The sequence below is a fragment of the Pseudomonas sp. Soil_N_39 genome (genome assembly GCF_057655955.1).
Genome location: NZ_JBDGLI010000010.1, coordinates 173,015 through 229,234 on the forward strand (window position 1 = coordinate 173,015; position 56,220 = coordinate 229,234).

Sequence of the window (56,220 nt, forward strand, 5' to 3'; positions counted from 1 at the left end):
AGCATGTTTGACTGATACACCGCAATCGCGAGCAAGCTCGCTCCCACAGGGACGCATTCCATTCTTCAGTAGTGGCGGGCCTTGGATTGGTCAAAATCCTCCCTCGCCGCCATACAGGCGCCACGCCACCCTCGGCTATACTTCCCAGCATTTTCAAGTGCCCGAGGTTTTACTGTGAAGAATTGGACATTGCGCCAACGCATCCTGGCGAGTTTTGCGGTGATCATCGCCATTATGCTGCTGATGGTGATTGTCTCGTATTCACGGTTGTTGAAGATCCAGGACAGTGGAGAAAAGGTCCGGACCGATGCGGTGCCAGGGGTGTATTTCAGTTCGATGATCCGCGGTGGCTGGGTCGACAGCTATGTCCTGACCCAGCAAATCGTCGGTCTCTCTGGAAACCGGGAAATCACCGCCGAGGACAAGGCCCGCTACCAAGGCTTCGAGCAGCACCTGCGCGAAGAAATACAGAGCTATCAGAAACTGATCCAGGACCCGGCCGACCAGGTCTCTTTCGACGAGTTCGAGGTCAACCACCAGGACTTCAACAAAGCCCTGGCGAAGGTCCTGGACCTGTATCAACGCAAGGATTACGAAGGGGCGCGACTGGCACTGAACACAGAGCTGACGACGGCTTGGCTCGAAGGCCGTGGGCACTTGAACCAGATCATCGAGCGCAATCGCGAGCTGGCGGAAAACGCCACCCTGACCATTGGCGGTGCGGTGACCGCGGCCAAGGTCGCCATGGGCCTGTCGTTCCTGGTCGCGCTGATCGTCGCCGTGCTGTGTGGCCTGTTGTTGATGCGGGCGATCATGGGGCCGATGAACCGTATCGTTGAGATTCTCGAGATCATGCGCAGCGGTGACCTGAGCGGGCGCCTGAACCTGGCGCGCAAGGACGAATTCGGTGCCGTGGAAACCGGCTTCAACGACATGATGGCCGAACTGACCTCGCTGGTGTCCCAGGCCCAGCGCTCATCCGTGCAGGTCACCACCTCGGTCACCGAGATCGCCGCCACCTCGCGCCAACAACAGGCCACGGCCACCGAAACCGCCGCCACTACCACCGAAATCGGCGCGACGTCCCGGGAAATCGCCGCCACCTCCCGGGACCTGGTGCGCACCATGACCGAAGTCTCCACCGCCGCCGACCAGGCCTCGGTGGCCGCCGGCTCTGGCCAGCAAGGCTTGGCGCGCATGGAGGAAACCATGCACTCGGTGATGGGCGCCGCCGACCTGGTGAACGCCAAGCTGGCGATCCTCAACGAGAAGGCCGGCAACATCAACCAGGTGGTGGTGACCATCGTCAAAGTGGCCGACCAGACCAACCTGTTGTCCCTCAACGCGGCCATCGAGGCCGAGAAGGCCGGTGAGTACGGGCGCGGTTTCGCCGTGGTGGCCACGGAAGTGCGGCGCCTGGCCGACCAGACCGCCGTGGCGACCTATGACATCGAGCAGATGGTGCGCGAGATCCAGTCCGCGGTGTCGGCCGGTGTGATGGGCATGGACAAGTTCTCCGAAGAAGTGCGCCGGGGCATGGCCGAAGTGCAGCAGGTCGGCGAGCAACTGTCGCAGATCATCCATCAGGTCCAGGCCCTGGCGCCGCGGGTGTTGATGGTCAACGAAGGCATGCAGGCCCAGGCCACCGGCGCCGAGCAGATCAACCACGCCCTGGTGCAATTGGGCGATGCCAGCAGCCAGACCGTGGAGTCCCTGCGCCAGGCCAGTTCCGCCATCGACGAACTGAGCCAGGTCGCCGTGGGGCTGCGCAGCGGCGTCTCGCGTTTCAAAGTCTGATGGGTGAACTCGAAACCCGGCGTGGCGCCGCACCGACGGCCCGCCAGTCGTTGTTCCTGGTGTTCTGCATCGGCAACGAACGGTACGCCCTCCAAGCCATCGATGTGGTGGAAGTGCTGCCGCGCCTGCCCCTTAAACCGATCGCCCGGGCGCCGTCCTGGGTGGCGGGAGTGTTTGCCTGGCGTGGCACGGTGGTGCCGGTGATCGACCTGTGCGCCCTGACGTTCGGCCAGAGCGCCGAGGCCAGGACCAGTACACGATTGGTGCTGGTGCGTTATCAAAGCGACGGACAACAAGCCGGGCAAGTGCTGGGATTGATCCTGGAACAGGCGACCGACACCGTGCGCTGTGATCCGGCCGATTTCAAACCCTATGGCCTGGACAATCGACAGGCGCCATACCTCGGCCCCGTACGCGAAGATGCCCAAGGGTTGCTGCAATGGGTGCGGGTCAATGACCTGCTCGACGAATCCGTTCGGGCGCTGCTGTTTCCTGCCTCGCCGCTGGACCTCGACGACCTCGGGGCAACGCCATGAACAACGACCAGCGGTTTTTCGATTTTCTCAAGGAACGCATCGGCCTCGATGTGACCTCCGTTGGCACCGCGATTATTGAGCGGGCCGTGCGCCAGCGCATCAGTGTCGTGCCCGGGCGAACCGCCGATGAGTATTGGCAGGCCCTGCAGCATTCGGCCCCGGAGCAGCAGGCGCTGATTGAAGCGGTGATCGTTCCGGAGACCTGGTTCTACCGCTATCCCGAATCCTTTGCGACCCTCGCCAGGCTGGCCGTCAAGCGCCTGGCCGAGATCAAGCACCTGCGTGCGCTGCGTATCCTCAGCTTGCCGTGCTCCACCGGCGAAGAACCCTATTCCATTGCCATGGCCTTGCTCGATGCGGGCTTGGCACCCCATCAGTTCAAGGTGGACGGCCTGGACGTCAGCCCGTTGTCGGTGGCACGGGCCAAGGACGCCCGTTACGGCAAAAACTCCTTCCGTGGCGCCGACCTGGGTTTTCGCGAACGGCATTTCGACCTCGCAGACGAGGGTTTCCGCCTCAGCGAACGGGTGCGCGAACAGGTGCGCTTGCAAGTGGGCAACCTGCTGGATCCGACCTTGCTGGTGAACGAGGCACCCTATGACTTTGTGTTTTGTCGCAACCTGCTGATCTATTTCGACCAGCCGACCCAGCAGCAGGTGTTCGAGGTGCTCAAGCGCCTGACCCATCAGGACGGCGTGCTGTTTATCGGCCCCGCCGAGGGCAGCTTGCTGGGGCGACTGGGCATGCGCTCGATCGGGATTGCCCAATCGTTCGCCTTCAGTCGTCAGGGGGCTCCAGAGCCTCAACCGTTGCCGGCCTTGATCCCGCCACCGCTGCCGGTTCGCCAGCCGCCCCGGGTCGTCCCGCCGGTGATTCGGCCGCGACCGTTTGCCGCGAACGTCACGCCGATTGCCCCACCCAAGAGCAGCGATGCCGCGACCTTGCTGGCCAATATCGCCGCCCTGGCCAACGCTGGCAAAAGCGCCGAGGCCCGGGGAGCGTGCGAAGAGTATGTGCGCAGCCACGCGCCGAACGCCCAGGTGTTCTATTGGCTGGGCCTGCTCAGCGACATGGCCGGCAGCGCGCTTGAAGCCCAGGGTTTTTATCGCAAGGCGCTTTATCTTGAACCGCAACACGCCGAGGCCCTGGTGCATCTGGCGGCGCTGCTGGCTTCCCAGGGAGACGCGGCCGGAGCCCGTCGATTGCAGGAACGCGCCGCCCGCAGCGGGCGCACGGCAGACAGTGAGCAAAAACGATGAGCGGTTCGGCTTCTTACAACCTCACCCATGACGATGCCCAGGCAATCGATGATTGCTGGAACCGCATCGGCGTGCATGGCGATAAATCCTGTCCACTGTTGGCCGAGCATATCCACTGCCGCAATTGTTCGGTGTATTCGGCGGCCGCTACCCGGCTGCTCGATCGTTACACCTTGCCGCAGGAGCAACGGGACTTGTCCCTGGCCCCGGTGGACGACGATGTGGTCACGCGCTCGCTGCTGATGTTCCGCCTCGGCGAGGAATGGCTGGGCTTGACCACGCGCAGCCTGGTGGAAGTGGCACCGTTGCAGCCGATCCACTCATTGCCCCACCAACGCTCGCGGGCCTTGCTGGGCGTGGCGAATGTGCGCGGGGCACTGGTGGCCTGCCTGTCGCTGGTGGAACTGTTGGACCTGGAACCCGGCGCGGCGGCGGTTGCCGGTACGCGGGTCATGCCGCGCCTGTTGATTGTCGCGGCCAAGGGCGGGCCGGTGGTGGTGCCGGTGGATGAGGTGGATGGCATCCACGCCATCGATGAGCGCATCCTGGCGAGCGCTTCGCCATCGGCGGGCAAGTACACCCGTGGCGTGTTGCCCTACAAAGGCCGCAGCCTGCGCTGGCTGGATGAAGAACAGCTGCTGTCCGCCGTGGCCCGGAGCCTGTCATGACTCCTGATCAGATGCGCGACGCCTCGCTGCTGGAACTGTTCAGCCTGGAAGCCGAAGCCCAGGTCCAGGTGCTGAGCACCGGCTTGTTGGCCCTGGAGCGCGATCCGACCCAGGCCGATTACCTCGAGTCGTGCATGCGCGCGGCACATTCCCTCAAGGGCGCGGCGCGCATCGTCGGGGTGGGTGCCGGCGTCAGTGTGGCCCATGTCATGGAGGATTGCCTGGTCAGCGCCCAGGAGCGGCGCCTGGTGCTCGGCGCCGAACACATCGATGCCTTGCTGCAGGGCACTGACCTGCTGACGCGCATCGCCACGCCGGACAACAGCGTCGGCGCCCCGGACATCGACGCTTACGTGGCGTTGATGGGGCGATTGCTGGATCCCAACGCGCCACAGGCTCCGGCAGTGGCGTCACCGTCTATCGAGACGCCAGTCGAGCCGGTACGCGTCGAGCTGCCGGAAGCGCAACCGTTCGCGACGCCGGAGCCGGCCCCTAAACGTAAACGGGCCACCGAAGGCGGCGAGCGGGTCTTGCGGGTCACGGCCGAACGCCTCAACAGCTTGCTCGACCTGTCGAGCAAGTCCTTGGTGGAGACCCAGCGCCTCAAGCCCTGGCTGGCGACGATGCAACGGCTCAAGCGCCAGCAAGGCACTGGCTTGCGCGCCCTCGAAGAACTGAACGTGCTCCTCAAGGATCACGCCCTGAGCCTGCAGGCCCAGGAAGCCCTTGGTGATGCCCGCCGCTTGCTCGCCGAGACCCAGCAGTTGCTGGCCCAGAAAACCGCCGAGCTGGATGAGTTCGCCTGGCAGGCCAGTCAACGGGCGCAGGTGCTGTACGACACGGCGCTGGCCTGTCGCATGCGGCCGTTCGCCGATGTGCTTTCGGGCCAGGTGCGTATGGTCCGTGACCTGGGCCGCAGCCTGGGCAAACAGGTGCGCCTGGAGATTGAAGGCGAAAAAACCCAGGTCGACCGCGATGTGCTGGAAAAGCTCGAAGCGCCACTGACCCATTTGCTGCGCAACGCCGTGGACCACGGCATCGAAACCCCGGAACAACGAATACTGGCCGGCAAGCCTGCCGAAGGCCTGATCCGCCTGCGCGCCTCCCATCAGGCCGGCCTGCTGGTCTTGGAGTTGGCGGACGACGGCGCCGGGGTGGACCTGGAACGGGTGCGTCGCAGCATCGTCGAGCGCGGCCTTTCCCCTGAGCCAACCGCTGCCAGCCTCAGCGAAGAAGAGCTGCTGACGTTCCTGTTCCTGCCCGGTTTCAGCCTGCGCGACAAAGTCACCGAAGTGTCCGGACGCGGTGTCGGCCTGGACGCCGTCCAGCACATGGTCCGGCAGTTGCGCGGTGCGGTGGTGTTGGAGCAGACGGCGGGCGAGGGCAGTCGTTTCCATCTCGAGGTGCCGCTGACGCTGTCGGTGGTGCGCAGCCTGGTGGTGGATGTCGGCGGTGAGGCGTACGCCTTTCCCCTGGCCCACATCGAACGCATGTGCGACCTGGCGCCGGAAGACATCGTCCAGGTCGAGGGGCGTCAGCATTTCTGGCACGAAGGCCGGCATATCGGCTTGGTCGCCGCCAGCCAGTTGCTCAATCGCCCGTCGGCGCAGAACGGCAGCCAGACCCTCAAGGTCGTAGTGATCCGCGAGCGCGAGACGATCTACGGCGTGGCGGTGGAGCGGTTCATCGGCGAGCGAACCCTGGTGGTCCTGCCCCTCGACGAGCGCCTGGGCAAGGTCCAGGACATTTCCGCCGGGGCGCTGCTCGACGATGGCTCGGTGGTGTTGATTGTCGATGTCGAAGACCTGCTGCGTTCGGTGGACAAGCTGCTCGATACCGGGCGCCTGGAGCGCATCGCCCGGCAGAACCAGGCCCAGGCCCCGCGCAAGCGGATCCTGGTGGTGGACGATTCCCTGACCGTGCGCGAGTTGCAACGCAAGTTGCTGCGGGGTCGCGGCTATGACGTGGCAGTGGCGGTGGATGGCATGGATGGCTGGAATGCATTGCGCTCAGAGGATTTCGACTTGCTGATCACCGATATCGACATGCCGCGCATGGACGGTATCGAGCTGGTGTCGCTGTTGCGGCGCGACAACCGCTTGCAGTCGCTGCCGGTGATGGTGGTGTCCTACAAGGACCGCGAGGAAGATCGCCGCCGTGGCCTCGACGCCGGCGCCGACTATTATTTGGCCAAGGCCAGTTTCCATGACGACGCCTTGCTCGACGCCGTGGTTGAATTGATCGGAGGGGCACGCGCTTGAAGATCGCCATCGTCAACGACATGCCCCTGGCGGTCGAGGCCCTGCGCCGCGCCCTGGCGTTCGAGCCGGCGCATCAACTGGTCTGGGTGGCCGCCAACGGGGCCGAGGCAGTGCAGCGTTGCGCCGAATACACCCCGGACCTGATCCTGATGGACCTGCTCATGCCGATCATGGATGGCGTGGAGGCCACTCGGCGGATCATGGCCGACAGCCCCTGCGCGATCGTGATTGTCACCGGGGACAGCCAGCAGAACGTCCACCGGGTGTTCGAGGCCATGGGCCATGGCGCGCTGGATGTGGTCGATACCCCGACCCTTGGGGTTGGAAATCCGGCGGACGCGGCGGCACCGCTGCTGCGCAAGATCACCAACATCGGCTGGCTGATCGGCGAGCGCAACAAGCATGAGCGCCCCGCGCCAGCGGCGCAGCGTGCGACGGTGTCGCGCAAGAGCCTGGTGGCCATCGGGTCATCGGCGGGCGGGCCAGCGGCGCTGGAGGTGCTGCTCAAGGCCCTGCCGCGGGACTTTGCCCCGGCCATCGTGCTGGTCCAGCATGTGGACGAGGTGTTTGCCGCGGGCATGGCCGAGTGGCTGGGCAGTGTGTCGGGCCACACGGTGCGCCTGGCCCGGCACGGTGAGACGCCGCAAAGTGGCACGGTGTTGCTGGCCGGGACCAACCATCACCTGCGTTTGTTGAAGAACGGCACCCTGGCCTACACCGCCGAGCCGGTGAACGAGATCTACCGGCCTTCCATCGACGTGTTTTTTGAAAGTGTCGCCCAGTACTGGAGCGGTGACGCGGTGGGCGTATTGCTCACTGGCATGGGCCGCGACGGTGCGCAAGGGCTTAAACTCATGCGCCAGCAGGGCTATGTGACCATCGCCCAGGACCAGCGCAGCAGCGCGGTGTACGGGATGCCCAAAGCGGCGGCCGCCATCGACGCCGCCGTCCATATTCTTGCCCTGGACGCCATCGCGCCACGGCTGTTGGAGATTGTGACCCCATGAACAACCCCGCGAACCTTGCCCCAGGCCGTACCCAGGTAAGCCACCATGAGTGATCTGCAGCTCGACGATTTCAAGCGCGATGAGAACGCCGCCATGGTCTTGCTCGTCGACGATCAGGCGATGATCGGCGAAGCGGTGCGGCGCGGGCTGTCGAATGAAGAAAACATCGACTTCCATTTCTGCTCCGATCCCCACCAGGCCATCGCCCAGGCCGTTCGCATCAAGCCGACAGTCATTCTCCAGGACCTGGTGATGCCCGGTCTCGACGGCCTGAGCCTGGTGCGCGAGTACCGTAATCATCCGGCCACCCGCGATATCCCGATCATTGTCCTGTCCACCAAGGAGGACCCGCTGGTCAAGAGCGCGGCGTTCGCCGCCGGGGCCAACGACTACCTGGTCAAGTTGCCGGACAACATCGAACTGGTGGCGCGCATCCGCTATCACTCGCGTTCCTACATGATGCTGTTGCAGCGCGACGCGGCCTATCGCGCATTGCGGGTCAGCCAGCAGCAACTGCTCGATACCAACCTGGTGCTGCAGCGGTTGATGAACTCCGATGGCCTGACCGGACTGTCCAATCGTCGGCATTTCGATGAGTACCTGGAACTGGAATGGCGCAGGGCGATGCGTGACCAGAGCCAACTGTCGCTGCTGATGATCGACGTGGACTACTTCAAGGCCTACAACGACAACTTCGGTCACCTGGAGGGTGACGAAGCCCTGCGTAAGGTCGCCACGGCAATCCGCGAGGCATGCAGCCGTCCGTCCGACTTGCCGGCCCGCTACGGTGGCGAGGAGTTCGCCCTGGTGCTGCCCGGCACCTCGCCTGGCGGCGCCCGCTTGATGGCCGAGAAGTTGCGCCAGAGCGTCGTCGCCCTGAAAATCCCCCACACCACCCCTGACGGCGGCGAGAACCTGACCGTCAGCATCGGCGTCTCGACCGTCACGCCGCAGCAAGGTGGCGATTGTCGGCAGCTGATTTCGGCGGCGGACAAGGGGCTGTACCTGGCCAAGCACAATGGGCGTAATCGGGTGGGGGTTGAATAGATCCACCCTGAATGTTGACTGGGACGCCTTTGTGGCTGAGGGGTTTATTGTGGCGAGGGGATTTATCCCCGCTGGGCTGCGCAGCAGCCCCAAATACAGTCAACTCAATTTGCCTGTCACACTGAGTTGTCGGATTTTAGGGCTGCTTCGCAGCCCAGCGGGGATAAATCCCCTCGCCACAGGGGGCGGTGTACTCATTGCCCCTAAAGCCGCCAGGCGGGCTGCCGCTGGCGCTTGATTACGTTATACTCGCCGGCTTTCAAAAGTTCGCCAACGAGTGCTGCCCGCCATGGAAATCAACCCGATCCTTAACACCATCAAGGACCTGTCCGAGCGCTCCGAAACTATTCGGGGGTATCTTTGACTACGATCAAAAGCATGAGCGCCTGACCGAAGTCAATCGCGAGCTTGAAGATCCGAATGTCTGGAACAACCCTTCGTACGCCCAGGAACTGGGCCGCGAGCGTTCTGCGCTGGCGCAGATCGTCGAGACCCTGGACGAGTTGTCCAGTGGCCTGGCCGATTGCCGCGACCTGCTGGACATGGCTGTCGAAGAGAACGATGAAGGCGCGGTCGGCGATGTCGTCGCCGAGCTGACACGCCTCGACGAGAACCTTGCCAAGCTGGAATTCCGTCGCATGTTCAGCGGCGAGATGGACATGAACAACGCCTACCTGGACATCCAGGCCGGCTCCGGCGGCACCGAGGCCCAGGACTGGGCCAACATCCTGCTGCGCATGTACCTGCGCTGGGCTGACAAGCGCGGTTTCGACGCCACCATCATGGAGCTGTCGGCCGGTGAAGTCGCCGGGATCAAGGGCGCCACCGTGCACATCAAGGGCGAATATGCCTTTGGTTGGCTGCGGACCGAGATCGGCGTGCACCGTCTGGTGCGCAAGAGCCCGTTCGACTCCGGCAACCGCCGCCACACCTCGTTCTCGGCTGTATTCGTTTCGCCGGAAATCGACGACAACATCGAGATCGAGATCAACCCGGCGGACCTGCGCATCGACACCTACCGTTCCTCCGGGGCCGGTGGCCAGCACGTCAACACCACCGACTCGGCCGTACGGATTACCCACGTACCGACCAACACCGTGGTCAGTTGCCAGAACGAGCGCTCCCAACACGCCAACAAAGACACCGCGATGAAGATGCTCCGGGCTCGCCTGTACGAGCAGGAAGTGCAGAAGCGCAACGCGGCGTCCCAGGCGCTGGAAGACACCAAGTCGGATATCGGCTGGGGTCATCAGATCCGTTCGTACGTGCTCGACGCTTCGCGGATCAAGGACCTGCGTACCAGCATCGAACGCAGCGATTGCGACAAGGTGCTCGACGGCGATATCGATGAATACCTGATCGCCAGCCTCAAACAAGGGCTGTAACGCGACACCCATGCGGCGGGCGGGCACGCTTTCACCAACAAGCGCGTCTCGCCCGCAAACTCCGGCCCGGGCCGGGGGCAACGAACCTGTGATGGAATCCTTAAAGACATGAGCGACCTAGAACTCGACCCGCAAGCCCTGCAACAGGAAGAAAACTCCCTGATCGCCCTGCGCAAGGAAAAGCTTGCTGCCGAGCGCGCCAAGGGCCAGGCCTTCCCCAACGACTTCCGCCGCGACGCCTACTGCGACGTCTTGCAGAAGCAGTATGCGGACAAGACCAAGGAAGAGCTGGCCGAGGCCGCGATTCCAGTCAAGGTGGCCGGTCGTATCATGCTCAATCGTGGTTCGTTCATGGTGATCCAGGACATGACCGGGCGCATCCAGGTCTACGTCAACCGCAAGACCCTGCCGGAAGAAACCCTGGCCGCCGTCAAGACCTGGGACCTGGGCGACATCATTGCCGCCGAAGGCACCCTGGCCCGTTCCGGCAAGGGCGACCTGTACGTCGAGATGACCAGCGTGCGCCTGCTGACCAAGTCCCTGCGCCCGCTGCCGGACAAGCACCACGGCCTGACCGACACCGAGCAGCGCTATCGCCAGCGCTACGTCGACCTGATCGTCAACGAAGACGTGCGCCAGACGTTCCGCGTGCGCTCGCAAGTCATCGCCCACATCCGCAGCTTCCTGATGAAGCGTGACTTCCTGGAAGTCGAGACGCCGATGCTGCAGACCATCCCAGGCGGTGCGGCGGCCAAGCCGTTCGAAACCCACCACAATGCCCTGGACATGGAAATGTTCCTGCGCATCGCGCCGGAGCTGTACCTCAAGCGGCTGGTAGTCGGCGGGTTCGAGAAAGTCTTCGAGATCAACCGCAACTTCCGTAACGAAGGCGTTTCGACCCGGCACAACCCCGAGTTCACCATGCTCGAGTTCTACCAGGCCTACGCCGACTACGAAGACAACATGGACCTGACCGAGGAACTGTTCCGCGAGCTGGCGCAGTTGGTCCTGGGCAGCACCGACGTGCCGTACGGCGACAAGGTGTTCCACTTCGGAGAGCCGTTCGTGCGCCTGTCGGTGTTCGACTCGATCCTCAAGTACAACCCTGAACTGACGGCCGATGACCTGAACGACATCGACAAGGCCCGCGCCATCGCCAAGAAGGCCGGCGCCAAGGTGCTCGGCTTCGAAGGCCTGGGCAAGCTGCAAGTGATGATTTTCGAAGAACTGGTCGAGCACAAGCTGGAACAGCCGCACTTCATCACCCAGTACCCGTTCGAAGTGTCGCCGTTGGCCCGTCGCAACGACGAGAACCCAAGCGTGACCGACCGTTTCGAGCTGTTCATCGGTGGTCGTGAAATCGCCAACGCCTATTCCGAGCTCAACGATGCCGAAGACCAGGCCGAGCGCTTCATGGCCCAGGTGGCCGACAAGGACGCCGGCGACGACGAAGCCATGCACTACGATGCCGACTTCGTGCGCGCCCTGGAGTACGGCATGCCGCCGACCGCCGGCGAGGGCATCGGCATCGATCGCCTGGTGATGTTGTTGACCAACTCACCGTCGATCCGGGATGTGATCCTCTTCCCGCATATGCGGCCTCAAGCGTAAGTGCTTCAAATAAAAAGCCGCCTGGAAGGGCGGCTTTTTATTGCCTGTCTGGTACAAACGTATCAAATGGTTACTTTTTCAAAGAGCGAGGAAGACCTGTCGTGAATCGTGCAATGGCTTCAGAAGGTGCAGCGGGCGTCGCCACGGCTGTCGCTGAAAGTGTTCAGTACCAGGGCCGCAAGGCCAGCCGACAGGGCAGTGAGCAGCGTCGCCAGGAGATTCTCGATGCGGCCATGCGCATTGTCGTGCGCGATGGCGTGCGTGCGGTGCGTCACCGCGCGGTGGCCGCTGAAGCGGGCGTGCCGCTGTCGGCCACCACGTACTATTTCAAGGACATCGATGACCTGCTCACCGACACCTTCGCCCAGTACGTGGAGCGCAGCGCGGCATTCATGGCCAAGCTGTGGACCAACAACGAAGGCCTGCTGCGGGAAATGGTCGCCTACGGTGACGGCAGCCCCCAATCGCGCTCGCAACTGGCGGACGACATTGCCCGGATGACCGCCGACTATGTGCGGCATCAACTGGACAGCCGTCGCGAATACCTGATGGCCGAGCAGGCCTTTCGCCAGGAAGCCCTGCTCAACCCGCGCCTGGCGGAGTTGGTGCGTTCCCACCAGCAAATTTTGCTGCATGGCACGTGTCAGTTTTTCCAGGTATTAGGCTCCCGCGAGCCGCAACAGGATGCCAAAGTGTTGACGGCGATTATCGGACGGATGGAATATCAGGGCTTGCTCAATGGCGCCGAGCCGGTAGCCGATGAAGATATGCTCGGCATCCTGACCCGCTACATGCACTTGGTACTGGCGTCGGTGTAGTCCCTTGTGGGAGTAGGCTATGTGGGAGCAAAGCTTGCTCGCGATGAACGATAACGCGGTCCCTTGATAGACCGAGGTGTCTTCATCGCGAGCAAGCTGTGCTCCCACACATACAGCTGCTCCCATATGTAAGGATGAGGCGCTGTGCCATAGGGAGTTCAAATGAAAGCCTGGCGTGCCGTTGTATTGGCCGTGTCGTTGCTGCTGCTCAGTGGCTGCCTGGTGTCGTTCAAGGCGCCGTTGCCTGACAGCGAGGCCGCACCCGCGGGCCTGCTCGGCCACTGGACCAGCACCAATGCCTGGGGCGAACCGTTGAACCTGGAGCTGACGCAGGTTGGCAAGCACCGCTACCAGGCCATCAGCTACTTCAGGGCCAAGCCCCATGAGCGCGAAGCCATTCCCCTGACCGTCTCCCGCCACGGCAGCCGCTGGTACCTGTCGGCCAAGGTGCCGGCCCGCTATGGTGGACATTTCCTGATCGCCGGTTTCGAATTGACCGATAAACAGGAACTGGTGGTCTACAACCTCGACCTGGAGCAGATCAACCAGGCCATCGGCCAGAAGATCCTCAGCGGCCAGCCGAACCAGAGCGAGGAGGGCGACGGCGTGTTGGTGGACAGCGACATGAACAAGGTTTTCAGCTACCTCGACGACCCGGCCAATTCCGATGTGTTCTCGGAAGCCGTGCGTTACCAGCGACTGGCCAAATCCCAATAATTGCTACAAGCGGACGTTTTTTCACAGGAGTTCCGGGTGGACGATTACCAGCAGACGATACGCACCTTGTCCGATCGCATAGTGCTGGCGCAAACGCCGATCCGCATCCTCGACGCGGTGAAGTGGGACGAGAACATCCGCAAGGGTTTTCTCAAGGCCAAGGGCAAGGAAATGCCTGCGGTGGATCGCGACTATTACCTCAACCGGCCACTGTCCTTCGATTCCAGCAAGGTGAAGCTGGAGTTCCAGAACATCGAGCGTGACATCACCCGCCAACTGGGGCAGTTCAACCCGGTTGGCCAGATCATGCGCCGCATGTGCAAGGAGTACCGCATGGTGGTGCGCATGCTCGAAGCACGCGGCACCGAGGATTTCGGGCTGATTTCCCAGGAGTTGTACGGCGCTGCTTCCGACGCCTTTCATGCTGGCGACCCGACCCTGGCGGACTTGGGCCTGATGCTGTCCGACTACCTGAACAACATCGATGGTCGCGGCGACCTGAAGGATGAGCCGAAGATTCTCACCGCCAAGGACGCCGTCAGCCTGTTGCAACATCGCCTCAACCGGGTGTTCGGCGAAGCCGAGGAAACCATCCGGGTGTTCGAGTCCGATGGCATCGTGGCCGATGCGGCGGCGGGCGCGGACTACATCAAGATCCGCACCGATGCGATGTTCAACGACCGCGATGTGCGGGCGCTGGAGGTCCACGAAGGGCTGGTGCACGTCGGCACCACCCTCAACGGCCTGAACCAGCCGATCTGCACCTTCCTGTCCAAGGGGCCGCCCTCGTCCACGGTGACCCAGGAAGGCCTGGCGATCCTGATGGAAATCATCACCTTCGCCTCCTACCCGAGCCGCCTGCGCAAACTGACCAACCGCACCCGGGCCATTCACATGGTGGAGGAGGGCGCCGATTTCCTGCAGATCTTCGAGTTCTTCCGCGAGCAGGGGTTTGAAATGGCCGAAAGCTACGGCAACGCCAGCCGGGTGTTCCGTGGCTCTGTGCCGACCGGGCTGCCATTCACCAAAGACTTGTCCTACCTCAAGGGCTTCATCATGGTTTACAACTACATTCAGCTGGCCGTGCGCAAAGGCAAGCTGGAGCAGGTGCCGCTGCTGTTCTGCGGCAAGACCACCCTTGAGGACATGCGCACGTTGCGCCAGTTGGTGGACGAAGGCCTGGTGGTACCGCCCAAGTACCTGCCCGAGCAATTCCGCGACATGAACGCCCTGTCGGCCTGGATGTGTTTCTCCAACTTCCTGAACCACCTGAGCCTGGATCGGATCGAAGCGGATTATTCCAATATCCTTTAATCACACCACCCACCCCTTGTGGGAGCGAGCTTGCTCGCGATAGCGTCAGTACAGTCAATACCGCTGTGACTGATCCGCCGCTATCGCGAGCAAGCTCGCTCCCACAGGGGGCTGTGTATAACTTCTGATTTTTGCGAGGCTTCACCGGATGCGAACCCTCGGCATCATCTGCCTGCTGCTGGCCCTGAGCGGTTGCAGCTCACTGCTGTTCTACCCCGAACGCGGCCTGCCGTTTACCCCGGAGCGGGCCAAGCTGGAGTACCGCGACGTCACCCTGACCACCGCTGACGGCCTGAAGCTGCGGGGCTGGTGGCTGCCGGTCAAACCCGGCGTGGAGGTCAAGGGCACGGTGCTGCACTTGCACGGCAACGGCGGCAACCTGGCTTGGCACCTGGGCGGAAGCTGGTGGTTGCCGGAGCAGGGTTACCAGGTGTTGATGGTCGACTACCGGGGTTATGGCCTGTCTGAAGGCGAGCCGAGCCTGCCGGCGATTTATCAGGACATCGACGCCGCGTTCCAATGGCTCGACCAGTCGCCCGAGGTCCAGGGCAAACCGCTGGTGCTGCTCGGCCAGAGCCTGGGCGGTGCGCTGGCGGTGCATTACCTGGTCGAACATCCCCAGCGCCAACGGCAGCTCAAGGCCCTGGTGCTCGATGGCGTGCCCGCCAGCTACCGCGACGTCGGGCGTTTTGCCCTGAGTACCTCGTGGCTGACCTGGCCGTTCCAGGTGCCATTGTCCTGGCTGGTGCCAGACGGTGACAGCGCGATCAGTTCCGTGGCGCAATTGAATGGCGTGCCGAAATTGATCTACCACAGCCTGGACGACCCCATCGTGCCTCTTTCCAATGGCATCCGCCTGTATCAAGCTGCGCCGCCACCGCGGGTTCTGCAATTGACGCGCGGCGGTCATGTGCAGACATTCGCCGACCCGACCTGGCGCACCGTGATGCTGCGCTACCTCGACGACCCCCGGCATTTTGATGGCCTGCGCCGCCTGGGCGAAGTCCCGAACTACCCGAAATCACCCGTTGAATCACCAGAGAACCCGCAATGAGCGAAGAACGTAACGCTATCCCCCTGATCATCACCGGTATCTGCAGCATCCTCGGCACCGTCGGGGTGCTGTGGTACTACGGCTACCTGCACTTCGCCAAGCCCGAAGACGCGTTGCTGCTCAACCAATTCACCATGCTCAAGACCGTGCCGGGGGAGGACTACAAGGTGTCCCTGGAACCGGCCCCCCAGGTCGCCCAATGCATCGACGGTGTGCTGGTGTTGTTCGACACCGAGCAGAAAGGCCTGACCGGTGTGCTGATCAACGAGAAGAAACGCGCGGTGCGCTGCATGGGCCAGGAGACGCCGCAGACGCTTCAGCCATAATCCAATCCCAAGGACACCACCATTCCCTGTGGGAGCGAGCTTGCTCGCGATAGCGGTGGATCAGTCAACGCCTATGTCGACTGACCTGCCGCCATCGCGAGCAAGCTCGCTCCCACAGGGAATGTGTACAGCCAAGTCTATTCGTCCATGAAAAAGCCCCGCCTGACGAAATCAGGCGGGGCTTTTTTGTTGCACTCAGCTGATCAGTTGGCGCTCATGGTCGAGCGCGGCGCTACTGGCTGGTTGTCGTTGGAGATGGTCACTTCCACGCGACGGTTCATGGCACGGCCCGAGACGCTGGTGTTGTCGGCCACCGGGAATTCCTTGCCGTAACCCTGGGTCACGATACGAGCCGGGTCGACGCCCATCTTCACCAGCGCGAGTTGCACGGAGCCGGCGCGACGCTCGGACAGCGACTGGTTGTAGGAATCCGAACCGGTGCTGTCGGTGTAGCCTTCGACGATCACTTTGCGGTCGGGGTTTTCCTGGAGGAACTGCGCCAGTTTGCTCACATTGGTCATGCCGCTGGCGCGCAGCTCGGACTTGTTGGTGGCAAACAGCACGTCGCCGAAGGTCACCAGCGTACCGCGTTCGGTCTGCTTGGCATTCAGGCTGTCCTGCAGTTGCTTGATCTGCGCGTTGCGTGCGTCGAGCAGCGCACGGGCGCGTTCGTCGCCAGCGTTTTTCAGTTCGGCTTCGGCGTTGCGCAGGGCGATGGTCTGCTTGGCCACTTCGACGCGCTGGTTGGTCAGGTAGGCCAACTGGTCGACCTTGGCTTCGTCTTCCTTGTCCATGTAGGCCTTGTCGGCCTTGGCCAGGAAGTCCGCCGCGTCTTTGGTTTCCAGGGCCGCCACTTTAGTCGCCGCCGGGTCGGCCTGCAGGCCGTTGTAGTTGGTGCGAGCCTGTTCCAGGTTCGCGTTCGGGTCATGGGAGCAAGCGGCCAGGGCTACGCAGGCAGCGAGCAGGGCGGGCATCATCAAGTGTTTGTGCATCATAGTCTGTCGTCCTTTTATCAATGAGAAGTACGTCGTGGCGTGAACGCTTTACTGAACCTTGTTCATGCCTTCCTGACGCAGTTCCTGAACCCCTTTCTGAGAATCCTTGAGTGCTTGTTCAGCCTTGGCGGCCTGGGCCTTGCGCTCGGCGACGCGGGCGTCCCACTCGGCCTGTTCGGCCAGTCGCTTGGCTTCGTCGTACTTCTTGTCATGCATGGCGATTTCGGCTTGCTTGAGCTTGTCTTGGGCCGACTTCATTTCCACAGCAGCGAATTCGGTACCGCCGGCGCTGACGGCGCTGTTGACCGCCGATTGGGTCACCGCGTACTGCTCCGACGGTGGATTACCGGCGCAACCGGCGAGAATGAAGCTGCTACCGAGCGCCAGGGCAGCCAACTTCAAGCCGCGCAGGCCAGTGGATGAGGGTTTGGCAGTGCAGGTATTCATAGGCTTCAACTCCATTGGAAAACTCCTGAAAAAACGACAAATCCATGCTGGGACCGAAACCGTGACGTCTGGTTTGGCGTTGGCGCCAAGGCGCGTTTATTTAAACAACCGTTCCAGTATGGTTACTCGGTGTGACCCGAGCCGTTTTTCAAAAGTTCAGCGAAGATGGCCATTCGCCAAAAGAATTACTGACTGATCGGTCAGTGACAGAAAAGCTGAACTTTCAAGGCACGCAGCGGTATCTCGGCGCGGGTGTAAAAGACCCCGCGCCGGAAAACCGCAAGCTGGAATGAAAGGAAATCAGTGTTTGGATTTGTCGTTCTGCGAGGAAAGTTCATGCAGATGCCGACGGGACAACGCGAGAAATCTCGGGGTCGGGCCCACGTCTTCGTACAGCGGGTCACCTTCTTCATCGGTGGCGACGACTTGCGAACCCTTGATGTAGGGAAAGCTGGCTTCCAGCTCTTCCAGCGCCGCCCCGATCAGCTCGCCCAGCAGCTCCTCGGGCTGGCGCTTGGGGTACATGTCGCAGATCGCTGCCAGGCGGGCGGCGGCTTCCACGTCCAGATGGACCGTGTAGCCGGTCTGGGTCAGGCGGCCCTTGGCGTTTTCTTCCCAATGCTGGGCAAGCTCACGAATTTTCATGATGACCTCAATCAGCCTGCTCGTGGCAGGCGCGGTGAGTGACAAGCCGTTGTGTGGCTTACTCATGAGACTAGCTTTGTTGGACAAGGTTTAAAGTCCCTTCGTCGCTTGTCATAAGCGGCGGGCATCGGCACTCTCTAAGCCAAGAGCTGTCCGGACTTTTTTGCTGGAGAAATGCTGATGACCGATATCGATGCCCGCTTGCGCGAGGATGTCCACCTGCTCGGCGAACTGCTGGGCAATACCATCCGCGAACAGTACGGGGACACGTTTCTCGACAAGATCGAGCAGATCCGCAAGGGGGCCAAGGCTGACCGACGCGGTTCCGTGGATGCCGAACTCAGCGCCAGCCTCAACCAACTGAGCGAGGACGAATTGCTGCCGGTGGCGCGTGCGTTCAACCAGTTTCTCAACCTCGCCAATATCGCCGAGCAGTACCAACTGATCCACCGCCGGGAAGAGTCGCAACCGGCGCCCTTCGAGGCACGGGTGCTGCCCGAACTGCTCGCCCGGTTGCGGGCCGAGGGCCATGGCGCCGAGGCCCTGGCCCGGCAGTTGGGACGGCTGGAGATCGAGCTGGTCCTCACCGCCCACCCCACGGAAGTGGCCCGCCGTACGCTGATCCAGAAATACGACGCCATCGCCGCGCAACTGGCGGCCCAGGATCACCGCGACCTGACCAGCGCCGAGCGCGCGCAGATCCACGAGCGCCTGCAACGCTTGATCGCCGAGGCCTGGCACACCGAAGAAATCCGCCGTACCCGGCCGACCCCGGTGGACGAGGCCAAATGGGGTTTCGCGGTGATCGAGCATTCGCTGTGGCAGGCCATTCCCAATTACCTGCGCAAGGCCGACCAGGCCCTGCATGCCGCCACCGGCTTGCGCCTGCCCCTGGAAGCCGCGCCGATCCGCTTTGCCTCGTGGATGGGCGGCGACCGTGACGGCAACCCGAATGTCACCGCCGCCGTGACCCGCGAGGTGCTGTTGCTGGCGCGGTGGATGGCGGCGGACCTGTACCTGCGTGACGTCGACCAACTGGCGGCCGAGCTGTCCATGCAAAACGCCAGCGAGGCCTTGCGTGCCCAGGCCGGCGACAGCGCCGAACCGTATCGCGCCGTGCTCAAGCAACTGCGCGAACGCCTGCGAGCCACCCGCAACTGGGCGCACGCCTCCTTGAGTGCTGCCACGCCACCCAGCGCCGAGGTGTTGCAGCACAACCGCGAACTGCTGGACCCCTTGGAGCTGTGCTATCACTCGTTGCACGAGTGCGGCATGGGCGTGATTGCCGACGGGCCGTTGCTCGATTGCCTGCGCCGGGCGGTGACCTTTGGCCTGTTCCTGGTGCGCCTCGATGTGCGCCAGGACTCGACGCGCCATAGCGCCGCCATGACGGAAATAACCGATTACCTGGGCCTGGGGCGCTATGAGGATTGGAACGAGGAGCAGCGCATCAGCTTCCTGCTCGAGGAACTGAACAACCGGCGTCCGCTGCTGCCGGCCCATTTCAAGCCCTCGGCCGACACGGCGGAAGTGTTGGCGACGTGCCGGGAAGTGGCGGCGGCTCCGGCGGCGTCCCTGGGTTCCTACGTGATCTCCATGGCCGGCGCGGCGTCCGATGTCCTCGCCGTGCAACTGTTGTTGAAGGATGCTGGCGTGTTGCGGCCGATGCGGATAGTGCCGCTGTTCGAGACCCTGGCCGACCTGGACAACGCCGGGCCGGTGATCGAGCGGTTGTTGCTGCTGCCGGGCTATCGTTCGCGGCTGCAAGGCCCGCAGGAAGTGATGATCGGCTATTCCGATTCGGCCAAGGATGCCGGCACCACGGCGGCGGCCTGGGCGCAGTATCGGGCCCAGGAGCGGTTAGTGGACATTTGCCGCGAGCAGCAAGTCGAACTGCTGCTGTTCCACGGTCGTGGTGGCACCGTGGGCCGTGGTGGCGGTCCGGCGCACGCGGCGATCCTGTCCCAGCCACCGGGTTCGGTGGCCGGGCGTTTCCGCACCACCGAACAGGGCGAAATGATTCGTTTCAAATTCGGCCTGCCGGACATCGCCGAACAGAACCTCAATCTTTACCTCGCCGCGGTGCTTGAAGCGACGTTGCTGCCACCGCCACCACCCACGCCGCAGTGGCGGGACTTGATGGACGAACTGGCGGCCGACGGCGTCAGTGCCTACCGCGCCGTGGTGCGGGAAAACCCGCAATTCGTCGAGTACTTCCGCCAGTCCACCCCTGAGCAGGAACTCGGGCGCCTGCCCCTGGGCAGCCGTCCGGCCAAGCGTCGCGCCGGGGGCATCGAAAGCCTGCGGGCCATCCCGTGGATCTTCGGCTGGACCCAGACCCGCTTGATGCTGCCGGCCTGGCTCGGCTGGGAAACCGCACTGAGCAAGGCCCTGGAGCGCGGCGAAGGGGAGTTGCTGGGGCAGATGCGCGAGCAATGGCCGTTCTTCCGGACCCGCATCGATATGCTGGAGATGGTGCTGGCCAAGGCTGACGCCGATATCGCGCGCTCTTACGACGAGCGTTTGGTGGAACCTGAGCTGTTGCCTTTGGGTGCGCATTTACGCGACCTATTGTCGCAGGCGTGCTCGGTGGTCCTTGGCTTGACCGGCCAGTCGCAGCTACTGGCACATAGCCCAGCCACGCTGGAATTCATTCGCCTGCGCAACACCTACCTCGACCCGTTGCACCTGTTGCAGGCCGAACTGTTGGCGCGCTCGCGGCAGCAGGATGTGGCCCAGGGCAGCCCCGTGGAACAGGCGTTGCTGGTGTCTGTGGCGGGGATTGCCGCCGGTTTGCGCAATACCGGCTAACATCAGGCGACGCAGCGAAACGGCTCGCCCGGCGTTCCCGGGCGTTGTCCGCTGGGGGAGGGGGCAGGTCGAGCAGGCGACAGTTTGTTGTTCGGTTGCGACGCTCGCCACCCCCTCCGAAGGTCGCATCGGGCGCGGGTTCCTCCGACTTTCGGCGGCTTGTGTGGGTCGGGCCTGCTGTGTATCTTGATCAGCCTTTGGCCGTTTGGGCGGTCACGATCCAGTTTTTCGAAGATTGGCCCCACGAGGCGAATCCGAGCGTTTTACATAAAAAAATTGAGGAGCACATCGATGCGCGTCATTCTGCTGGGAGCTCCCGGGGCCGGTAAAGGTACTCAGGCAAAGTTCATCACCGAAAAATTCGGTATCCCGCAAATCTCCACTGGCGACATGCTGCGTGCCGCGGTCAAGGCGGGCACGCCACTGGGCGTTCAAGCCAAGAGCATCATGGATGCCGGTGGCCTGGTGTCGGATGACCTGATCATCGCCCTGGTCAAGGATCGCATCGCTCAACCCGATTGCGCCAATGGCTTCCTGTTCGATGGCTTCCCGCGCACCATTCCCCAGGCTGAAGCCCTGGTGACGGCTGGTGTGGAGCTCGATCATGTGGTTGAAATAGCGGTCGACGACGAAGAGATCGTCCAGCGCATTGCTGGTCGTCGCGTCCACGAACCGTCCGGTCGGGTTTACCACACCGTCTACAATCCGCCAAAAATTGCCGGCAAGGACGATGTCACCGGTGAAGACCTGGTGCAGCGCAAGGACGACACCGAAGAAACCGTGCGTCATCGCCTGTCGGTCTACCATTCCCAGACCAAGCCGCTGGTGGCGTTCTACCAGAATCTGTCCGCTGCCCACGGCAAGCCGACGTACAGCCACATCCCGGGCGTCGGCTCGGTCGATGCGATCACCGGCAAGGTGCTTGAAGCGCTGAGCTGAAAAGTCTGATCAGCTGCATCAACTACGGCCCGCTTGCGGGCCGTAGTTGTTTATACTGGCGCACTTTTTTCCCCACCTGATTTACGGACACATCGATGAGCACCTTGCTGGCCCTGGACACCGCGACTGAAGCTTGCTCCGTCGCCTTGCTGCACGACGGCAAGGTCACGAGCCATTACGAGGTGATCCCGCGCCTGCATGCGCAGAAACTGTTGCCGATGATCCAGCAACTGCTCAGCGACGCCGGGACGACCTTGCAGGCGGTGGACGCGATTGCCTTCGGGCGCGGGCCGGGGGCGTTTACGGGGGTGCGCATCGCCATCGGCGTGGTGCAGGGGTTGGCATTTGCCTTGGAGCGGCCGGTGTTGCCGGTGTCGAACCTGGCGGTGCTGGCCCAGCGCGCCTTGCGCGAACAGGGCGCCCGCCAGGTCGCCGCAGCCATCGATGCGCGCATGGACGAGGTGTACTGGGGCTGCTATCGCGAAACTGACGGCGAGATGCGCCTGGTGGGTGCCGAGGCGGTATTGCCACCCGAGGCCGCGGCGTTGCCAAGCGGGGCCGACGGTGACTGGTTCGGCGCTGGTACCGGTTGGGGTTACGGCGAGCGCATCGGTGTCAGCCTCATCGGCCAGGACGCCTCAATGCTGCCTCATGCCGAAGACCTGCTGGCCCTGGCCCGCTTCGCCTGGGAACGCGGCGAAGCCATCCCGGCGGACGATGCGCAGCCGGTGTACCTGCGGGACAAGGTCGCAACGCCGAAATCCGAGCGGTAAAAACCTCACCCCATTCTCAAGTGAGCACAATTGTGGCGAGGGGATTTATCCCCGCTCGAGTGCGCAGCACTCGCCAGATCAGTGGCTGACACAACAATGTCGGGGGGCGCTGCGCGCCCAGCGGGGATAAATCCCCTCGCCACAAAGGCATTTCCCCAAGCTTCCAAGTCTGTCGCTCAGCATAGTTTGCCTCCCTCGCAAAAGTCATTCGCATCTCAAAAAGTCACACCCAATATTGCCAGTCGTCACTTTTTCAGCCCGTTTTTAAACCTTTTCGACTTTATGTGCTCTAGTTATCACTTGCGCATTTGCGCGGCTGCAAAAGTGCCGCTAAATTGCCATCATTGATACCGAGCATTCTGTTATGCGTATAGACGGCGTTTCATCCCAGTCCTACCCCATCAAGCGTCGGCCTCGTGCGGGTAAAGCCACCGAGCCGGAAAACTTCGATGACATCGATGGCGAACTGGAATTTCCGTCTGAAGAGCAACTGGCTGCCCGCGCCGCCAAAGCCTCCGCGCAACGCCTGAGCAATCTCCCCGCCCGTCAGCAAGACATGCTTTATCACCGCGCGATGAGTCGCAGTGTCGCCACGGCCCTGGCGAGCTACCTGAGCACCGCCGGTTTCGTCGATTGGGATATGGAAGTGCTGGGACTCGATCTCTACATCTGATGGTCTTGCCTTACTACCTGGGCTGTCCGTCCTGGAGCGAAAACGCCTGGCGCGATTACCTCTATCCTCAAGACGCCAAAAGCACCGACTTTCTCAATCTCTATTCCCAAGTGTTCAATGCCGTGGAAGGCAATACGACGTTCTATGCCAGCCCGTCTGCGGCCACGGTCCAGCGCTGGGCCGAAATCATGCCCGAACACTTTCGCTTCACCGCCAAGTTCCCCGGTGACATCAGCCACAATGGCGACTTGCGTGAACGCTTGACGGCCACCGAAACCTTCCTGCAACTGCTCAGCCCCTTGGGCGAGCGCGTCGCGCCGTACTGGCTGCAACTGTCCAAGGCCTTCACCCCGAATCGGTTAGCGGAACTGGCAGGGTTCATCGACGCCTTGCAGCGCCCCCTGGCCGTGGAGGTGCGTCACGATGAGTTCTTTGCCAAGGGCGACGCCGAGCGACGCCTCAATCGGCTGTTGCTCGATCGCGGCGTCGAACGCATCTGCCTCGACCCCCGGGCCTTGTTCAGTTGTACCTCCCCTGATCCTGCCGTGCTTCACGCCCAATCGAAAAAGCCCCGTGTGCCGCCTCGGCCTGCGGCATTCACCCAATGTCCGCAAGTGCGCTTCATCGGCCATCCGGTGCTGGAAGCCAACGAGCCGTTCCTGACACCGTGGGTGGAGAAAGTCGCCGCGTGGATCGAAGAAGGGCGCACGCCGTATATCTTCCTGCACACCGCCGACAACCGGCTGGCGGCCAGGCTCGCGCAACGCTTTCACGAGCGTTTGATGAGTCGATTGCCTGGCTTGCCGGCCCTGCCTGCGCTATATAGAGAGCCCGCCGCCGAGCAACTGGGTTTGCTCTGAGGCCCACTCCCTCTCTGCTCAGGAGCGAACAACATGGAAGCGCAAATCCGTCGAGCCCAGGCGTTCAAAGCCTTGCACGAACGCGAAGGGGCTTTTGTCATTCCCAACCCGTGGGATGCCGGTTCGGCCAAGATGCTCGCCAGCCTTGGTTTTGAAGCCTTGGCGACCACCAGCGCCGGGCACGCCTTTTCCTTAGGCCGACCCGATGGCGCCCTGGGCCTGGATGACACCCTGGCTAACGTACGGGCGATTGTGGCGGCCACTGACTTGCCAGTGGCGGTCGATCTGGAGAACGGTTTTGCCGATGCCCCCGAGGACTGCGCGCGCAATTTGCTCCGTGCAGCGGAGGCCGGTGCGGTGGGGGGCTCGATCGAGGATGCCACGGGGCGCGAAGACAGCCCGATCTATTGCTTCGACCACGCCGTGGCGCGGGTCAAGGCTGCCGCCGAGGCCGTGCGCAGCTTGCCGTATCCTTTCCTGCTGACGGCCCGGGCGGAAAACTTCCTGCACGGCAATCCGGACTTGGACGACACCCTTCGCCGCCTGAAGGCCTTCGCGGATGCCGGCGCCGACGTGTTGTACGCCCCGGGGCTGAGCAGCGCCGAGCAAGTGCTCGCCGTGGTGCAGGCCGTGGCGCCGAAACCGGTGAACGTGCTGATGTCCGGGGCGCTGGACCTGACCGTCGCGCAGTTGAGCGAGTTGGGCGTCAAGCGCATCAGCGTCGGATCGGCGCTGGCCCTGGCCGCGTATGGCGAGTTCTTCCGCGCCGCCGAGGAAATCCAGGAGCAGGGCACGTTCACCTTCACGCGCCGCTCGATGCCGTTCAAGCAGGCCAACCAATTATTCAAGGGTTGATGCCCGAGGCAACATCGTGCGGTTTTTGAAAGTTCTTGCGGTCGTGGCAGTGCTCATTGGCGTTGCCGTACTGGGCGTGTGGCGCGGCTGGGTGGCGCTGCCGCCCCAATGGAATCCATGGGCGCCGTTGGACGTCAATCTTGCGCCCAACCTGCTGACCCGCTTCAAGCTCATGGCCCTGCGCAACGACCCGCAGCTGTGCGATCAGGCCCTCGCCACTTCGGGGCTGCGTACCGCTCGCCAGGCCGACAGCGGCGCCAATACGACGTGCCCGTTGACCAACGTGTTGAGGGTGCAGGGCGGTGAGGTGGCGTTGAGTAGCAGTTTCCTCGCCAGTTGCCCCCTGGCAGTGGCGTTCGCGCTGTTCGAGCGCCATGGTTTGCAGCCGGCGGCAATGGCGGTCTACGGGCAGAAAGTGACGCGGGTCGATCACCTTGGCAGTTTCGCCTGCCGCAACATGTACGGGCGTGAGAGCGGTGCGCGCAGTCAGCACGCCACCGCCAGCGCGCTGGACATCGCCGGGTTCCGCCTGGCCGATGGGCGCACGATCAGCGTCCTGAGGGACTGGCCCAAGGACAATGCCAATGCGCGCTTTCTGCGCCAGGCCCGGGATGGCGCCTGCGATATGTTCAGTGTGGTCTTGAGTCCGGATTACAACGAGGCACACCGCAACCATTTTCATCTGGATGTGGGGCCATGGTGGATCTGTCGTTGATTTGGTATCAGGCGGCGATGCGCAGGTTCTGCAGCACGATTGGACGTGCCCAGCGGGTATCGAAGTCCAGTTGTTTCTGCTGTGCCACCAATTCCTCTTCCGGGAACGGTGGAAACGGTTTGTCCAGCAGGTCGAGTTCGAACTCGGCGATTGGCAGGTGCAATGGGCGCGGTTGCGGTGCTGGGCCGGGTTCCGGCAGCGGTTGGCCGGCGGTGAGGACGAGTGGGCGAACCCAGTTGCTCTCGAAGGTCTGCTGCTTTTGCTGGGCGGCAATCTCTTCCGCTGGGAACGGCGGGAAGGGCTTGTCCAGCAGGTCGAGTTCGAATTCGGCGATGGGCAGGAACAGCGGCTCAGGCGGCTTGACCGGTGTTTCGGTTACTTCGCAGGTGCGCTGGCTGACGATGTGCGCCAGCAGCTCGGCGCCGAGGGTCGGTTCAACGGCCTCATCGAGCGGCACTGGCTGGTAGCTGCCAGGCGCCGGTGCGTTATCACCCAGTTGATCGGCCAGGGCCCGGGCAAAAAAATCCTGCCACAGGTGACTGACGCCGCTCAGCGCTTGGGTGTTACGCAGGCTGTAATCGCCGTAAGGGGAGATAACGCCTATCGATGTGGATTGAATGTCTGACATTTTTCTCGGTCGACGCTCAGCTCTGGCAAAATGCCGTTCACCGTTGTTATCGGCCGTTTTTGCCGATCCTTAATTTTTTGAGCATGTTTCCATGAGTGAGCAACCTGCGGCCTGCCGTATCCATGTCGAGGCCCTGGCCCCGGCCTTCCAACCGCAGGCCGAGCACTGGGCCGAGCGGCTTGGCCTGCCTTTGCAAGTGGACGAGGGCGAGTTTGCCTTGCAGGTCGGCGAGCAGGGGTTGCAATTGCAGCAGTTGGGCCCGGATGCGCCAGGGCCGGTGCGCGTGGACTTCGTCGAAGGTGGCGCGGCTCATCGGCGCTTGTACGGCGGCGGCAGTGGCCAGATGATCGCCAAGGCAGTCGGCGTTGCCCAAGGCGTGCGTCCGCGGGTGCTGGATGCCACGGCCGGGTTGGGCAAGGATGCCTTTGTGCTGGCCAGCCTGGGCTGCGACATGAGCCTGATCGAGCGCCAGCCGCTGATTGGCGCCTTGCTGGAAGATGGCCTGGCCCGTGGGGCAGAGGACTTCGAGGTGGCGCCGATCGTGGCGCGCATGCGTTTGCTCAAGGGCAACTCCATCGAGGTGATGCGCAACTGGGAAGGCGAACCGCCCCAGGTGATCTACCTCGACCCGATGTTCCCTCATCGTGAGAAAACCGCCCTGGTGAAGAAGGAGATGCGTCTGTTCCGGCCCCTGGTGGGCGATGACCCGGACGCTCCGGCACTGCTCGCCGCAGCCCTGGCCCTGGCGACGCATCGGGTGGTGGTCAAGCGTCCGCGCAAGGCACCGTGCATCGAAGGGCCGAAGCCGAGCCATGGGCTCGATGGCAAATCCAGTCGCTACGACATCTACCCGAAGAAAGCGCTCAAGCCCTGATCTGTGGGAAAAGGTGTTTTGTCGGAGAAGAATGATCTGTGGGAGCAAAGCTTGCTCGCGACGAACGATGACGCGGTGTTCTGAGAGATCGCAGCGCCGCCATCGCGAGCAAGCTTTGCTCCCACAGGCCCACCTCAGTCAGAAAAAACTGTGGCTGGCCTAAGGCCGATAAGCCCGCATGAACAACCCCACCACTTCCTGCACATGAGCCTCGGCGGCTTCGGGTTCCGGGGCCGCGCCGCAGCCAGTCAACAACCGGAAATTCGCCGCGCCCTTGATCAGGCAGAAAAAGTGCTCGGCGGCATTGCGCGGTTTGTCGATGCTCAGGGCGCCGTTCTGGTTGACCTTGGTCAGCAGCCGCTCCATACCTGAGAGCATCCGCAGCGGACCAGCTTCGTAGAAAATCGTCGACAGCTTCGGGTCTTGGCTGCCCAAGGCCATGATCAGCCGATGCAGGTTCAACGATTCATCGCTGTTGATCAGTTGGTTGAACCCACGGGCAATGTTCAGCAGCACCTGCTCGATCGGAGCGCCGTCGGGCCATTCGTAAAATAGCGACGGTACCTGTTCTTCACATTTGGCCATCACGGCAGCGGAAAACAGCGTCTCCTTGTCGTTGAAATGGCTGTAGACCGTCAGCTTCGAAACCCCCGCCTCGGTGGCGACGGCGTCCATGCTGGTATTGGCATACCCCATGCTCAGGAACAGACGTTTCGCCGCGTCCAGAATGGCCTGGCGCTTGGCCAGGTCCTTAGGGCGACCAGGGCCGCTGGTGGATGAAGGATTGTTCGACATTTCTTCGCTTTAATACTGGACTGGTGAGTTTGCTATTAATAACATACTCGCCAGTATAATTATTCCAAGCACCATTAGCGAAAGGTCACTCGCCATGTTCCGCTATGCCCTGCCCCTCGCCATGCCAGTCGCCCTGGCTTTTTTATTGTCTGCGTGCGGTCATGACGAGCCGGCGGCCGTCGCCGTGCGCCCCGCCATGGTGGTCAAGCCCGAGCCTTCGGCCCAGGCGATGGACAGTTATCCTGGCGAAGTGCGGGCCCGTTTCGAGCCCGACCTGGCCTTTCGCATTGGCGGCAAAGTGAGCCGACGGTTGGTGGAAGAGGGCCAGCGGGTCAAGGCCAATCAGCCGCTGGCCGAGCTCGATCCCGAAGATGTGCGCCTGCAACTGGAAGCGACCCGTGCCCAGGTCGCCGCCGCCGAGGCCAACCTGAACCTGGTTCGTGCCGAACGTGACCGCTACAAAACCTTGATGGAGCGGCAGATGGTCAGCCGCTCCCAGTACGACAACGCCGAAAACCTTTATCGCTCCGGCACCGCACGGCTCAAGCAGATCAAGGCCGAGTTCGATGTCGCCAACAACCAGGCCAGCTATTCGGTGCTGCGTGCGCCCCAGGATGGCGTGGTGGCCCGGCGTTCGGTGGAAGTCGGGCAGGTAGTCTCGGCTGGGCAAACCGTCTTCACCCTGGCCACCGACGGCGAGCGTGAAGTACTGATCAGCCTGCCGGAGCAAGGTTTTGGCCGGTTCAAGATCGGCCAGCCGGTCTCGGTCGAACTGTGGAGCCAGCCCGACCAGCGTTTCAGCGGGCGTATCCGCGAACTGTCGCCCGCTGCCGACCCCAAGTCCCGTACCTTTGCTGCTCGCGTGGCCTTCACGGCCGGCAGCGTTCCGGCGGAGCTGGGCCAAAGCGCGCGGGTGTTTATCCAGACTGCCGACACGGTACCGCTGTCGGTGCCCTTGTCGGCCCTGACGGCTGAAAATGGCGCCACCTATGTCTGGGTGGTCAACGCCAACAACACCGTGAAAAAAGTCCCGGTGCGAGTCGGCGCCTTCGGCGAAAAAACCGTGCCGGTGCTCGAAGGCCTCAACCCCGATGACTGGGTGGTGGCGGCCGGCGTGCATGTCCTCCTCGACGGCCAGCAGGTACGGCCGGTGGATCGCTCCAACCGTGTGGTCAATCTGACGGCCAAGGAGTAATCCGCGATGGGTTTCAATCTTTCCGAATGGGCGCTGCGTAACCGCCAGATCGTACTGTTCCTGATGCTATTGCTGGCCATCGTCGGTGCGCTTTCCTACACCAAGCTTGGCCAGAGCGAAGACCCGCCATTCACCTTCAAGGCCATGGTCATTCGAACAGTGTGGCCGGGGGCGACGGCCGAGGAAGTGTCGCGCCAAGTCACCGAGCGTATCGAAAAGAAGCTGATGGAAACCGGCGATTACGAAAAGATCGTTTCGTTCTCCCGCCCGGGGGAATCCCAAGTGACTTTCGCGGCGCGCGACTCCATGCATTCGGCACAGATTCCCGAGCTGTGGTACCAACTGCGCAAGAAGATCGGCGATATCCGCCACACCTTGCCGCCGGATGTACAGGGCCCGTTCTTCAACGATGAATTCGGGACCACCTTCGGCAATATCTACGCGCTGACCGGCGAAGGGTTCGACTACGCCGTGCTCAAGGACTACGCCGATCGCATCCAGATCCAGCTGCAGCGGGTCAAGGACGTGGGCAAGGTCGAACTGATCGGTTTGCAGGACGAGAAAATCTGGATCGAACTGTCAAACGTGAAGCTGGCGACCCTTGGCCTGCCCTTGGCGGCTGTCCAGCAGGCCCTTGAAGAGCAAAACACGGTCTCCACCGCAGGCTTCTTCGAAACCGGCAGCGAGCGATTGCAGCTACGGGTTTCGGGGAATTTCCAGACCGTGGAAGAGATCCGCAGTTTCCCGATCCGGGTCGGTGATCGTACGTTCCGTATCAGCGACCTGGCGGACGTGCGCCGTGGTTTCAACGACCCGCCGGCGCCACGTATGCGCTTCATGGGCGAGGATGCCATCGGTCTGGCCGTGGCGATGAAGCAAGGCGGGGATATCCTGGTTCTGGGCAAGGCCCTTGAGGTCGACTTTGCTCGTATCCAGAACACCCTGCCGGCCGGCATGCAATTGCACAAGGTGTCGGACCAGCCGGCGGCGGTGAAGACCGGGGTCGGTGAGTTTGTCCAGGTGCTGGTGGAAGCGCTGACGATCGTATTGCTGGTGAGCTTCTTCTCCCTGGGGCTACGCACCGGGATGGTGGTGGCCCTGGCGATCCCGTTGGTGCTGGCGATGACGTTCGCCGCCATGTATTACCTGGGGATCGGCCTGCACAAGATTTCCCTCGGCGCGCTGGTATTGGCCCTGGGGCTGCTGGTGGACGACGCGATCATCGCGGTGGAGATGATGGCGATCAAGATGGAGCAGGGCTATGACCGGATCAAGGCCGCCAGTTTCGCCTGGACCAGCACCGCATTCCCGATGCTCACCGGTACGTTGATTACGGCGGCGGGCTTCCTGCCAATCGCCACCGCGCAATCGGGCACCGGCGAATACACCCGCTCGATTTTCCAGGTCGTGACCCTGGCGCTGGTCGCCTCCTGGGTGGCCGCCGTGGTGTTCGTGCCGTATCTGGGGGAAAAGCTCCTGCCGGACCTGGCGAAAATTCACGCGGCCAAACATGGCACGACTGACGGCCAGACCGACCCTTACGGCACGCCGTTTTACCAGCGTGTCCGGCGGATGGTGGAGTGGTGCGTGCGTCGGCGCAAAACCGTCATCCTGCTGACCGTGCTGTTGTTCGTCGGCTCTGTGGTGTTGTTCCGGTTCGTGCCGCAGCAGTTCTTCCCGGCATCGGGGCGGCTGGAGCTGATGGTCGACCTGAAACTGCAGGAAGGCGCATCCCTGAGCAACACCGCCGAGCAGGTCAAGCGCCTGGAAGCGCTGCTCAAGGACCATGCCGGCATCGACAACTATGTGGCCTACGTCGGCACCGGTTCACCGCGCTTCTACCTGCCGCTGGACCAACAACTGCCGGCCTCCAGCTTCGCCCAGTTCGTGGTGCTGGCCAAGACCATCGAAGACCGTGAGCCTTTGCGCAGTTGGTTGATCGCGACCCTGAACGAACAATTCCCGACCTTGCGCTCGAGGGTCACTCGCCTGGAAAACGGCCCGCCGGTCGGCTACCCGGTGCAGTTCCGCGTCACGGGTGAGCACATCGAAGAAGTCCGGGCCCTGGCGCGGAAAGTGGCGACGAAAGTTCGCGAAAACCCCTACGTGGTCAATGTTCACCTGGACTGGGAAGAGCCGAGCAAGGTGGTGTACCTGAACGTCGACCAGGACCGCGCCCGGGCCCTGGGCGTCAGCACCACCCACCTGGCGAGTTTCCTGCGCAGCTCTCTCACCGGCTCCAGCGTCAGCCAGTACCGGGAGGACAACGAACTGATCGAAATCCTGCTGCGCGGTACGGTGCATGAGCGCACCGAGCTGTCGTTGCTGCCGAGCCTGGCGGTGCCGACCGACAACGGCAAGAGCGTGGCCCTGTCGCAGATCGCGACCTTGGAGTACGGCTTCGAAGAGGGCGTGATCTGGCACCGCAACCGTCTGCCGAGCGTGACCGTACGGGCCGATATCTACGGCAAGGAACAGCCGGCGACCCTGGTGCAGCAGATTTTCCCGACCCTGGAGCCGATTCGTGCCGAACTGCCGGACGGTTACCTGCTGGAAGTGGGCGGTACGGTGGAGGATTCGGCCCGCGGCCAGAAATCGGTGAATGCCGGCGTGCCGTTGTTCATCGTGGTGGTGCTGACGTTGCTGATGCTGCAACTGCGCAGTTTCTCCCGCACGGCCATGGTGTTCCTCACCGCGCCCCTGGGGTTGATCGGCGTCACGCTGTTCCTGCTCGTGTTCCGTCAGCCGTTCGGTTTTGTCGCCATGCTCGGTACCATCGCGCTGTCGGGGATGATCATGCGCAACTCGGTGATCCTGGTGGACCAGATCGAACAGGACATCAAGGCCGGGCTGGCGCCTTGGCAGGCGATCATCGAAGCCACGGTTCGGCGCTTCCGCCCGATTGTGCTCACCGCATTGGCCGCGGTGCTGGCGATGATCCCGCTGTCGCGCAGCTTGTTCTTTGGCCCTATGGCTGTGGCGATCATGGGCGGCTTGATCGTGGCCACGGCGTTGACGCTGTTGTTCCTGCCGGCGTTGTATGCGGCGTGGTTCAGGGTCAAGAAAACCTGAGTCGATCCAGCGACCATCACCGATCCAATGTGGGAGCGAGCTTGCTCGCGATAGCGGTGTAACAGTCAACAAAGATGTTGAAGCTGATACAGCCATCGCGAGCAAGCTCGCTCCCACAGTTTTTATGAGGATCGTTCCCACGCGGAGCGTGGGAACGATCCTTAACTCAGAGGGTGCCGAAAACCTTCTTCGCCAAACTGGTCGCCGCAGCCGCCGGGTTCTGGCGAATGGTGGCTTCCTGCTTGCCGATCATCTCGAACAACCCGTCCAGCGCCTGCTCGGTCACGTAGTTTTCGATGTTGGCGCTCTTGGCGTCCAGCACGCCGAACGTCGCGGCCTGGCCGGCGAAGGCATTGTATTTCTGGGCCAGGCCGACCTTGTCGGTGGCTTGCTTGACGATGGGCAGAAACTTGGCGCGGATCTGCTCGCGGCTGCTCTTGTTCAGGTATTGAGTGGCCGAGTCGTTGCCGCCGCTGAGGATGCCCTTGGCATCGCTCACGCTCATGTTCTTCACGGCATTGACCAGAATCGGCTGGGCCTGGACCACGGCGGCTTCAGCAGCCTGGTTCATGCTGGTTTCCAGCTGATCGACCTGCTCACCCATGCCGAAGGCCTTCATCTTGCTGGCGACTTTGCCCAGCTTGCCTGGCAGCTCGATCTTCACCTCCGGGTTGTTGCTGAAGCCGCCGGGTGTACCCAGTTGCTTGACCGCCACCTGCGCACCTTGGGTCAAGGCGTCCTTGAGGCCACCGGTGGCATCTTGTTGCGACAGGTCGCCCAGGGACAGGGCCATGGCATTGGCGCAGATCAACAGGCCCGCGCACAGGCCGGTGAAACGGAGGGTAGAGCGGAGCATGATGGCGTCCTTGAAAAAAGTGGAAAACAGAATCAGCGTGCGGCGTTGACGCGGATCTTCAACGGCTGCGGATCCTTGCCATCGAGTTGCACGGCGTGCTGTTCAGTGGTGATGAACATCAACTGGCCGTCCACTTCGATGCGGGCGCTCACGGCATAACGATGGCCGGGCTTGACCTGGGCGGGATCATAACTGAGGTGGAACGGCAGCGGGACCTGGCCTTTGACCGGGCCGCTCTGCTCATCGAGCACTACCGCAGGGGCGTCGGCCATGGAAACGTCCTGCAGGCTCACGCTCAAGGTGGCGTTGGGCGGCAGGGCGATGCGTTGCAGGTAGAAGACTTCGCCGTCGAGGGACGCGGAGGGTGGGGTTGCCGATTGGCAAGCGGCCAGTAAGGCCATGGATGCAAGCAGAGCGAGTTTTTTCATGGGAAAGTACCTGGCTCATTGACGCCAGCCACACGCGGGCGTCAATGAGCATTTAGCGGGTTTGTGTTCAAGCATCGCGGCGTAACGTCGCGGCTCAGGAATCGAACGCGGGGGCTTGAACAGTTTCAGCCAGCGATGCTGGCGCCAGGCTCAGGGGGATGTCAACGTGTTGATCGCCGCCATCCCAGGTGAAAGTCTGTTCGGTATCAAGGAAAAGAGCGGTATCGCCTCGGTACATTTGCGCCTTTACCGAGAGTTTCTCGCCTACGGACGCCGTCTCGGCACTGATCTGGAAGCGATACTGCCAAGGCTGCTGGAGTGGCCCCCTTGGCGCCATGTTGGAGCCCTGGCCGCCGCTGCTGCTGATCTGCATACCGTCGGCATTTCGAACACTGATTTCGGCACGGCCGGCTTCCGGAAGTTCATAGCCTTCGGGCAGTTGCAGGGTGAGGGTGATGATGTTCATGTTGAATTCCTTTTCAATACGTCGACATTGACGTGGGCCCATCCTAGAGGCCTGCTCCAAAGTTCTCTGTAGGTCTTTTCTTCGTTTGACGTCGCCTTAGCCTCTGCGCAGCGTCGGAGTACGCCTGGCGATTCACCCATCCACCCACCGGAACCGTTCCCTGTTCACGGTGAGTGATCGGCCAAGGTCAAATGTCCGGGCTGACGGCGACCTCCGCCGCATCTTCACTGCGATGCAACGCCACCTGGCGAATCGACAGGCGAATTTCCGCCGGCAGCACCCGCTTGGCCGCGCCTTCGGCCAGTTCGCCCAGGAGCTCGTGGTAGCTGAGTTTTCCGGCCTCGTCGCGGCGCAGCACATCCAGGTCCAGCATCGTCTGGATGAAGTGGCGGAACAGGCTCTTATCGAAGAATTCCGGCGCATTCAGGCCATGCAGGATCGACAGGCGCTGGGCCATGACGGTGCAGAGGTCTTCCAGTTCTTCGGCGCTGATGGTGTTCTGACCGCTGTTGAGCAGCAGCGAGACGGTCATGTAGAAGCGCTGCAAGGTCTGGGCAATGCTCTTCGACAGCAGGGTCAGCAGCACGAAGTGCCGCGAACTCGGCGCCGGCCGCAGGTACAGGTCGTTTTCGAAACGCAGCAGGCCTTGTTCGACGAATGCTTCGAGCCACTGGTCGACCACGCCGTCCAGTTCTTCCAGCGACCAGCGAATGAACAACTCCGATTGCAGGTACGGGTACAACGCGTGGGTGTAGCGCAGGATCTGTTCGCGGCTCATGCGCGAGCTGCTCTGGAAGAAGCTCGCCAGCAACGCCGGCAGGGCGAAGATGTGCAGTACGTTGTTGCGGTAGTAGGTCATCAGCACCGCGTTCTGCTCGTCCAGGTACAGAATCTTGCCCAAGGCATCGCTCTGTTCCGACAGCAGGTCCATGCCCTTCACGTGTTCGATCAGCGCTTGGCCATCGCCTTCGGGCAGGGTGGTGTGGGGCGAGTACGGGACTTTGCGCAGCAACGCCAGGTACAGGTCCAGCACCCGCGCCATGGCGCGGTCGTCCAGGGCCAGGCGGCTGGTGGACAGCAGCGCCAGGGCGACGAGGTTGACCGGGTTGATGGCCGCGGCTTCGTTCAGGTGCCGGGCCACGCGCTCGCCGAGGCGATGGGTGGTCGCGTTGAGCCAGGCCGGTTTGAATTGCGGGCCCAATTCCTGTTGGCGCCAACCGGGCTGTTCGCTGTCGAGGAATTCCGCCAGTTTGATCGGCTCGCCGAAGTTCACCGCCACCTGGCCGAAGCGCTGCTTGAGGGCGCCGATGACCTTGAAAATGTCGAAGATCGATTCTTTCTTCTTGCTGGCCCCGCGCAGCTCGCCCAGGTAGGTGCGGCCTTCCAGCACCCGCTCATAACCGATGTACACCGGCACGAAGACGATGGGCATGCGCGAGGAACGCAGGAAACTGCGCAAGGTGATGGCGAGCATGCCGGTCTTGGGTTGCAGCATGCGTCCGGTGCGCGAGCGACCGCCCTCGACGAAGTACTCCACCGGAAAGCCTTTGGTGAACAGTGTGTGCAGGTATTCATTGAACACGGCGGTGTAGAGCGGGTTGCCCTTGAAGGTGCGGCGCATGAAAAACGCCCCACCGCGGCGCAACAGGCCGCCAATCACCGGCATGTTGAGGTTGATGCCGGCGGCGATGTGCGGTGGCGTCAGGCCGTTGCGAAACAGCAGGTACGACAGCAGCAGGTAGTCGATGTGGCTGCGGTGGCACGGCACGTAGATGACTTCGTGGCCCTGGGCGACGTTCTGCACGCCTTCGATGTGGTTGACCTTGATGCCGTCGTAGATTTTGTTCCAGAACCAGCTCAGCACCACTTCCAGGAAACGGATCGCGGTGTAGGTGTAGTCCGAGGCGATCTCGTTGCCGTAGCGCAGGGCCTGGGCCTTGGCTTTTTCCGGGGAGATCTTTTCCCGCTCGGCTTCCTCGGCAATCGCTTGCTTGACCAGCGGCTGGTTCAACAAGCCCTTGACCAGGTTGCGTCGGTGGGAAATGTCCGGGCCGATGACCGCCGCTTTCAGATTGCGGAAGTGCACCCGCAGGATTCGCTGGGCCATGCGCACGGTGCGTTCGTGGCCCTTGTCGTGTTCGATCAGTTCGCGCAGGTGGATTGGTGCGGAGAATTGCACGCGAGTCTTGCGCCCCAGAATCATGATGCTCAACAGGCGACGCAAGCGCCCGGTGACGGCCCAGCTGTCGGCGAACAACAGCTTCCAGGGGCTGGATTCGCTGTCGGGCGACTGCCCCCAGAACACGCTGACCGGGATGATCTGGGCGTCTTCGGCGGCATTGTGGGTCAGGGCGTCGACCAGTCGCGTCAGGGTGGGCGGCGCGCCGCGCTTGTCCTGTCGCCCGATCCAGTCCGGCGCCGGCGTCAGGTAGAAAAACGCCGCCGGCTCCAGCAGGTTGCCCACGGACACCGGCAATACCGGACGGGGCAGGCCGGCCTTGGTGCATTCGGTATCGAGCACCGCCAGGTCGGTGAGCGAAGGATCTTGCAGGACGTAGAACACCGGACGACTGCGGTCGAGGTTGAGGGTAAAGGACGACTGGTTGATGGTCTCGGAGCGAACCCAGAGGTACAACAGTCGGCGCAGGGTGCCAAACACAAGACGGCGGAACGGGGAGCGGGTCATACGGCTTCTGCATGAGTGGATAAGATCAAGCGGCCGCTAGTGTGCCGGATTCGTCGAAAATCGGCAAAAAAGCGGCGAAGTAAAGTCAGTTGAGAGTTTTTGTGTCTGTCATATACTCGGCCAGTGACTGCCACGGCCTCCCTTATGGACGGCTGGACGGCAGCTAACGTTCGTACGGCTTTCCCTCGAAAAGCCGACTTAAAAATAAAAATGGGAGTGAGCATCATGGCAGCACGGGAAACCGGCAGTGTGAAGTGGTTCAACGACGCCAAAGGCTACGGCTTCATCCAGCGTGAAGGTGGGGCGGATGTGTTCGTGCATTACCGCGCCATCCGTGGCGAAGGCCACCGTTCACTGACCGAAGGCCAGCAGGTCGAGTACGCGGTGGTGGAAGGGCAGAAGGGCTTGCAGGCTGAGGATGTGGTGGGGTTGTAACCCCACGCCTGAAGCCCAGATAGATCCCTGTGGGAGCAAAGCTTGCTCGCGATAGTGATAGGTCAGCTTGCATCAATGTTGAATGTACTTCAGCCATCGCGAGCAAGCTTTGCTCCCACAGTGCCCCCACATTTGGATCTAGTCTGGACCTGAGACGGGTGTCACGCTGTCTTCCAGGTAATCTCCTCTTCCCCATCGGCGCTGATGCGAATCCAGCGATCCGCCGATTCTTCCCCTTCTTCCTCCACCCACGACCCAGGCGCGCAGCGCACTTCGACGTTCAGTGCGGCGAAGGCGGCGCGGGCGCAGGCGATGTCGTCTTCCCACGGGGTCTGGTCGCTTTCCAGGTACAGGCTGTTCCATTTGCCCACGGCTTTTGGCAGCCAGGTCACCGGGATGCTGCCGGCCTTGCACTTGTAGGTCTGGCCTTTCTGTACCCAGTCGCTGCACGGGCCCAGGGCTTGGCCGAGCCAGGCGGCGATGGCCTTGTGGTCGACGTCGGCGTCTTTGAGGTAAATCTCGATATCGGGTTGGCGCATGGATGTCCTCGCTGCGGTCTTGAAAAATCCATTCGCGGATTTAACTGGCCCCGAACGGTTGCCCGGGGCCCGGAATCAAAAAAGGTTATTGAAGAACGAAATAATCGTAGCGCATCGACACCGTGACCTCGAACGGCTCGGCCTGCTCGATCACGCTGGCGCGGCGTTCGGCGCTGGCGCGCCAGCCGTGGGGCGTCATGGCCAGCAGGTTGGCGCGGTCCTGGCCGTTGTCGAGGGTCAGCTTGAATTCGAGGGTTTCGCTGTGATCCAGCACCATGCCCGACGGCACCAGGGCCAGGTGCTTGTCGTCGGTGTATTCGCGCACTTCGTCATACAGGCGCTCGCGCAACTCCATCAGGTGGCCGGCGGTGGGGCCGACTTTCATCAGGCCGCCGCCGGGGCTGAGCAGGCGCTTGGCCTCCTGCCAGTCCAGCGGGCTGAACACGCTGGCCAGGAACTGGCAGCAACCGTCCGCCAACGGCACCCGCGCCATGCTGGCGATCAACCAGGTCAACTGCGGGTTGCGTTTGCAGGCGCGCTTGACCGCCTCGCGGGAAATGTCCAAGGCGTAGCCATCGGCATGGGGCAACGCCTCAGCGATCTGCGCGGTGTAGTAGCCCTCGCCACAGCCGATGTCCAGCCAGCGCCCAGGCGCGCGTTCGGCGGCCAGTTCCGCCAGGCGCCGGGCGACCGGGGCGTAGTGCCCGGCGTTGAGAAAATCGCGGCGGGCCTCGACCATGGCCTGGTTGTCGCCGGGGTCGCGGCTGTTCTTGTGCTGCACCGGCAGCAGGTTCAGGTAACCCTGGCGCGCGCGGTCGAAGCGATGGCCGGCCGGGCACACCACGCCGTTGTCCACCGCGTTCAGCGGTTCACTGCAGATCGGGCAGGCAAGCATCAGGCGAGCAACTTGATCAGCGTCTTGTAGTAGATCTCGGTCAGCACGTCGAGATCGGCCGCCAGCACGCGCTCGTTGACCTGGTGGATGGTCGCGTTGACCGGCCCCAGTTCCACGACTTGCGTGCCCATGGTGGCGATGAAGCGACCATCGGAGGTGCCGCCGCTGGTGGACGCCTGGGTCTCGCGCCCGGTGACGTCCCGGATGCTCGACGACACCGCATCGAGCAGTGCACCCGGCTCGGTGAGGAACGGCAGGCCGGACAAGGCCCAGTCGATGTGCCAGTCCAGTTGATGCTTGTCGAGGATGTCGGCGACGCGCTGTTGCAGGCCTTCGACAGTGGACTCGGTGGAGAAGCGGAAATTGAACACCGCCTCCAAGTCACCCGGGATCACGTTGGTGGCGCCGGTGCCGGAATTGAGGTTGGAGATCTGGAAGCTGGTCGGCGGGAAGAAGTCGTTGCCGTGGTCCCAATGCTCGGCGGCCAATTCAGCCAAGGCGGGCGCGGCAAGGTGGATCGGGTTCTTCGCCAGGTGTGGATAAGCCACGTGGCCTTGCTTGCCGCGCACGGTCAGTTTGGCGCCGAGGGAACCACGACGGCCGTTCTTGACCACATCGCCCACCAAGGTGGTGCTCGACGGTTCGCCGACGATGCACCAGTCCAGTCGCTCCTGGCGGGCCTTGAGGCGTTCGACCACGGCTTTGGTGCCGTGGTGGGCCGGGCCTTCTTCATCGCTGGTGATCAGGAAGGTCAGCGAACCTTTGTGGTCCGGGTAATCGGCGACGAACCGTTCGGCCGCCACCACCATTGCCGCCAGGCTGCCTTTCATGTCTGCTGCGCCACGGCCACAGAGCATGCCTTGCTCATCAATGACCGCATCGAACGGGTCGAGCTGCCAGGCCTGCACCGGGCCGGTCGGCACCACGTCGGTGTGCCCGGCGAAGCACAGCACCGGGCCGTCCTGCTTGCCATGGCTGGCCCAGAAGTTATCCACATCCTCGATGCGCATCGGCTCGAGCGTAAAGCCCGCGTTGCCCAGGCGCTGCATCATCAATTTCTGGCAATCGGCATCCACCGGCGTCACCGACGGACGGCGGATCAGGTCGCAGGCGAGTTGCAGGGTCGGCGAGAGGTCGGCGTGGGCCGTCATGGAAAACTCCGGAAAGCTGGAAAGGAGATCACAGTCCATGTGGGCGCGGGCTTGCTCGCGAAGCTTTTAGCGTCAGTGATGACGCCTTCGCGAGCAAGCCCGCTCCCACAGGTCCTGAGTGCGACCGTTGAATTGTATTCGGTCGAGGCTTACAAAATGGCGGTTATCTTATAGCAAAACGACCACCATGGGCCCTGGTGCTGGTCAGTTGGAACACAAATCCTGTGGGAGCGCGCTTGCTCGCGATGGCGGTGGATCAGTCGATACTCTATTGACTGGGCTGACGCCATCGCGAGCAAGCTCGCTCCCACAAGGGGAAATTGGTCGGATTCATTTCGCGATCGGCTCGAATTGCCGCGGCAAAGCCCTATAATGCGCGCCGGTTTTTGGGGTAATGGTCATGAGTACAGAAGATCCACGGTTTGCCGGCATCGCCCGTTTGTATGGCATCGAAGGCCTGGAGCGCCTGCGGGCGGCCCATGTGGCGATTGTCGGCGTCGGCGGTGTCGGTTCCTGGGCGGCGGAAGCCATTGCCCGTTGCGGCGTGGGCGAGATTTCGCTGTTCGACCTGGATGATGTCTGCGTCAGCAACGCCAACCGTCAGTTGCACGCCCTGGACAGCACCGTCGGCAAGCCCAAGGTCGAGGTGATGGCCGAGCGGCTGCGGGGGATCAACCCCGACTGCACCGTGCACGCGGTGGCCGACTTCGTCACCCGCGACACCATGGCCGAGTACATCACGCCGAACATCGACTGCGTGATCGACTGCATCGACAGCGTCAACGCCAAGGCTGCGCTGATCGCCTGGTGCAAGCGCCGCAAGATCCAGATCATCACCACCGGCGGTGCGGGCGGGCAGATCGACCCGACGCTGATCCAGGTCTGCGACCTCAACCGTACGTTCAACGATCCGCTGGCCTCTAAGGTGCGCTCCACTCTGCGCCGGGACTACGGCTTCTCCCGCACCGTGACCCGTCACTACAGCGTGCCTTGCGTGTTCTCCAGCGAACAGCTGCGCTATCCGAAGCCGGACGGCAGCATTTGCCTGCAGAAGAGTTTTGTCGGCGACGGCGTCAAGCTCGACTGCGCCGGTGGGTTCGGCGCGGTGATGATGGTCACGGCGACGTTCGGCATGGTCGCGGCGACCAAGGCTGTGGATAAGATCGTGGCGGGTGTGCGGCGGCCGGCGGATAGGGCCAAGCCTCAGGTTTGAGGGTGGGGCAGATGGCCTCATCGCGAGCAAGCTCGCTCCCACATTGGATCTCATGGAACACAAATTTTGTGTACGACACAAATCCTCTGTGGGAGCGAGCTTGCTCGCGATGGCGATTATTCAGTCAACTCAAACATCCGCTGCAACACCGCATTCAAGCCATTGCTACGCGACGGTGACAGCTGCCGCGACAATCCCAACTGATTGAACCAATCCGGCAAATCCACCTGCTGCAACTCGTCAGCGGACAATCCGTTGACCCGCGCCAGCAGCAACGCCACCAACCCACGGATCAACCGCGCATCGCTGCTGGCGGAAAACTTCCAGTGCCCGTCATGCAAGCGACCCACCAACCACACCTGGCTTTCACAGCCGTGGACGAGGTTGGCTTCGCACTTGTCCTCGTCGCTCAGGGGCGGCAGGCGTTCGCCCCATTGCATCAGCAATCGGGCGCGTTGTTCCCAGCCGGAGGCGTCCTGGAAAATCTGCAGCGCGGCGACGGCATCGGCAGGCAGGTTCATCGGAGCATCTCCAAGGCCTGGTCCAAGGCCTCGAAGAACCGTTCGAGGTCGGCAGAGTCGTTGTACAGCGCCAGCGACACCCGAATCGCCCCGGACAGCTTCAAGTGCTTGAACAACGGCATCGCGCAGTGATGCCCGGCGCGCACGGCGATGCCTTGCTCGGTCAGCAGGTGCGCCAGGTCGGCGTTGTGGATGCCTTCGACCACGAAGCTGACCAGGGCCAGGCGCGGGTTGCCCACCAGGCGCACGCCGTTGCGGGCCAACAGGCCATGGAACAGGTAGTCATGCAACGCCGCCTCATGGTCGATGACCGCCTGCGGGTCGAGGTCGGACAGGTAATCCAGAGTTGCGCCCAACCCGATCACGCTGGCAATCGGCGGCGTGCCGGCTTCGAAGCCCAACGGCGCTGGCCGGAAGGTGGCGCTGTGGTAATCGGCCTGTTGCACCATTTCGCCGCCGAACTGCCAATGGCGCAGGTGGCCGAGGGCTTCGGTACGGCCAAACAGCACACCCAGCCCGTCGGGGCCGTAGAGTTTGTGGCTGGAAAACACGTAAAAGTCGCAGCCCAGCGCCTCCACGTCGTGGCGGCCGTGGACCACGCCTTGGGCACCGTCGATTACCGTTAGCGCGCTTTGGGCCTTGGCCAGGGCCAGCAGCGCCGGCACGGGCTGCCAGGCCCCCAGCACATTGGATAACTGGCTCACTGCCAGCAAGCGCGTACGCGGGCCGATCAGCTCGGCGGCGGCGCCTGCATCGATCACGCCGTCGGCATCCAGTGGCAACACCACCAGGGTCAACGAACGGCGCTCGGCCAGTTGCTGCCACGGCAGCAGGTTGGCGTGGTGTTCCAGGGCGCTGATGACGATCTCATCGCCCGGGTTGAATAGATGTTCCAGCCCATAGGCCAGCAGGTTCAGCGCCGAAGTGGCGCCGTGGGTGAAGACGATTTGCCCGCAGTTTCCGGCATTGAGCCATTGCGAGACCTTGAGACGGCTGTCCTCGAACGCCTGGGTGGCATGGGCGCCCGGCAAATGTTGCGCACGGTGCACGTTGGCCGCGCCGTTGGCGTAGTAGTGCGTCAGGGCGTCCAGCAGGGCTTGGGGCTTTTGCGTGGTGGCGGCGCTGTCCAGATAGGTCTGGCCTTGCCGTTGCAGGGCGGCGATGGCCGGGAAATCGGCACGCCAGGGGGATTGGATCAACATGCTTTCGGGCCCTGCTGGAATGACGCCGGCCCCCGTGAGGGCGGGCTTTTTTTTGTGGGAGCCGAGCTTGCTCGCGATGAACGATGACGCGGTCTTGCAGTAAAACCGTGTCGCTGCCATCGCGAGCAAGCTCGGCTCCCACAAAAAAGCCCGCTCCCACAGGTGGTGGTGTGAAGCTTAGTTGTGAGCGTGCAGCGCTTCGTTCAGCTCGATGGCCGACTTGTGCGTCTTGCATTCCACCGCGCCGGTCTCGGAGTTGCGGCGGAACAACAGGTCAGGCTGGCCGGCCAGGTCGCGGGCCTTGACCACTTTGACCAGTTGGTTGTTTTCGTCCAGCAGCTTCACTTTGGTGCCGGCGGTCACATACAGGCCCGACTCCACGGTGTTGCGGTCGCCCAGCGGGATACCGATGCCGGCGTTGGCGCCGATCAGGCAGCCTTCGCCAACCTTGATCACGATGTTGCCGCCGCCCGACAGGGTGCCCATGGTCGAGCAACCGCCGCCCAGGTCCGAACCCTTGCCGACGAATACGCCCGCCGAGACTCGGCCTTCGATCATGCCCGGGCCTTCGGTGCCGGCGTTGAAGTTGACGAAACCTTCGTGCATCACGGTGGTGCCTTCGCCCACGTAGGCGCCCAGGCGGACCCGCGCGGCATCGGCGATACGCACACCGGCCGGAACCACGTAGTCGGTCATTTTCGGGAACTTGTCCACGGAGAACACTTCCAGCAACTCGCCACGCAGGCGGGCTTCGAGCTGGTGCTCGGCCAGTTCGCTCAGGTCGATCGCGCCCTGGCTGGTCCAGGCCACGTTCGGCAGCAGTGGGAAAATGCCGGCCAGGTTCAGGCCGTGGGGCTTGACCAGGCGATGGGACAGCAGGTGCAGCTTGAGGTAGGCCTCAGGGGTGGAGCTCAGTTGGGCGTCTTCGGCCAGCAGGGTGGCGACCAGCGGCTTGTGACTTTCAGCCAGGCGGGTCAGTAGAGCGGCTTGCGCGGCATCGACGCCCTTGAGGGCTTCGGCCAGTTGCGAGGCCTGGGCGGTGGTGAAGGTGATGGCCTGGTTGCCTTCGCTGTAGCCAAGGATCGGCGCGATAGCGGCAACGATCTCAGCCGACGGCTTGAGCAGCGGCTGTGCGTAGAACACCTCCAGCCAGGCGCCTTCACGGTTTTGGGTGCCGACGCCGAAGGCCAGGCTGAACAGGGTAGTGGACATGAAATTACCTCTACAAAATGGACTGGGCAGGCTTACTTGATCTCTGCCGCATAAATATCTGGCTTGAAGCCAATCAGGGTTCGGTCACCGAGGTCAAGCACCGGGCGCTTGATCATCGAGGGTTGGGCGAGCATCAGTTCGATGGCTTTCGTCTGGTCGAGATCGGCTTTGCGTTCGTCGTCGAGTTTGCGAAAGGTCGTACCGGCACGGTTCAACACCACCTGCCAGCCATGCTCGTTGCACCATTGGGTCAGGTGCTCACGGTCGATGCCGGCAGTTTTGTAATCGTGAAAGTCATAGCGCACCGCGTGATCATCGAGCCAGGTGCGCGCCTTTTTCATCGTGTCACAGGCTTTGATGCCGAAAAGCTGTAAGTGCTTGTTTTCCTTGGGCATGAATGCTCCCCCAAAACGTTCCCGGTATCGTCCTGAAAATCAGCGGACGATTATGCCACGTCGTTCCTTTCAGTGCCTTGACTGTCGCGACGGATCGGACGAGGCGGAACCGACAGGAAAGAAGTGACCACACAGCGCAAGTAAACCCAAGATTTTACGCACAGGAGACCCGCCCATGGATTCCATCTCTCTGACACCGCCCCATCCACTGACGCATCAAGCTGAAGAAACACTTCCGGCCCATTCAACAACATCGACCACCGGGACCGCTGCATCCGTCCCGATCGGCCCTGTCACGGCTGAACAGGACCTGGCAAATCGGACTGGTGCAATCAAGGCCCAGCTCACCCGGGTATTCGAGCCGCATATAAACGGTGCCAATCGCCAGGCCTTCGAAGCACTGATCGACGATCGTTCGCGTACCTTGGCCAATGACGGGGAAACCGCGGAAAGCGTCGACGCCGTGCTGACCAAAGGCTCGCGGCTGGATCGCGCGTCCCATGACACTGTTGGATTCGTTCGTTCGGTTCCCTTCGGCGCGGCGTCCATTGCGCTGGACTTCGCCCCGGCGGTGACCGGCAATGGCTCGATTACCGCGCCGTTGGCGCTGTCGGCGATTGCCGGCCTAGTCAGCAGCGCCGCCGACACGGTTGGCAATGGCCTGATCAAGCGCGCCACCAGCGACACCCAGTGGCTGGCGGCCGAAAATGCCGATCTGGAGCCGGTCATGCAGGAAGCCGCCCAGGCGGTGAAGCCGAGCCTGACGACCCAGGCTATCGAAGGCAGCCTGACTTTCCAGACCTTCTCCGCGCGAAACGTGTTGCGCACGGTCATCCAACCCGTCGTGACGAAGACCGTCGATGCGCAAACGGGCAGCAAGGTGGATTCGGTGATAGCTGCCGTCGGTTCTCCGCTTTCAGGCATGGCCGCCTATGACCTGCAACATTCCATCGATAAATCGAAACACCGGATTGGCCCGGAATACCTGTTGGGGCGTCAAGACTGGCATCAGCGTTACAAGGACCTCAAGAATTATGGCGTAGGGAGTGCTGCGTTGGGCATTGCGAAGCGGGTCGGCAGCCTGCCGCTGGACGTGATGCGCGATGGCAGCAAATCGCTGCAAGCCTTGGTTACGCCGACAGGCTTGGTCAGTAGTCTCGGAGCGTTGGCCGGCGGTATTACTGCGATCGGCATGGCCCAGACCGCCGCTGTCAACGCAGCCAGGAGCGCCGGGATTTCGCCTGCGGGTGTTGCGGCGGCTGGCAAGGCGACGGTTACGGCCACGATGGCCCCGGTGCTCGCCGCCTGGGTGACAACGGGAGTGATGACCCAGCCGTTGGCGGACAAGGCCTCCGCCGCGTTGGACAGGCTATCCGCCGGTCCCGCTCATCCGGATGAGCTGCAGGGAATGTTGCCCTTGGTCGAAGTGTCGACGGCCGAACAGATCGGGGAAGATAGCGACAATGAGGGAGACGGCGTCGATGTTGTCTCGGGTCGTTCGACCCTCAATGCTGCTGAGCGAGCTGTTTAGCTTCGGATAGTCGCCGGTCGCTCCTGCCGCGTGGAGGTTGGGAGGGGCCAAGGGGCGACTGCGCATTGACGCTGCTGAGGTGCGACCAATGTGCAAAGGCGGTGGTTCACCTTGGCAGTTAATATGGTACTTCACCGGCCAGCTGTTGCCGCAGATGTGTATGGCTGTCATTGGAAGTCCGTTATGCAAAGCGCCTATACCGTCCTGATCCTGTTGATGTTGGTGGGCGTGTCGCGCCTGATCGGACGGTTGATCCCGCTGCCGTTGCCCCTGGTGCAGATCGGCGCCGGTGCCTTGCTGGCCTGGCCGTCCCTGGGCCTGCACGTGGCCCTCGATCCTGAGCTGTTCCTGTTTCTCTTCTTGCCACCGCTGCTGTTCTCCGACGGCTGGCGCATGCCCAAGCGCGAGTTATGGCGCCTGCGTGGGCCGATCCTGACGCTGGCGGTGGGGCTGGTGTTATTCACGGTGGTGGGCGCCGGTTATTTCATTCATTGGCTGCTGCCGAGTATCCCGTTGCCGGTGGCCTTTGCCCTGGCCGCGGTGCTGTCGCCGACCGACGCGGTGGCGGTGTCGGCGATTGCCCGTGACCGTCTGCCCGCACCTTTGATGCACATGCTCCAGGGCGAGGCGTTGATGAACGACGCGTCGGGCCTGGTGACGTTCAAGTTCGCCCTGGTGGCGGCGATCACCGGGGTGTTTTCCCTGGCGGGCGCGAGCCTGGCCTTCGTCCTGGTGGCGGTCGGCGGCCTGCTGGTGGGCGTGGCCCTGAGTTGGCTGGTGGGCCGCTTGCGGGCCTGGATGATTGCCCGAGGCTGGGACGATCCGGCCACCCACGTGGTGTTCATGTTGCTGCTACCGTTTGCCGCCTATGTGCTGGCTGAACGATTAGGCGCCTCGGGCATTCTCTCGGCGGTGGCGGCGGGGATGATGCAGAGCTGGCTCGACCTGTTGCCGCGCCAGACCGGTACGCGGCTGCTCAATCGCAGCGTCTGGTCGCTGCTGGAGTTCGCTTTCAACGGCTTGATCTTCCTGCTGCTGGGGCTGCAATTGCCGGACATCATCAAGGCGGCGACCAGTCACGAAACCACCCTGTGGCCGACACTGTTCTACCGTTGCCTGGAGGTGGTGGCGATTTTCCTGGTGTTGCTGGTGCTGCGGTTTGTCTGGGTACAAAGCATCTGGCGGCTGTCCGGGCTGTTACGTCGCTGGCGTGGCGAGAACGAACTGACGTTCGTGCCGACTGCGCGCTCCTGCTGGTTGCTGACCTTCGGCGGCGTGCGCGGGGCGGTGACGCTGGCGGGCGTGCTGTCGGTGCCGTTGCTGCTGGGGGCGGGCGAGGCGTTTCCCGAGCGCGATTTGCTGATCTTCATTGCCGCCGGGGTGATTCTGTTGTCGCTGATCGCGGCTTGCATCGCTTTACCATTGCTGCTGCGGGGTATCGAGAGGAGCCCTGACGACAAACGTCGCAACGAAGTGCGCGAGGCCTGGCGCAAAACCGCTGAAGCGGCGATCCATGCGTTGGAAGTGGAGGAACCGGCCGAGCTGCCCAGTACACCCGATGCGGCTCAGGCCGCGCTGGCGACCGAGGTCAAGGCGCGCTTGATGTCTGAATATCGCCATCAGTTGGAGGTGTTCAACGACTCCGCCGAAGCCCAGGCGCTGGCGTTCGAAATGGACCTGCTGGAACGCCGGCTGCGCTTGAAGGCCTATCGGGCGCAGCGGCTGGAGTTGTATCGCCTTAGCCGTCATCACCAGATTGGGGATGATGTGCTGCGAGAGGTGCTGGGGGAGTTGGATCTGGCGGAGGCGAATTTGGGGTTGGGTAAATAGCAGTCATGGCGCAAAGCCAATTGTGGCGAGGGGATTTATCCCCGTTGGACTGCGCAGCAGTCCCAACGCAGTCAATTCAAGCTGTCTGACACAGCGCGTTGTTAGCTTTGAGGGCTGCTTCGCAGCCCCGCGGGGATAAATCCCCTCGCCACAGGATAGATCACCACCACTTTGCGGATCTTCGGCATTTCAGACGCAACAAAGCCCGGTGTGCCTTGTTCTCATAGCAAGTAAAGCCACCCGAAGGCGGCTTCAATCGACACGCAGTTGAGCTTGCTCCGCCCCGTCTGCGTGGCTGGGTCAATCCTGAGAGGGACCCAGACTCCTGCCAGCTTTCGCTGGTGACGGGGGCGATCATGGCTACTGGTATTAGCAAATTCAAGCCAGCTTGGTTCTTGAAACAGGGCTGCATGAGATTTGTTGAAGTGTTAAACCCGTAAAATCAATGGCTTGCTTTAGGGGGCGCGTTTTATTTCTTTGTCTTGTCTGAGCAAGCGATTGTGGTCTGTCAGACGCACCGAAGTTTCCGACAGGTTTTTAAGGTTGTCCGTCGGAAGCGAGGGCTCTAGCCTCTGGGTGTCGCTGCCAATTCAGCGACCGGACGTGAGAATCCGAATACCCACTATGCGCATAAGCGCCCGCCATATAAAGTGCAGGCGCGTTTCGTCCATACATCATGTTATGGCGGCTGTGCGCGGGCATGTTTCGACATGGCCGGGTATTTAGTGGGTGTTTGACCCGGATTCTCACCCCGCGTACGGCTGCCACTCTCTAGTCCGTGAGAAGGCTTTGTGGCGGCTCCAACACCCAAGGAGCATCCAAATGATCAAAGAAACTCCAAACCCACCAAAACCAGCCTCCACTTTTCCCTACGGCGACTATGCACCCGAAAAGCTGCAAGAGGCAGCCGACCGTGTGTTGGATCAATATCTCAAGCCTGATGACGACAGCAAGTCAGAACCCAAACCCTCAGTACAGCTATTCACTGTGGCTGACGGTATCGACACGGAAGTATTGCTGGCCAACCTCAGCGAAACCCTGGCGTCTGCCAATGCAATGCTCAACGACCTTGCCTTCGATCAGGATGGCTCGCGACGGCATGTCGCATTGGGAGTGGCCCAGATGATTGAGTTGGGGATGTTGTTGGCGAACAAGTGCCTGGATCGGGTAGAGCTTCGGACTTGATGCAATAAATGCCGGCCTCATCGCGAGCAAGCTTTGCTCCCACAGGATCCGGTATCGATATGGATCGTTCCCACGCAGAGCGTGGGAACGATCCAACGGAATACATCAGGCAGATTGAGTTGACTGCTTGGGGCTGCTAAGCAGCCCAGCGGGAGCAAGCTCCCTCGCCACAACAGCGCTTAGGCGTGAGCCTCTTCCTGCTCAGGCACCAACCGTACTTCCACCCTCTGGCCCAACGCACGAGCTGCGCTGGCAAGCGTTGCCAGCGTCATTCCCGCATCGTCCTGATCCAGCGCACGATCAACTGCAGTGCGACTGGTGTGCATCCGCTGTGCCAAGGCTTTTTTGGTCACTTTCTGAAGCTTCATTGCTTCGGCAATCTGCCAGGCAATAACGCGTTTGAGCGCAGCTGCGGAAACTTCTTCGGCGATACCTTGCTCGGCGAGGAAGTCGTCAAAATCAGATCCGATGTGCTTGTTCATTTGCTGTGCCTCATAGTCTTGCTTTGCGCTGCTTGGCGGTTGCCATGTCGGTGGTTGGCGTTTTTTGACTTTTCTTTATGAAAGCGTGGAGTAGAACCATGTCAGAGCCCACTACGGTGAAGAGAACGCGGGCGATGGTATCTCCAAGGTCAATCCTGACCTCCCATAGTCCAGTGTCCAGTTTGCGAACCACCGGCATACCTATCGGCCACCCAATCTGAACGGTCTTGATGTCAGTTCCGATCATCCGTCTATGCTCGCGAGGCAGGTCAGTCAGCCATTCGCGAACGGGTTCATTCCCGGCGTCTGTGCGGAAGAAACGTACGTTCAGTATGGGGGTGATATCAACCATGAATGGAGTGTACCGAAATAGGTGCATTGTGCAACCCGGGCGTTACTGGGAATTCGTACAGGGGCTCAGTTGGTCGGTATGGGGGCTGCTGTTGGGGCCCGCTGCGCAGCCCAGCGGGAGCATGCTCCCTCGCCACAACAGCGGTCTACTCAAGTCCTGATGCGGGATTAACCCCGACGTTGGATGAACGCGCGGATCCGCTCCGCCGCTTCCACACATTCAGCCAATGGCGCGACCAAGGCCATGCGCACGCGGCCGGCGCCTGGGTTGACGCCATCCACATCGCGGGACAGGTACGAGCCCGGCACGACGGTCACGTGTTCCTGTTCGAACAGGTCACGGCAGAACGCCGCATCGTCGCCCGCTACGTTCGGCCACAGGTAGAAGCTGCCGTCGGGGCGTTGCACGTCCAGTACCGGGCTGAGGATTTCCTGTACCGCGTCGAACTTCTCCCGATACAGCGCGCGGTTGGCCCGTACGTGTACTTCGTCGTTCCACGCGGCGATGCTCGCCAGTTGGGTCTGCACGGGCATCGCGCAGCCGTGGTAGGTGCGGTACAGCAGGAAACCCTTGAGGATGTCCGCGTCGCCGGCCACGAAACCGGAGCGCAGGCCTGGCAGGTTGGAGCGTTTGGACAGGCTGTGGAACACCACGCAACGCTTGAAGTCCTTGCGACCGAGTTCGACGCAGGCGCTGAGCAGCCCCGGCGGCGGGGTTTGTTCGTCGAAGTAGAGTTCGCTGTAGCACTCATCCGCGGCGATGACAAAGTCATATTCGTCAGCCAGGGCGATGAGTTTCTTCAGCACATCCACCGGGATCAGCGCACCGGTCGGGTTGCCCGGAGAGCACAGGAACAAGATCTGGCAGCGTTTCCAGATGTCTGGCGATACCGCATCGAAATCCGGGTTGAAGCCGTTTTCGTCCAGGCACGGCAGGTAGTGCGGCTTGGCCCCGGCCAGGAACGCCGCGCCTTCGTAGATCTGATAGAACGGGTTCGGGCTGACCACCAGGGCGTCGTCGCCCCGGTTGACCACGGTCTGGGTGAAGGCGAACAAGGCTTCACGGGTGCCGTTGACCGGCAACACATGGCGCGCCGGGTCCAGCCACCCGTTCGGCACGCTGAAGCGGCGTTCGCACCAGCCGGCGATGGCTTCACGCAATTCCGGGATACCGAGGGTGGTCGGGTACACGGCCATTTTTTCCAGATTGCTGGCCAGGGCCTCAGCCACGAAGCTGGGTGAGCGATGCTTGGGTTCGCCGATGGACAGCGCGATCGGGCGTTTGTCGGGGTTGGGCGTGACGCTGCCGAGCAAGGCGCGGAGCTTTTCGAACGGGTAGGGCTGCAACTGGTTCAGGGCGTTGTTCATCGGGGGCCTCGTCAATGTGGGCGCGGTCCTTGTGGGAGCGAGCTTGCTCGCGATAGCGGTGGGTCAGCAGAATCGATGCCGGATGTTCCGTCGCTATCGCGAGCAAGCTCGCTCCCACAGGGGGCGTTGATTCAGATATTGATACGCGTCAGGTTGGCATCAGCTTCCTGGTTAACGCTCAGGTGCCGGACGATGGCTTCCTGCAGGCGGCTGCACAGTTGCGGATCGGACAGCGGCTGGTTGTGAGCGTCGGTGATGAAAAATACGTCTTCTACCCGCTCGCCGAGGGTGGCGATCTTGGCGTTTTGCAGCGACAGGTCGAACTCCAGGAAGATATGCCCGACCCGCGCCAGCAGGCCCGGGCGGTCCGGGGCGCTGAGTTCCAGCACGGTGACCTGGCGCTGGGCGTCGTTGTGGATCGTCACCTGGGGCGCGAAGGCGAAGTGCTTGAGCTGGCGCGGCACCCGGCGCTGGATGATGGTCGGGTAGTCCGCCGGGTTGCGCAGGGCTTCGGTCAAACCATCGCGAATCTGCTTGACCCGCGCCGGGTTGTCGCCAATCGAGTCGCCGTCGGTGTCGAGCACGATGTAGGTGTCGAGGGTGAACTGGCTGCTGGAGGTAATGACCCGGGCGTCATGGATGTTGAGGTTGAGCTGGTCCATCGCCGCCACGGTCACGGCGAAGAAGTCGTGCTGGTCCGGGGCGTAGATGAAGATCTGCGTGCCGCCCTCGAACTCGCGCTGGGTGGTTTCCTTGATCAGCACCAGCGGCCCGCCATCGGCCGGTTGCTGCAGGATCGCGTCGCTGTGCCAGGCCACGTCGCCGGCGGTGTGGCGCAGGAAATAGTCATCGCCCAATTGCGACCAGAGCTGCTCGACATCGTCCGGATCGGTGCCGCCGCGCACCAGGATGTCCAGGGCGGCGCTTTGGGTGCGGCGGATCTGCTCTTCGCGGTCCACCGGGTTTTCCAGGCCACGGCGCAAGGCGCGCTTGGTCTCGGTGTAGAGCTGGCGCAACAGGCTGGCGCGCCAGGAGTTCCACAGGCTCGGGTTAGTCGCGTTGATGTCGGCCACGGTTAGCACGTAGAGGTAATCCAGGCGCGTTTCATCGCCGACGATCTGGGCGAAGTCGTGGATCACCTGCGGATCGGACAAGTCCTTGCGCTGTGCGGTGGTGGACATCACCAAGTGGTTCTGCACCAGCCAGACGATCAGCCGGCTGTCCCACACGGGCAGTTGATGGCGCTGGCAGAACGCCTCGGCATCCACTGCGCCGATCTCGGAGTGATCGCCCTGGCGGCCCTTGCCGATGTCGTGGTACAGCCCGGCCATGTAGATCAGCTCAGGCTTGGGCAGCTTGCCCATGAGCTTGCTGGCCAGCGGGAATTTTTCCGACACCTGAGTGTACTGCAGCTTACGCAGGTGCTTGATCAGGTTCAGGGTGTGGGCATCGACCGTATAGATGTGGAACAGGTCGTGCTGCATCTGTCCGACGATGAAGCCGAACTCCGGCAAGTAGCGTCCGAGGATCCCGTAGCGGTTCATCCGGCGCAGGTTGCGGTGCACGCCGATCTTGCACTTGAACAACTCGATGAAGAGGCTGGTGTTGCGGATATCGTGACGGAAATCTTCATCGATCAGGTGACGGTTTTCCCGCAGCAGGCGGATGGTATCGGCGCGTACGCCCTTGATTTCCGGTTGTTGGGCCATGAGCACGAAAATTTCCAACATGGCGAAGGGCGTGCGGCGGAAAACGTTGGCGTTGCGCGCTTCGATGTAGCCGTCGTGCAGTTGGAAGCGCGAGTTGATCGGCAGCGGTGGTTCTTCGTCTTCGGGGGCGAGGATGACTTCCTCGAAGTGCTGGATGATCAGTTCGCTGAGCTGGGCGATGCTCATCACCACGCGGTAGTACTGTTGCATGAAGTTTTCGATGGACTGCTTGGCATCCTGCCCCTCGAAACCCAACAGGCCGGCGATGGAGCGCTGGTGATCGAACAACAGGCGGTCCTCGGAGCGCCCGGCCAGCATGTGCAGGGCGTAGCGGACCTTCCACAGGAATTCCTGGGACGAGGCCAGCAAGGCGTTTTCGCTTTCCACCAGGAAACCTTCACCGGCCAGGGCACGCAGGTTCAGCGTGCCGTACTGGCGGCGGGCGACCCACAGGATCGTCTGGATGTCCCGCAGCCCGCCGGGCGAACCCTTGACGTTGGGCTCCAGGTTGTACTCGGTGTCGTTGTACTTGTGGTGACGGGCCTTCTGCTCGGCGTGCTTGGCCAGGAAAAAGTCCTTGCTCGGCCACATGTGCGCCGTGCTGGTGACATCGAGCATGCGCTGGCGCAGGTGCTCGGGGCCGGCAATGGTGCGGCTTTCCATCAGGTTGGTGATCACCGTCAGGTCGGCGCGGGCCTCGTCGGCGCATTCCTGCACCGAGCGCACGCTCTGACCGACTTCCAGGCCGATGTCCCACAGCAGCGTCAGGAAGCGCTCGATGGAGTCGCGGAAAACCTCGTGATCGGCGCTGTCCAGCAAGATCAGCAGGTCGATGTCGGAGTAGGGGTGCAGCTCACCGCGCCCATAGCCGCCCACCGCCACGAGGGCGATGTCGGCGTCTTCACTCCAATCGAACTGCTCCCAGGCCTTTTGCAGGATGTTATCGACGAACCAGGCGCGGTCCTCGATCAACCGACGGATATCCCGGCCGCTGCGAAAGCGCTGGTCGAGCACTTCGTGGGCCTGGCGGATCGCCTTCTTGAACGCCGAGATGGGGCTTGCCTTCAGGGCCAGTTCAGCCTGGAACTGGCCGCGGTCGAAGAGTTCGGGATCCACCTGCGGCATTGAATGGCTTTCCTTTCTATCTATATCTATCGGATCTATAGGCTGGGTTCGGATCAGGCGGAAACACGCGCGATGGTGTCATCGCTGCGCAGGGTGAAGATTTCGTAGCCGGTCTCAGTGACCAGCAGGGTGTGTTCCCACTGGGCCGACAGCTTGCGGTCCTTGGTGATGGCGGTCCAGCCGTCGCCCAGCACCTTGGTGTCGGCGCGGCCCTGGTTGATCATCGGCTCGATGGTGAAGGTCATGCCCGCTTGCAGTTCCATGCCGGTGCCGGCACGGCCGTAGTGCAGGATCTGCGGTTCTTCGTGGAACACCTTGCCGATGCCGTGGCCACAGAACTCGCGCACCACCGAGAAGCCGTTCTTCTGCGCGTGCTTCTGGATCACTTCGCCGATGTCCCCCAGGCGGCAGCCCGGTTTCACCAGCTCGATGGCCATGTACATGCATTCCTGGGTGACCTTGGACAGGCGCTGGGCCCACTCCGGCACGTTGCCGACGTGGAACATGCGGCTGGTGTCGCCGTGATAGCCGTCCTTGATGACGGTGACGTCGATGTTCAGGGTGTCGCCATCCTTCAACGGTTTTTCGTTGGGGATGCCGTGGCAGACCACGTGGTTGATCGAGGTGCAGATCGACTTCGGGAAGCCTTTGTAGTTGAGTGGGGCCGGGATGGCCTTCTGCTCATTGACGATGTAGTCGTGGCAGATGCGATCCAGCTCTTCGGTGGTCACGCCGGGCTTGACGTAGTCGGCGATCATCTCGAGCACTTCGGCGGCGAGTTTGCCGGCGACACGCATTTTAGCGATGTCCTCGGGGGTCTTGAGGGTAACGGTCATACAGGCTCTCTCTGCGCTCGACGGCGCTGTTCAAAGCGAAATAGGCGGCGGAGGATGCTCCGAACGGCCCTGAAAGAGGCGATTCTAACAGACGATCAGTACAAAGAACCCTCCAGCCTGGAACTCTGTGGCGTGGGGCGCGAGTGGGAGCAAGGCTTGCTCGCGACCCAGGCGACTCGATTTCTGAAGGGCCGCATCGCCTTCGTCGCGGGCAAGCCTTGCTCCCACCATCCACCCACTACAGGGGATTTCAGAATCCGTGTTCCGTTTTCGCCCTTGCTGTGGTATAAAATGCGCCGCTTTCCGGGGATGACCCCGTAAGCTTAAATCCACACACGTGTCGACACGATGACCTGGGTGCCTCGGCTTATATAAGCCGCTGGTTGGTCATTGGGATACGTGGAGGCCAAACCCGACTTATCAAGGAACTATCATGTCCCAAGTCAACATGCGCGATATGCTGAAGGCCGGTGTGCACTTCGGTCACCAGACCCGTTACTGGAACCCGAAAATGGGCAAGTACATTTTCGGCGCGCGTAACAAGATCCACATCATCAACCTTGAAAAAACCCTGCCAATGTTCAACGAGGCACTGACCTTCGTAGAGCGCCTGGCCCAGGGCAAAAACAAGATTCTGTTCGTCGGCACCAAGCGTTCCGCTGGCAAGATCGTTGCTGAAGAAGCAGCACGTTGCGGTTCGCCGTACGTCGATCACCGCTGGTTGGGCGGCATGCTGACCAACTTCAAGACCATTCGCGCTTCCATCAAGCGTCTGCGTGACCTTGAAGTTCAGTCCGAAGACGGTACTTTCGCCAAGCTGACCAAGAAAGAAGCGCTGATGCGCACTCGCGATCTTGAGAAGCTGGACCGCTCCCTGGGCGGTATCAAGGACATGGGCGGTCTGCCTGACGCACTGTTCGTGATCGACGTTGACCACGAGCGCATCGCGATCACCGAAGCCAACAAGCTGGGTATCCCGGTCATCGGCGTTGTCGATACCAACAGCAGCCCGGAAGGCGTTGACTACATCATCCCAGGTAACGATGACGCCATCCGCGCCATCCAGCTGTACATGGGTTCGATGGCTGACGCTGTGATCCGTGGTCGCAACAATGTTAACGGCGGCACCGAAGTCTTCGCTGAAGAAGCTCCGGCAGCAGCCGCTGAGTAATCGACGCCCCTGGCGTTGACTCAGTAAGCAAAAAGGGGGCTTGGCCCCCTTTTTGCCACCTCGAAAACCATTTGCCGCCGGCGCAGTGACCTGTTTGTAACCTGCCGCGGCCTATAAGCAGTGGTTTTCCAGGAAGAATTGATCGCCCGTTCGATCGGGTGGAATGGTTGAAAACCTATCCAAGAGGATTTTGAAATGGCAGAGATTACTGCAGCGTTGGTCAAAGAACTGCGCGAGCGTACCGGCGAAGGCATGATGGACTGCAAGAAAGCCTTGACCAAGGCTGGCGGCGACATCGAGAAAGCCATTGATGACATGCGTGCTTCGGGCGCCATCAAGGCTGCCAAGAAAGCCGGCAACATTGCCGCTGAAGGCGCGATCGGCATCAAGGATGACGGTAAAGCTGCCGTTATCATCGAAGTCAACTCGCAGACCGACTTCCTGGCCCTGCAAGACGACTTCAAGGCATTCGTTGCCGCCAGCGTCGAAAAAGCATTCGCCGACAAACTGACCGACGCAGCTCCGCTGATCGCCGCTCAGGAATCGGCTCGTGAAG

Annotated in this window: 53 protein-coding genes (1 of these 53 running past the window's edge); 32 read left to right on the top strand and 21 right to left on the bottom strand. The window is 62.2% G+C overall.

What is annotated here, in order from left to right; translation table 11 throughout:
* Positions 1-174 precede the first annotated feature (174 nt).
* From AC3A5O_RS16640 to AC3A5O_RS16705, 14 genes are all read left to right on the top strand, one after another.
* Positions 175-1,797, top strand: a complete 1,623-nt coding sequence (locus AC3A5O_RS16640) for a methyl-accepting chemotaxis protein (RefSeq protein ID WP_487753466.1) — start codon at positions 175-177, stop codon at positions 1,795-1,797.
* The gene (locus AC3A5O_RS16645) at positions 1,797-2,333 is read left to right on the top strand and encodes a chemotaxis protein CheW (RefSeq protein ID WP_305491762.1); all 537 of its coding nucleotides are present in this window, start codon (positions 1,797-1,799) and stop codon (positions 2,331-2,333) included. Before AC3A5O_RS16640 ends, AC3A5O_RS16645 begins: the two co-directional genes overlap by 1 nt.
* Positions 2,330-3,592, top strand: a complete 1,263-nt coding sequence (locus tag AC3A5O_RS16650) for a CheR family methyltransferase (RefSeq protein WP_487753467.1) — start codon at positions 2,330-2,332, stop codon at positions 3,590-3,592. Before AC3A5O_RS16645 ends, AC3A5O_RS16650 begins: the two co-directional genes overlap by 4 nt.
* On the top strand, positions 3,589-4,260 hold the full coding sequence (locus tag AC3A5O_RS16655; RefSeq protein ID WP_122568751.1) for a chemotaxis protein CheW: 672 nt from the start codon (positions 3,589-3,591) through the stop codon (positions 4,258-4,260). Before AC3A5O_RS16650 ends, AC3A5O_RS16655 begins: the two co-directional genes overlap by 4 nt.
* The gene (locus AC3A5O_RS16660) at positions 4,257-6,521 is read left to right on the top strand and encodes a response regulator (protein ID WP_487753468.1); all 2,265 of its coding nucleotides are present in this window, start codon (positions 4,257-4,259) and stop codon (positions 6,519-6,521) included. The genes AC3A5O_RS16655 and AC3A5O_RS16660 overlap by 4 nt, the downstream gene beginning before the upstream one ends.
* Entirely contained in the window at positions 6,518-7,528 is a 1,011-nt protein-coding gene (gene cheB, locus AC3A5O_RS16665; RefSeq protein WP_122568749.1) for a chemotaxis response regulator protein-glutamate methylesterase, read from the top strand. Before AC3A5O_RS16660 ends, cheB begins: the two co-directional genes overlap by 4 nt.
* A gap of 45 nt (positions 7,529-7,573) precedes the next feature.
* On the top strand, positions 7,574-8,575 hold the full coding sequence (locus tag AC3A5O_RS16670; RefSeq protein ID WP_122568748.1) for a response regulator: 1,002 nt from the start codon (positions 7,574-7,576) through the stop codon (positions 8,573-8,575).
* A 289-nt stretch (positions 8,576-8,864) separates the two neighbouring features.
* A protein-coding gene (gene prfB, locus AC3A5O_RS16675) for a peptide chain release factor 2 (RefSeq protein ID WP_095963568.1) occupies positions 8,865-9,960 on the top strand; the annotation gives its coding sequence in 2 pieces (ribosomal slippage) (positions 8,865-8,936 and positions 8,938-9,960; 1,095 coding nt in all).
* A 108-nt stretch (positions 9,961-10,068) separates the two neighbouring features.
* Entirely contained in the window at positions 10,069-11,571 is a 1,503-nt protein-coding gene (gene lysS / locus AC3A5O_RS16680) for a lysine--tRNA ligase (RefSeq protein ID WP_122568747.1), read from the top strand.
* 101 nt (positions 11,572-11,672) lie between these two features.
* Positions 11,673-12,389, top strand: a complete 717-nt coding sequence (locus tag AC3A5O_RS16685) for a TetR/AcrR family transcriptional regulator (RefSeq protein WP_122568746.1) — start codon at positions 11,673-11,675, stop codon at positions 12,387-12,389.
* Positions 12,390-12,551: 162 nt separating this feature from the next.
* Positions 12,552-13,106 carry a hypothetical protein gene (locus AC3A5O_RS16690; protein ID WP_305482790.1) on the top strand — a complete coding sequence of 185 codons (555 nt, stop codon included), beginning with the start codon at positions 12,552-12,554 and terminating at the stop codon, positions 13,104-13,106.
* 36 nt (positions 13,107-13,142) lie between these two features.
* Entirely contained in the window at positions 13,143-14,420 is a 1,278-nt protein-coding gene (locus tag AC3A5O_RS16695) for a flavohemoglobin expression-modulating QEGLA motif protein (protein WP_122568744.1), read from the top strand.
* 148 nt (positions 14,421-14,568) lie between these two features.
* Entirely contained in the window at positions 14,569-15,474 is a 906-nt protein-coding gene (locus tag AC3A5O_RS16700) for an alpha/beta hydrolase (protein WP_305469890.1), read from the top strand.
* On the top strand, positions 15,471-15,800 hold the full coding sequence (locus tag AC3A5O_RS16705) for a PA3694 family proteiin (RefSeq protein WP_122568742.1): 330 nt from the start codon (positions 15,471-15,473) through the stop codon (positions 15,798-15,800). Before AC3A5O_RS16700 ends, AC3A5O_RS16705 begins: the two co-directional genes overlap by 4 nt.
* A 203-nt stretch (positions 15,801-16,003) precedes the next feature.
* Here the strand turns inward: AC3A5O_RS16705 and lptF are convergent, their stop codons facing one another.
* Positions 16,004-16,792 (bottom strand): lipotoxin F family OmpA-related lipoprotein LptF, encoded by a 789-nt coding sequence (gene lptF, locus AC3A5O_RS16710; RefSeq protein WP_122568900.1) that lies wholly within the window; start codon positions 16,790-16,792, stop codon positions 16,004-16,006.
* Positions 16,793-16,843: 51 nt separating this feature from the next.
* Positions 16,844-17,257 carry a DUF4398 domain-containing protein gene (locus tag AC3A5O_RS16715; protein WP_122568741.1) on the bottom strand — a complete coding sequence of 138 codons (414 nt, stop codon included), beginning with the start codon at positions 17,255-17,257 and terminating at the stop codon, positions 16,844-16,846.
* A 116-nt stretch (positions 17,258-17,373) separates the two neighbouring features.
* Between AC3A5O_RS16715 and AC3A5O_RS16720 the strand changes: the two genes are divergently transcribed.
* Positions 17,374-17,535, top strand: a complete 162-nt coding sequence (locus AC3A5O_RS16720) for a hypothetical protein (protein ID WP_487753469.1) — start codon at positions 17,374-17,376, stop codon at positions 17,533-17,535.
* A gap of 7 nt (positions 17,536-17,542) precedes the next feature.
* Here AC3A5O_RS16720 and AC3A5O_RS16725 read toward each other — a convergent pair whose 3' ends face one another.
* Positions 17,543-17,887 (bottom strand): pilin assembly protein, encoded by a 345-nt coding sequence (locus AC3A5O_RS16725; protein ID WP_122568740.1) that lies wholly within the window; start codon positions 17,885-17,887, stop codon positions 17,543-17,545.
* A gap of 180 nt (positions 17,888-18,067) precedes the next feature.
* Here AC3A5O_RS16725 and ppc point away from each other — a divergent pair, with 180 nt between their 5' ends.
* From ppc to AC3A5O_RS16760, 7 genes are all read left to right on the top strand, one after another.
* Positions 18,068-20,698: a phosphoenolpyruvate carboxylase gene (ppc, locus tag AC3A5O_RS16730; RefSeq protein WP_487753470.1), complete on the top strand. Its 2,631-nt coding sequence runs from the start codon at positions 18,068-18,070 to the stop codon at positions 20,696-20,698.
* 291 nt (positions 20,699-20,989) lie between these two features.
* Positions 20,990-21,637 (top strand): adenylate kinase, encoded by a 648-nt coding sequence (gene adk, locus AC3A5O_RS16735; protein WP_122568738.1) that lies wholly within the window; start codon positions 20,990-20,992, stop codon positions 21,635-21,637.
* A 95-nt stretch (positions 21,638-21,732) separates the two neighbouring features.
* On the top strand, positions 21,733-22,410 hold the full coding sequence (gene tsaB, locus AC3A5O_RS16740) for a tRNA (adenosine(37)-N6)-threonylcarbamoyltransferase complex dimerization subunit type 1 TsaB (RefSeq protein WP_122568737.1): 678 nt from the start codon (positions 21,733-21,735) through the stop codon (positions 22,408-22,410).
* Positions 22,411-22,774: 364 nt separating this feature from the next.
* Entirely contained in the window at positions 22,775-23,083 is a 309-nt protein-coding gene (locus AC3A5O_RS16745; RefSeq protein ID WP_122568735.1) for a hypothetical protein, read from the top strand.
* Complete coding sequence (locus AC3A5O_RS16750; protein ID WP_305469894.1) at positions 23,083-23,943, top strand: DUF72 domain-containing protein; 861 nt, start codon at positions 23,083-23,085, stop codon at positions 23,941-23,943. The genes AC3A5O_RS16745 and AC3A5O_RS16750 overlap by 1 nt, the downstream gene beginning before the upstream one ends.
* Positions 23,944-23,976: 33 nt before the next feature.
* Positions 23,977-24,798, top strand: a complete 822-nt coding sequence (locus AC3A5O_RS16755) for an isocitrate lyase/PEP mutase family protein (protein ID WP_305469895.1) — start codon at positions 23,977-23,979, stop codon at positions 24,796-24,798.
* Between the two features lie 16 nt (positions 24,799-24,814).
* On the top strand, positions 24,815-25,513 hold the full coding sequence (locus AC3A5O_RS16760; protein ID WP_122568732.1) for an extensin-like domain-containing protein: 699 nt from the start codon (positions 24,815-24,817) through the stop codon (positions 25,511-25,513).
* A 7-nt stretch (positions 25,514-25,520) separates the two neighbouring features.
* Here AC3A5O_RS16760 and AC3A5O_RS16765 read toward each other — a convergent pair whose 3' ends face one another.
* On the bottom strand, positions 25,521-26,141 hold the full coding sequence (locus AC3A5O_RS16765; RefSeq protein WP_305469897.1) for an energy transducer TonB: 621 nt from the start codon (positions 26,139-26,141) through the stop codon (positions 25,521-25,523).
* A 91-nt stretch (positions 26,142-26,232) separates the two neighbouring features.
* On the opposite strand from AC3A5O_RS16765, the gene AC3A5O_RS16770 reads away from it, so the two are divergent.
* A complete protein-coding gene (locus AC3A5O_RS16770) occupies positions 26,233-27,015 on the top strand; it encodes a class I SAM-dependent methyltransferase (protein WP_122568730.1) in 783 nt (260 codons plus the stop codon).
* A 159-nt stretch (positions 27,016-27,174) separates the two neighbouring features.
* On the opposite strand, the gene AC3A5O_RS16775 is transcribed toward AC3A5O_RS16770, so the two are convergent.
* Positions 27,175-27,810 (bottom strand): TetR/AcrR family transcriptional regulator, encoded by a 636-nt coding sequence (locus tag AC3A5O_RS16775; RefSeq protein ID WP_305482796.1) that lies wholly within the window; start codon positions 27,808-27,810, stop codon positions 27,175-27,177.
* A 94-nt stretch (positions 27,811-27,904) separates the two neighbouring features.
* Between AC3A5O_RS16775 and AC3A5O_RS16780 the strand changes: the two genes are divergently transcribed.
* The gene (locus AC3A5O_RS16780; RefSeq protein ID WP_305482798.1) at positions 27,905-29,005 is read left to right on the top strand and encodes an efflux RND transporter periplasmic adaptor subunit; all 1,101 of its coding nucleotides are present in this window, start codon (positions 27,905-27,907) and stop codon (positions 29,003-29,005) included.
* Between the two features lie 6 nt (positions 29,006-29,011).
* Positions 29,012-32,077 carry an efflux RND transporter permease subunit gene (locus AC3A5O_RS16785; protein WP_305482800.1) on the top strand — a complete coding sequence of 1,022 codons (3,066 nt, stop codon included), beginning with the start codon at positions 29,012-29,014 and terminating at the stop codon, positions 32,075-32,077.
* Positions 32,078-32,243: 166 nt separating this feature from the next.
* Here AC3A5O_RS16785 and AC3A5O_RS16790 read toward each other — a convergent pair whose 3' ends face one another.
* The 4 genes from AC3A5O_RS16790 to plsB all read right to left on the bottom strand — a co-directional run bounded on the left by AC3A5O_RS16790 (position 32,244) and on the right by plsB (position 36,513).
* Positions 32,244-32,933 (bottom strand): DUF4197 domain-containing protein, encoded by a 690-nt coding sequence (locus AC3A5O_RS16790; RefSeq protein ID WP_122568726.1) that lies wholly within the window; start codon positions 32,931-32,933, stop codon positions 32,244-32,246.
* 32 nt (positions 32,934-32,965) lie between these two features.
* Positions 32,966-33,361, bottom strand: a complete 396-nt coding sequence (locus tag AC3A5O_RS16795) for a YbaY family lipoprotein (RefSeq protein WP_122568725.1) — start codon at positions 33,359-33,361, stop codon at positions 32,966-32,968.
* A gap of 94 nt (positions 33,362-33,455) precedes the next feature.
* A complete protein-coding gene (locus tag AC3A5O_RS16800) occupies positions 33,456-33,827 on the bottom strand; it encodes a hypothetical protein (RefSeq protein WP_122568724.1) in 372 nt (123 codons plus the stop codon).
* Positions 33,828-34,014: 187 nt separating this feature from the next.
* Entirely contained in the window at positions 34,015-36,513 is a 2,499-nt protein-coding gene (plsB, locus tag AC3A5O_RS16805) for a glycerol-3-phosphate 1-O-acyltransferase PlsB (RefSeq protein WP_305469906.1), read from the bottom strand.
* A 225-nt stretch (positions 36,514-36,738) separates the two neighbouring features.
* Between plsB and AC3A5O_RS16810 the strand changes: the two genes are divergently transcribed.
* Positions 36,739-36,948 (top strand): cold shock domain-containing protein, encoded by a 210-nt coding sequence (locus AC3A5O_RS16810; protein WP_003198198.1) that lies wholly within the window; start codon positions 36,739-36,741, stop codon positions 36,946-36,948.
* A 161-nt stretch (positions 36,949-37,109) separates the two neighbouring features.
* On the opposite strand, the gene AC3A5O_RS16815 is transcribed toward AC3A5O_RS16810, so the two are convergent.
* The 3 genes from AC3A5O_RS16815 to dapE all read right to left on the bottom strand — a co-directional run bounded on the left by AC3A5O_RS16815 (position 37,110) and on the right by dapE (position 39,533).
* Positions 37,110-37,487: a hypothetical protein gene (locus AC3A5O_RS16815; protein ID WP_053182357.1), complete on the bottom strand. Its 378-nt coding sequence runs from the start codon at positions 37,485-37,487 to the stop codon at positions 37,110-37,112.
* Positions 37,488-37,572: 85 nt separating this feature from the next.
* Positions 37,573-38,382: a putative RNA methyltransferase gene (locus AC3A5O_RS16820; protein ID WP_487753471.1), complete on the bottom strand. Its 810-nt coding sequence runs from the start codon at positions 38,380-38,382 to the stop codon at positions 37,573-37,575.
* Positions 38,382-39,533 (bottom strand): succinyl-diaminopimelate desuccinylase, encoded by a 1,152-nt coding sequence (gene dapE, locus AC3A5O_RS16825; RefSeq protein ID WP_122568721.1) that lies wholly within the window; start codon positions 39,531-39,533, stop codon positions 38,382-38,384. The genes AC3A5O_RS16820 and dapE overlap by 1 nt, the downstream gene beginning before the upstream one ends.
* 400 nt (positions 39,534-39,933) lie before the next feature.
* Between dapE and tcdA the strand changes: the two genes are divergently transcribed.
* Positions 39,934-40,746, top strand: coding sequence for a tRNA cyclic N6-threonylcarbamoyladenosine(37) synthase TcdA (gene tcdA / locus AC3A5O_RS16830; protein ID WP_305482803.1), 813 nt, complete (start codon positions 39,934-39,936; stop codon positions 40,744-40,746).
* Positions 40,747-40,862: 116 nt separating this feature from the next.
* Here the strand turns inward: tcdA and AC3A5O_RS16835 are convergent, their stop codons facing one another.
* The 4 genes from AC3A5O_RS16835 to AC3A5O_RS16850 form a co-directional block, all read right to left on the bottom strand.
* On the bottom strand, positions 40,863-41,267 hold the full coding sequence (locus tag AC3A5O_RS16835; RefSeq protein ID WP_305482804.1) for a SufE family protein: 405 nt from the start codon (positions 41,265-41,267) through the stop codon (positions 40,863-40,865).
* The gene (locus tag AC3A5O_RS16840; protein WP_305482806.1) at positions 41,264-42,469 is read right to left on the bottom strand and encodes an aminotransferase class V-fold PLP-dependent enzyme; all 1,206 of its coding nucleotides are present in this window, start codon (positions 42,467-42,469) and stop codon (positions 41,264-41,266) included. The genes AC3A5O_RS16835 and AC3A5O_RS16840 overlap by 4 nt, the downstream gene beginning before the upstream one ends.
* 177 nt (positions 42,470-42,646) lie before the next feature.
* Positions 42,647-43,681 (bottom strand): 2,3,4,5-tetrahydropyridine-2,6-dicarboxylate N-succinyltransferase, encoded by a 1,035-nt coding sequence (dapD, locus tag AC3A5O_RS16845; protein WP_305469914.1) that lies wholly within the window; start codon positions 43,679-43,681, stop codon positions 42,647-42,649.
* Between the two features lie 32 nt (positions 43,682-43,713).
* Positions 43,714-44,076 carry an ArsC family reductase gene (locus tag AC3A5O_RS16850; protein WP_122565478.1) on the bottom strand — a complete coding sequence of 121 codons (363 nt, stop codon included), beginning with the start codon at positions 44,074-44,076 and terminating at the stop codon, positions 43,714-43,716.
* Positions 44,077-44,251: 175 nt separating this feature from the next.
* Between AC3A5O_RS16850 and AC3A5O_RS16855 the strand changes: the two genes are divergently transcribed.
* The 3 genes from AC3A5O_RS16855 (at position 44,252) to AC3A5O_RS16865 (ending at position 48,622) form a co-directional block, all read left to right on the top strand.
* Positions 44,252-45,607 (top strand): type III effector protein RopAA, encoded by a 1,356-nt coding sequence (locus tag AC3A5O_RS16855; protein ID WP_305482808.1) that lies wholly within the window; start codon positions 44,252-44,254, stop codon positions 45,605-45,607.
* 183 nt (positions 45,608-45,790) lie between these two features.
* Entirely contained in the window at positions 45,791-47,437 is a 1,647-nt protein-coding gene (locus tag AC3A5O_RS16860) for a Na+/H+ antiporter (RefSeq protein ID WP_122565476.1), read from the top strand.
* 822 nt (positions 47,438-48,259) lie between these two features.
* Entirely contained in the window at positions 48,260-48,622 is a 363-nt protein-coding gene (locus AC3A5O_RS16865; RefSeq protein ID WP_092442270.1) for a DUF6124 family protein, read from the top strand.
* A gap of 179 nt (positions 48,623-48,801) precedes the next feature.
* Here the strand turns inward: AC3A5O_RS16865 and AC3A5O_RS16870 are convergent, their stop codons facing one another.
* From AC3A5O_RS16870 to map, 5 genes are all read right to left on the bottom strand, one after another.
* Positions 48,802-49,104, bottom strand: coding sequence for a Fis family transcriptional regulator (locus tag AC3A5O_RS16870; protein WP_305469920.1), 303 nt, complete (start codon positions 49,102-49,104; stop codon positions 48,802-48,804).
* 10 nt (positions 49,105-49,114) lie between these two features.
* The gene (locus tag AC3A5O_RS16875; RefSeq protein WP_305469922.1) at positions 49,115-49,456 is read right to left on the bottom strand and encodes a type II toxin-antitoxin system RelE/ParE family toxin; all 342 of its coding nucleotides are present in this window, start codon (positions 49,454-49,456) and stop codon (positions 49,115-49,117) included.
* Positions 49,457-49,623: 167 nt separating this feature from the next.
* Complete coding sequence (dapC, locus tag AC3A5O_RS16880) at positions 49,624-50,823, bottom strand: succinyldiaminopimelate transaminase (RefSeq protein ID WP_487753472.1); 1,200 nt, start codon at positions 50,821-50,823, stop codon at positions 49,624-49,626.
* A gap of 131 nt (positions 50,824-50,954) precedes the next feature.
* The gene (locus AC3A5O_RS16885) at positions 50,955-53,657 is read right to left on the bottom strand and encodes a [protein-PII] uridylyltransferase (protein ID WP_305469926.1); all 2,703 of its coding nucleotides are present in this window, start codon (positions 53,655-53,657) and stop codon (positions 50,955-50,957) included.
* A 53-nt stretch (positions 53,658-53,710) separates the two neighbouring features.
* The gene (gene map / locus AC3A5O_RS16890) at positions 53,711-54,493 is read right to left on the bottom strand and encodes a type I methionyl aminopeptidase (RefSeq protein ID WP_053118843.1); all 783 of its coding nucleotides are present in this window, start codon (positions 54,491-54,493) and stop codon (positions 53,711-53,713) included.
* A 433-nt stretch (positions 54,494-54,926) separates the two neighbouring features.
* Here map and rpsB point away from each other — a divergent pair, with 433 nt between their 5' ends.
* On the top strand, positions 54,927-55,664 hold the full coding sequence (rpsB, locus tag AC3A5O_RS16895) for a 30S ribosomal protein S2 (RefSeq protein WP_003198231.1): 738 nt from the start codon (positions 54,927-54,929) through the stop codon (positions 55,662-55,664).
* A gap of 195 nt (positions 55,665-55,859) precedes the next feature.
* Positions 55,860-56,220: the start of a translation elongation factor Ts gene (gene tsf / locus AC3A5O_RS16900; RefSeq protein ID WP_018603730.1), read on the top strand. The gene runs 503 nt beyond the window's last position; the window shows 361 of its 864 coding nt (coding positions 1-361); the start codon lies at positions 55,860-55,862; the stop codon falls past the right edge of the window.

Coding starts and splice junctions, on each gene's coding strand:
- AC3A5O_RS16645 (WP_305491762.1), top strand. CDS start 1,797: ATGGGTGAACTCGAAACCCGGCGTGGCGCCGCACCGACGGCCCGCCAG.
- AC3A5O_RS16650 (WP_487753467.1), top strand. CDS start 2,330: ATGAACAACGACCAGCGGTTTTTCGATTTTCTCAAGGAACGCATCGGC.
- AC3A5O_RS16655 (WP_122568751.1), top strand. CDS start 3,589: ATGAGCGGTTCGGCTTCTTACAACCTCACCCATGACGATGCCCAGGCA.
- AC3A5O_RS16660 (WP_487753468.1), top strand. CDS start 4,257: ATGACTCCTGATCAGATGCGCGACGCCTCGCTGCTGGAACTGTTCAGC.
- AC3A5O_RS16670 (WP_122568748.1), top strand. CDS start 7,574: ATGAGTGATCTGCAGCTCGACGATTTCAAGCGCGATGAGAACGCCGCC.
- lysS (WP_122568747.1), top strand. CDS start 10,069: ATGAGCGACCTAGAACTCGACCCGCAAGCCCTGCAACAGGAAGAAAAC.
- AC3A5O_RS16690 (WP_305482790.1), top strand. CDS start 12,552: ATGAAAGCCTGGCGTGCCGTTGTATTGGCCGTGTCGTTGCTGCTGCTC.
- AC3A5O_RS16700 (WP_305469890.1), top strand. CDS start 14,569: ATGCGAACCCTCGGCATCATCTGCCTGCTGCTGGCCCTGAGCGGTTGC.
- AC3A5O_RS16705 (WP_122568742.1), top strand. CDS start 15,471: ATGAGCGAAGAACGTAACGCTATCCCCCTGATCATCACCGGTATCTGC.
- lptF (WP_122568900.1), bottom strand. CDS start 16,792: ATGCACAAACACTTGATGATGCCCGCCCTGCTCGCTGCCTGCGTAGCC.
- AC3A5O_RS16715 (WP_122568741.1), bottom strand. CDS start 17,257: ATGGAGTTGAAGCCTATGAATACCTGCACTGCCAAACCCTCATCCACT.
- AC3A5O_RS16725 (WP_122568740.1), bottom strand. CDS start 17,887: ATGAAAATTCGTGAGCTTGCCCAGCATTGGGAAGAAAACGCCAAGGGC.
- ppc (WP_487753470.1), top strand. CDS start 18,068: ATGACCGATATCGATGCCCGCTTGCGCGAGGATGTCCACCTGCTCGGC.
- adk (WP_122568738.1), top strand. CDS start 20,990: ATGCGCGTCATTCTGCTGGGAGCTCCCGGGGCCGGTAAAGGTACTCAG.
- tsaB (WP_122568737.1), top strand. CDS start 21,733: ATGAGCACCTTGCTGGCCCTGGACACCGCGACTGAAGCTTGCTCCGTC.
- AC3A5O_RS16745 (WP_122568735.1), top strand. CDS start 22,775: ATGCGTATAGACGGCGTTTCATCCCAGTCCTACCCCATCAAGCGTCGG.
- AC3A5O_RS16750 (WP_305469894.1), top strand. CDS start 23,083: ATGGTCTTGCCTTACTACCTGGGCTGTCCGTCCTGGAGCGAAAACGCC.
- AC3A5O_RS16755 (WP_305469895.1), top strand. CDS start 23,977: ATGGAAGCGCAAATCCGTCGAGCCCAGGCGTTCAAAGCCTTGCACGAA.
- AC3A5O_RS16765 (WP_305469897.1), bottom strand. CDS start 26,141: ATGTCAGACATTCAATCCACATCGATAGGCGTTATCTCCCCTTACGGC.
- AC3A5O_RS16770 (WP_122568730.1), top strand. CDS start 26,233: ATGAGTGAGCAACCTGCGGCCTGCCGTATCCATGTCGAGGCCCTGGCC.
- AC3A5O_RS16775 (WP_305482796.1), bottom strand. CDS start 27,810: ATGTCGAACAATCCTTCATCCACCAGCGGCCCTGGTCGCCCTAAGGAC.
- AC3A5O_RS16780 (WP_305482798.1), top strand. CDS start 27,905: ATGTTCCGCTATGCCCTGCCCCTCGCCATGCCAGTCGCCCTGGCTTTT.
- AC3A5O_RS16785 (WP_305482800.1), top strand. CDS start 29,012: ATGGGTTTCAATCTTTCCGAATGGGCGCTGCGTAACCGCCAGATCGTA.
- AC3A5O_RS16790 (WP_122568726.1), bottom strand. CDS start 32,933: ATGCTCCGCTCTACCCTCCGTTTCACCGGCCTGTGCGCGGGCCTGTTG.
- AC3A5O_RS16795 (WP_122568725.1), bottom strand. CDS start 33,361: ATGAAAAAACTCGCTCTGCTTGCATCCATGGCCTTACTGGCCGCTTGC.
- AC3A5O_RS16800 (WP_122568724.1), bottom strand. CDS start 33,827: ATGAACATCATCACCCTCACCCTGCAACTGCCCGAAGGCTATGAACTT.
- plsB (WP_305469906.1), bottom strand. CDS start 36,513: ATGACCCGCTCCCCGTTCCGCCGTCTTGTGTTTGGCACCCTGCGCCGA.
- AC3A5O_RS16810 (WP_003198198.1), top strand. CDS start 36,739: ATGGCAGCACGGGAAACCGGCAGTGTGAAGTGGTTCAACGACGCCAAA.
- AC3A5O_RS16815 (WP_053182357.1), bottom strand. CDS start 37,487: ATGCGCCAACCCGATATCGAGATTTACCTCAAAGACGCCGACGTCGAC.
- AC3A5O_RS16820 (WP_487753471.1), bottom strand. CDS start 38,382: ATGCTTGCCTGCCCGATCTGCAGTGAACCGCTGAACGCGGTGGACAAC.
- dapE (WP_122568721.1), bottom strand. CDS start 39,533: ATGACGGCCCACGCCGACCTCTCGCCGACCCTGCAACTCGCCTGCGAC.
- tcdA (WP_305482803.1), top strand. CDS start 39,934: ATGAGTACAGAAGATCCACGGTTTGCCGGCATCGCCCGTTTGTATGGC.
- AC3A5O_RS16835 (WP_305482804.1), bottom strand. CDS start 41,267: ATGAACCTGCCTGCCGATGCCGTCGCCGCGCTGCAGATTTTCCAGGAC.
- AC3A5O_RS16840 (WP_305482806.1), bottom strand. CDS start 42,469: ATGTTGATCCAATCCCCCTGGCGTGCCGATTTCCCGGCCATCGCCGCC.
- dapD (WP_305469914.1), bottom strand. CDS start 43,681: ATGTCCACTACCCTGTTCAGCCTGGCCTTCGGCGTCGGCACCCAAAAC.
- AC3A5O_RS16850 (WP_122565478.1), bottom strand. CDS start 44,076: ATGCCCAAGGAAAACAAGCACTTACAGCTTTTCGGCATCAAAGCCTGT.
- AC3A5O_RS16855 (WP_305482808.1), top strand. CDS start 44,252: ATGGATTCCATCTCTCTGACACCGCCCCATCCACTGACGCATCAAGCT.
- AC3A5O_RS16860 (WP_122565476.1), top strand. CDS start 45,791: ATGCAAAGCGCCTATACCGTCCTGATCCTGTTGATGTTGGTGGGCGTG.
- AC3A5O_RS16865 (WP_092442270.1), top strand. CDS start 48,260: ATGATCAAAGAAACTCCAAACCCACCAAAACCAGCCTCCACTTTTCCC.
- AC3A5O_RS16870 (WP_305469920.1), bottom strand. CDS start 49,104: ATGAACAAGCACATCGGATCTGATTTTGACGACTTCCTCGCCGAGCAA.
- AC3A5O_RS16875 (WP_305469922.1), bottom strand. CDS start 49,456: ATGGTTGATATCACCCCCATACTGAACGTACGTTTCTTCCGCACAGAC.
- dapC (WP_487753472.1), bottom strand. CDS start 50,823: ATGAACAACGCCCTGAACCAGTTGCAGCCCTACCCGTTCGAAAAGCTC.
- AC3A5O_RS16885 (WP_305469926.1), bottom strand. CDS start 53,657: ATGCCGCAGGTGGATCCCGAACTCTTCGACCGCGGCCAGTTCCAGGCT.
- map (WP_053118843.1), bottom strand. CDS start 54,493: ATGACCGTTACCCTCAAGACCCCCGAGGACATCGCTAAAATGCGTGTC.
- rpsB (WP_003198231.1), top strand. CDS start 54,927: ATGTCCCAAGTCAACATGCGCGATATGCTGAAGGCCGGTGTGCACTTC.